Origin of the sequence: Flavobacterium kochi (assembly GCF_048286715.1) — a bacterium.
GTDB lineage: Bacteria > Bacteroidota > Bacteroidia > Flavobacteriales > Flavobacteriaceae > Flavobacterium.
Genome location: NZ_JBLVPW010000004.1, coordinates 115,344 through 173,014, shown reverse-complemented (window position 1 = coordinate 173,014; position 57,671 = coordinate 115,344). Strand labels below are relative to the sequence as shown.

The 57,671-nt window shown below is 38.0% G+C and carries 25 protein-coding genes and 2 pseudogenes (2 of these 27 cut by a window edge); 20 read left to right on the top strand and 7 right to left on the bottom strand.

The features are described 5' to 3' along the window. From ACNQGH_RS05375 to ACNQGH_RS05280, 20 genes and pseudogenes are all read left to right on the top strand, one after another. Positions 1–443: the 3' portion of a SusC/RagA family TonB-linked outer membrane protein gene (locus ACNQGH_RS05375; protein WP_417954960.1), read on the top strand. The gene continues 2,644 nt to the left of window position 1, outside the view; the window shows 443 of its 3,087 coding nt (coding positions 2,645–3,087); the start codon falls outside the window, past its left edge; the stop codon is at positions 441–443. A 22-nt stretch (positions 444–465) separates the two neighbouring features. After that, positions 466–1,953: a RagB/SusD family nutrient uptake outer membrane protein gene (locus ACNQGH_RS05370; protein WP_417954959.1), complete on the top strand. Its 1,488-nt coding sequence runs from the start codon at positions 466–468 to the stop codon at positions 1,951–1,953. 627 nt (positions 1,954–2,580) lie between these two features. Next, positions 2,581–5,037, top strand: coding sequence for a family 43 glycosylhydrolase (locus tag ACNQGH_RS05365; RefSeq protein ID WP_417954958.1), 2,457 nt, complete (start codon positions 2,581–2,583; stop codon positions 5,035–5,037). 41 nt (positions 5,038–5,078) lie between these two features. Further along, positions 5,079–6,041 (top strand): family 43 glycosylhydrolase, encoded by a 963-nt coding sequence (locus ACNQGH_RS05360; protein ID WP_417954957.1) that lies wholly within the window; start codon positions 5,079–5,081, stop codon positions 6,039–6,041. Position 6,042: 1 nt separating this feature from the next. Beyond that, positions 6,043–8,664 (top strand): alpha-L-arabinofuranosidase C-terminal domain-containing protein, encoded by a 2,622-nt coding sequence (locus ACNQGH_RS05355; protein WP_417954956.1) that lies wholly within the window; start codon positions 6,043–6,045, stop codon positions 8,662–8,664. A gap of 194 nt (positions 8,665–8,858) precedes the next feature. Beyond that, positions 8,859–10,319, top strand: coding sequence for a family 43 glycosylhydrolase (locus ACNQGH_RS05350; protein WP_417954955.1), 1,461 nt, complete (start codon positions 8,859–8,861; stop codon positions 10,317–10,319). A gap of 375 nt (positions 10,320–10,694) precedes the next feature. Next, positions 10,695–10,817, top strand: coding sequence for a hypothetical protein (locus ACNQGH_RS05345; protein WP_417954954.1), 123 nt, complete (start codon positions 10,695–10,697; stop codon positions 10,815–10,817). An 893-nt stretch (positions 10,818–11,710) separates the two neighbouring features. Then, a complete protein-coding gene (locus ACNQGH_RS05340) occupies positions 11,711–12,739 on the top strand; it encodes a GntR family transcriptional regulator (protein ID WP_417954953.1) in 1,029 nt (342 codons plus the stop codon). A 328-nt stretch (positions 12,740–13,067) separates the two neighbouring features. Next, positions 13,068–16,319, top strand: coding sequence for a SusC/RagA family TonB-linked outer membrane protein (locus ACNQGH_RS05335; protein ID WP_417954952.1), 3,252 nt, complete (start codon positions 13,068–13,070; stop codon positions 16,317–16,319). 20 nt (positions 16,320–16,339) lie between these two features. Then, positions 16,340–18,112 carry a RagB/SusD family nutrient uptake outer membrane protein gene (locus ACNQGH_RS05330; RefSeq protein ID WP_417954951.1) on the top strand — a complete coding sequence of 591 codons (1,773 nt, stop codon included), beginning with the start codon at positions 16,340–16,342 and terminating at the stop codon, positions 18,110–18,112. Positions 18,113–18,180: 68 nt separating this feature from the next. Continuing rightward, on the top strand, positions 18,181–19,503 hold the full coding sequence (locus ACNQGH_RS05325; RefSeq protein WP_417954950.1) for an alginate lyase family protein: 1,323 nt from the start codon (positions 18,181–18,183) through the stop codon (positions 19,501–19,503). Between the two features lie 67 nt (positions 19,504–19,570). Beyond that, positions 19,571–20,758: a DUF5013 domain-containing protein gene (locus ACNQGH_RS05320; RefSeq protein WP_417954949.1), complete on the top strand. Its 1,188-nt coding sequence runs from the start codon at positions 19,571–19,573 to the stop codon at positions 20,756–20,758. 548 nt (positions 20,759–21,306) lie between these two features. Further along, entirely contained in the window at positions 21,307–23,133 is a 1,827-nt protein-coding gene (locus ACNQGH_RS05315) for a glycoside hydrolase family 97 protein (protein WP_417954948.1), read from the top strand. Between the two features lie 105 nt (positions 23,134–23,238). Next, positions 23,239–24,522 (top strand): annotated as a pseudogene (locus ACNQGH_RS05310) (serine hydrolase domain-containing protein). Further along, positions 24,509–25,708, top strand: coding sequence for a DUF4861 family protein (locus tag ACNQGH_RS05305; RefSeq protein ID WP_417954947.1), 1,200 nt, complete (start codon positions 24,509–24,511; stop codon positions 25,706–25,708). The pseudogene ACNQGH_RS05310 and the gene ACNQGH_RS05305 overlap by 14 nt, the downstream one beginning before the upstream one ends. A gap of 10 nt (positions 25,709–25,718) precedes the next feature. Next, complete coding sequence (locus ACNQGH_RS05300) at positions 25,719–27,383, top strand: glycoside hydrolase family 43 protein (RefSeq protein WP_417954946.1); 1,665 nt, start codon at positions 25,719–25,721, stop codon at positions 27,381–27,383. Between the two features lie 55 nt (positions 27,384–27,438). After that, entirely contained in the window at positions 27,439–28,701 is a 1,263-nt protein-coding gene (locus ACNQGH_RS05295) for a glycoside hydrolase family 88 protein (RefSeq protein WP_417954945.1), read from the top strand. An 80-nt stretch (positions 28,702–28,781) separates the two neighbouring features. Beyond that, complete coding sequence (locus ACNQGH_RS05290; RefSeq protein ID WP_417954944.1) at positions 28,782–30,101, top strand: sugar porter family MFS transporter; 1,320 nt, start codon at positions 28,782–28,784, stop codon at positions 30,099–30,101. Positions 30,102–30,158: 57 nt separating this feature from the next. After that, positions 30,159–31,607 carry a glycosyl hydrolase family 28 protein gene (locus ACNQGH_RS05285; protein WP_417954943.1) on the top strand — a complete coding sequence of 483 codons (1,449 nt, stop codon included), beginning with the start codon at positions 30,159–30,161 and terminating at the stop codon, positions 31,605–31,607. 856 nt (positions 31,608–32,463) lie between these two features. Then, positions 32,464–32,604: pseudogene (locus ACNQGH_RS05280) on the top strand (MarR family transcriptional regulator); the annotation flags it as partial. 405 nt (positions 32,605–33,009) lie between these two features. Here the strand turns inward: ACNQGH_RS05280 and ACNQGH_RS05275 are convergent. From ACNQGH_RS05275 to ACNQGH_RS05245, 7 genes are all read right to left on the bottom strand, one after another. Continuing rightward, positions 33,010–41,811, bottom strand: coding sequence for a LamG-like jellyroll fold domain-containing protein (locus ACNQGH_RS05275; RefSeq protein ID WP_417954942.1), 8,802 nt, complete (start codon positions 41,809–41,811; stop codon positions 33,010–33,012). 712 nt (positions 41,812–42,523) lie between these two features. Further along, a complete protein-coding gene (locus tag ACNQGH_RS05270; RefSeq protein WP_417954941.1) occupies positions 42,524–49,252 on the bottom strand; it encodes a LamG-like jellyroll fold domain-containing protein in 6,729 nt (2,242 codons plus the stop codon). Positions 49,253–49,735: 483 nt separating this feature from the next. Continuing rightward, positions 49,736–51,169 (bottom strand): glycosyl hydrolase family 28 protein, encoded by a 1,434-nt coding sequence (locus ACNQGH_RS05265; protein WP_417954940.1) that lies wholly within the window; start codon positions 51,167–51,169, stop codon positions 49,736–49,738. Positions 51,170–51,200: 31 nt separating this feature from the next. Then, complete coding sequence (locus tag ACNQGH_RS05260; RefSeq protein WP_417954939.1) at positions 51,201–53,513, bottom strand: heparinase II/III domain-containing protein; 2,313 nt, start codon at positions 53,511–53,513, stop codon at positions 51,201–51,203. 22 nt (positions 53,514–53,535) lie between these two features. After that, positions 53,536–55,188, bottom strand: a complete 1,653-nt coding sequence (locus ACNQGH_RS05255) for a hypothetical protein (protein WP_417954938.1) — start codon at positions 55,186–55,188, stop codon at positions 53,536–53,538. A gap of 17 nt (positions 55,189–55,205) precedes the next feature. Further along, on the bottom strand, positions 55,206–56,606 hold the full coding sequence (locus tag ACNQGH_RS05250; protein ID WP_417954937.1) for a glycosyl hydrolase family 28 protein: 1,401 nt from the start codon (positions 56,604–56,606) through the stop codon (positions 55,206–55,208). Positions 56,607–56,742: 136 nt separating this feature from the next. Continuing rightward, on the bottom strand, positions 56,743–57,671 hold the 3' end of the coding sequence (locus ACNQGH_RS05245; RefSeq protein WP_417954936.1) for a beta-galactosidase. Its footprint extends 1,210 nt past the window's final position; the window shows 929 of its 2,139 coding nt (coding positions 1,211–2,139); the start codon falls outside the window, past its right edge; the stop codon is at positions 56,743–56,745.

Genomic DNA, 57,671 nt, shown 5'->3' with positions numbered 1-57,671 from the left:
TGAATGCAGAGTATAAAAATTTTGATTTTAATTTTGATTTTACCGGAAGTTTTGGGGCAAAGGTGATGAATAACTCTTATAACGATTTTACCTCGCCTAACAATAATATGCATACAGATTGGTTGGATTCATGGACTCCTATTAATACCGGAGCAACTATGCCGCGTCTGGCTGCAGGATCTGTAAACATGAACAGAACAATAGATATTATGGTATTCAACGGGAACTATGTAAAATTGAGAAGTGCAACACTAGGTTATACACTGCCGGATTCAGCTACTGAAAAAATGGGAATAAACAAATTGCGATTTTATTTCACAGGAGCCAACCTGTTATATTTCACTAAGTACAAAGGTTTTACTCCGGAATTGGCTGATGGGCTTGATTACAATTCTTTTCCTATCTCAGGCAGTATGCAATTTGGTATGAACCTTAATTTTTAATTAATAATAAAACTCATTAAGCATGAAAAAGCTAAAATATATATTAACCATTGCCGGATTAAGCCTTTTGGTTTCTTGCGATGATTTCCTAGATGTTACTCCTCCGTCACAGCTGACTACTGATGTTTATTTTTCTGATGAAGAAAGTATAGATGACGCCCTGAACAGGGTATACTCTTCAGTCAACTGGCGCTTCTTCAGATTGGGAACCATGTATTTTACATCACATGAATTTTCTTCGGATGATGTGAAAATGAATACTGCTGATGTCAACTTTACTTCAGCCTATACCTTCACCAATAGCCCTTCTAATATATATATAGAGCGTCTTTGGGAAAGATGGTATCTGTATCTCAACGACTGTAACCAGGTTTTAAAACTGGCAAGTAAGTATAATGATAGTAAAGCTGCGCAGTACAATGCACAAGCGCGTTATTTCAGGGCATACTGGCACTTTGATCTGGTAAATATTTTTGGAGATGTGGTGATACGTGATCATGTACCTACGGCGGACGAATTTAATATTCCTAAAAGCCCACAGGAAGATGTTTACAAACTTATCATCAGCGATCTTGAATTTGCTGCAGAGAATCTGCCTACCCGCCAGGAATGGGGAGTGAGCAATCTGGGACGTGTTACCAAAGGTACAGCATTAGGATTATTGGCTAAAGTTTATCTATACAGACAAGATTATACAAATGCCTATAAGTATGCAAAACTGTTAGTACAAAGTGGTGAATACAGTCTTGATCCTAATTATAGAGCCTTATTTTCTACAGATGGTAAATATTCTGTTGAAAGTATGATGCCAGGGCATTATATCTATCAGAATATTGCAGGCCGTACCAGAAATCCTTATGTAGAATTTCAGGGAATTCCGGGATCGGGCCTTGGAAGTGCATTTTTTGCTCCATCTGATGATTTAGTGAACAGTTTTGAAGTTAATGATCCACGTAAAGCCGCTTCTATTTTTAACAAGGGTGAAACAATTGTGGGTTATACAGGTGCCATCAATTGGGCTTCCGGGTTTCAATATGCAAATAAAAAAGTTATTTGGCCAGCGACACAATGGCCTGACGCTGATTTTTTTAAGCAACAACTTAATCTTCCATTTCTGCGTTATGCCGATTTATTGCTTATTTATGCAGAAGCAGCCAATGAATTAGGTAATAGTGGAGATGCACTTGATGCACTGGAGCAAGTGCGTTTTAGAGCTCGTGGTAATAAAACGTTCTTGCAGGCTGGTGTACTGCCAAAAATTACGGAAACTAATAAGGTTCAATTGCGTCAACTTATTTGGAAAGAACGAAGAGTAGAACTTGCAATAGAAGGTAATCGCTGGTTTGATTTGGTTCGTTATGAAAAAGTTGTTCCAGGTTACACAACCAGTATTATGAATAATCTGAGCAGATCCAATTTTAATTATAATAAGAACAGTAAATTTCCAATTCCGGCTACATTTGTTACAAACTCAAACGGTGTTTTGATACAAAATCCTAATTGGCAATAGATTTTAAAAATTGTCACTATAAGTCAATTTATATTACTTTTCAGTGTCAGTTACAGGTTTAATTTTTGTCAGTCCGAGATATAATACTTTTATAAGGATTATTAACTTCGGACTGACTTTTTAATAATTATATCCAACGCTTATTTTTTTTTTTTTTTTTTCAAAAAAATGTAAATCATTTAAACTTTATTTTACTTCATCATGATTCCTTTTTATAAGATTGAAAGGAATTTATGAGCGTTTTTTTATGGAAATGTATGGAGCTGACTTAGCTATTTATTTGGCATTATTTTTTCTTTATAAATATGTTATTATAAAAAAAACCTTGGTTTTTATACGGTACTATTAAAAATGAACGATAATTTATGCAGAATGAATTGTAATTTATCTTTAAAATTAAGCATTGTAGGTAATTTTGAAATGTAGATGAATAAACTATATAATTAAATGTTTCCCATCGATGGGTTGTCATTTAATTGTGTCCAGTCGGTTTATATATAATTAACAATAGACTAAACTAATTTATACTATTTAAATGAGGGTATGTCTTTTTACAATTGTATGCTATACACTATGGACATAATATGGTTTTAATTCTATCAGCTATAAATAATAACTAAAATAATTATGACTAAAATTCAATCCTTTTTTCTTTTATTATCTTTTCTCTTTTGTTGTAATCCAACGGTAAGGGCACAGGAATATCCCAAAGCTATTTTGTCAGGAGATTATCCTGACCCTACTATTCTACGTGATGGAAAGGATTATTATATGACACATTCTCCATTTTATTATAAGCCAGGTTTTTTGATTTGGCATTCTCAGGATTTGATAAACTGGGAACCGATTACTCGTGTCATACCGGAGTATGAAGGTTCAGCAATGGCCCCCGACCTTATAAAACACGATGGTAAATTTTATCTTTATTATCCTGCGGCGGGAACTAACTGGGTGGTTTGGGCCGATAATATCAAAGGACCATGGAGCAAACCTATTGATTTGAAAGTTCCAGGTATTGATCCTGGGCATGTAGTAGGGAAAGATGGACAACGTTTTTTATATGTTAATGAGGGATATGTAATTCGTCTTTCCGATGATGGTTTAAGCACCATTGGTGAACGCAAATCAGTTTATGAGGGATGGGTATATCCCAAAGGTTGGAAAACAGAATGTATGTGTTTGGAATCTCCTAAGTTGACTTATAAAGATGGGTATTATTATTTGACTTCGGCTGAAGGAGGAACAGCAGGTCCGGCAACAAGTCACATGGTTGTTGCGGCACGTTCTAAGAATCCAACAGGTCCTTGGGAAAACTCTCCGTATAATCCAATTGTACATACTTACAGTGAAAGAGACAATTGGTGGTCAAAAGGTCATGGTACTTTGGTAGATGATGTAAACGGAAATTGGTGGATTGTGTATCATGCTTATGCAAATGGTTATCATACTTTGGGGCGTCAAACACTAATTGAGCCTATTGAGTGGACTTCAGATGGCTGGTATCGCAGCACGAAAAAAGCAAATCCGATTGCATCAAATAAAACAACAAAACAAGGACTTGAATTGTCTGACGATTTCAAAGGTTCTGAATTAGGTTTGCAATGGACGTTTTGGAAAGAGTATGCGCCTGAAGCGCTCACACTAAAAAATAAATCACTTACGATAAAAGCAAACGGAGATTCACTGGCAAATGCACGAAAATTATTGATCACTGCGACTGACAAATCTTATGTAACTCAGGTTGAGGTTCAAGTGGAGAAAGACGATCAGGCAGGATTAATCCTGTTTTATAATGAAAAAGCTTTTTCGGGTATTGTTTCAGACGGCAAAAATTTTACCGTTTATAAAGATGCGGAACACAATACAAAAACACCAAATAAATTTGGAAAACACTTCTTCTTAAAAATATTGAACAAAGGAAATAACTGTACTTTCTCAGCGAGCAAAGACGGTTTTAAGTGGACTGTTGTAGCTAAAGATATTGATGTTTCTAAAATGCATCATAATAATTACAAAGGATTTTATGCCTTGAGACCAGGTTTAGTATCTTATGGAAAAGGGAAAAGCATCTTCAAAGATTTTCGCTATGCAAATGCTACTCCTACAGAAAAGGATATGAGTGCTTATTTGATGGTTTTTCATAAAGATGAGACCCATAGTTTGCACATGGCTTTGAGTCCTGATGGATACAGTTTTACCGCATTAAATGATGGTAAACCAATAATTGGAGGCGATACTATATCCAGTCAAAAAGGGATCCGTGATCCACACATTTATCGTGGTCCTGACGGAGCATTTTATTTGGCTATGACTGATCTTCATGTATTTGGAAAAAGAGATGGTTTCCGAGATACCGAGTGGGAGCGTGATAAAGCAAAATACGGTTGGGGAAATAATAAAGGTTTGGTATTAATGAAATCTTGGGATTTGATTAACTGGAAGCGCAAGAATATTTATCTTAATGAATTTTCAGCGGCATTTAGTGAAATTGGTTGTGCCTGGGCACCTGAGGTGATTTATGATGAAGAAAAAGGAAAATTAATGATTTATTTTACTATGCGCTTTCAAAACGAAGCAAACAAATTATATTATGCATATGTTAACGATGATTTTGATAAACTAGAATCAATGCCACAATTGTTGTTTGAATATCCGGATTATAAAGTTTCGGCGATTGATGCAGATATTACAAAAGTGAAAGATAAATACAGGATGTTTTATGTAGCACATGATGGAGGTGCTGGTATCAAACAGGCTGTTTCGGATAAAATAAATGGAGGATATGAATATGATTCACGTTGGTATGATCCTGAGCCTAAATCATGTGAGGCACCTAATGTTTGGAAGCGAATCGGAGAAGATAAATGGGTGTTGATGTACGATATTTACGGTATTGATCCTCATAATTTTGGTTTCAGTGAAACTTCTGATTTTGAGAATTTCAAAGATATTGGTCATTTCAACGAAGGGGTGATGAAAACCACAAACTTTAGTTCTCCAAAACATGCGGCAGTAATTCATTTGACTAAAGAAGAAGCAGAAAAGCTTGCTGAACATTGGAACCTTCAGTTGGAATTCAAATAAATAGATGATTCAATCCAAATTGTATAATGAATGTAAGAATCATGAAAAAAATTAATTTTCAGGTAGTATTACTATTGCTTTGCTCATTTAGTATTTACGCTCAAAACCCGATATTACCGGGTCTGTACGCAGACCCGCATGTATTATATGCAGAAAAGACCGGTAAATATTATATCTATCCCACATCTGATGGATTTAAAAATTGGTCTGGAACCTATTTTAAAGTTTTCTCTTCGGATAATTTAAAAAAATGGAAAGATGAAGGTGTTATATTAGATTTGAAAAAGGATGTTTCATGGGCAAACGCTAATGCATGGGCACCAAGTATTGTAGAAAAAAAAGACAAAAACGGGCAATATAAATATTACTATTATTTCACTGCGAATAAAAAAATAGGTGTCGCTGTAGCGGACCATCCTACAGGGCCTTTTGTAGATTCAGGCAAACCATTGATTGATAAATTTCCTGATGGAATGAATCGCGGACAAAATATTGATCCAGATGTTTTTACTGACCCCAAAACTGGGAAATCATACTTGTATTGGGGCAATTATTTCATGGCTGGTTGTGAACTAAATGATGACATGATTTCTGTGAAACCCAATAGTACTCAGATTATAATAAAAGACGATACCTATTATAGTGAGGCTCCATTTGTTTTTTATCGCGATGGTTTTTATTATTTCTCTTGGTCAAAAAATGACACAAGAAGCGAAGATTATGAAGTTCGGTATGTAAAGGCAACATCGCCGTTAGGGCCAATAGATCCTTCTCAAAGTACAGTTGTCATACAAAAAGAACCCAAGAAAGGCATATTTGCAACAGGTCACCATTCTGTTTTGCAGATACCGGGAAAAGACAAATGGTATATTGTCTACCATCGTTTCCAACGACCTAATGCAATCAAAATGGGTAAAGAGGCAGGTTTCAATCGCGAAGTATGCATCGATAAATTAAAATTTAAAAAAGACGGAACAATTAGAAAGGTTAAACCAACGATTTAAAATGAAAAAAGTAAAAGATTTAATAATTAGGGTTAGTAAAAAAGCGAATAACAAGAAAAGGATTTTAATGCTCTTGTTAATTTTTTTTACAGGACAGTTAAGCTCATCTATTTGGGCTAAAGAACCAGATTCAGTTTATTTATTTGCCTATACAAAACAGGATGGAAAAAGAGCAAACGGCTTGATGTTTGCCTGGAGTACGGATGGGAAAAAATGGAATACTATAGGATCCGAATATAGGTATTTAAAAAGTGACTATGGTAGAGATAAAACCCTAATACAGCCTTTTTTGTTGAGAGATGAACAAGGAATTTGGCATTGTTTCTGGACTTTGAACGAAAGAGAAGGACTTTTAGCTCATACAACTTCGGAAGATTTAGTAAAATGGAAAAGCCAATCGTATAATAAGATGTTGTCGAATGATAATTGTCTATCAATTGAGGCAGTCAAAAAAGGAAATAGATATGATGTAAGCTGGATAAGTAAACTAAGTGGAAAAGAGAAAACATATTCGGTTACAACACAGGATTTTAAAAATTTTTCAGGGGTGAAAGAAATAACTTCCAGAGCAAATACAAATCTACGTAACACTATAAATATCAACGGAGAAAATGCGACAGGAACAGTGCATAAGGTCAAGTGGAATGTTGTTGATAGATTAATGAAAGCACAACAAATGGTTGCTTACAAAGGTATATTGAATGGAGAATCAACTCATGATGATGCTACTCGTTTTTCCTCTTTGAAACAATTAGAAGTTAAAGTAAATTTAAATAGCAGCGAAAGCAAATCGATAAGTGACCTTTTGATTGGGGTGTTTTTTGAAGATTTAAACTACGCCGCTGACGGTGGACTTTATGCTGAGTTGATTCAGAACCGTGATTTTGAATATGTATTGAGTGATAAAGAAGGAAAAGATAAAGACTGGAATAGCCGTAAAGCATGGGAATTGAAAGGGAAAGGAGCTTCTTGGGAAATAGATAGTATATTACCTGTGCATCCTAATAATAAACATTACGCTAAATTAAAGTTGGAAAGTCCTGATGCGGCTTTAGTGAGTGAAGGTTTTGATGGGATTCCTTTAAAAGCTGGCGATAAATACAATTTCTCACTGTTTAGTAAGATACAAGAAGGAAAAGGAGGGCAAGTACTGATTCGTTTAGTAGATAAAGAGGGGAAGGTATGCGGAGAAGAGACCCTGAATTGTACCTCTACAAACTGGAAGAAACAAGAGATTATTTTAACGGCTACTCAAACTGTTGTTGATGCGAAGTTAGAGATTTATCCTCGTTTTCAAGGAACGGTGGCGATGGACATGATTTCGTTGTTTCCGCAAAAAACCTTCAAGGATCGCAAAAACGGATTGAGAGCAGATTTGGCGCAGACCATTTCCGACCTAAAACCAAAATTTATGCGTTTTCCTGGAGGTTGTTTATCGCATGGTGACGGATTGAATAATATGTATCGTTGGAAAAATACCATCGGTCCATTGGAAGCTCGTGTACCACAAAGAAATATCTGGGATTATCACCAAACTGTAGGCTTAGGCTATTTCGAATATTTTCAGTTCTGTGAAGATATAGGTGCCCAACCTTTACCTGTGGTTGCTGCCGGAGTACCTTGTCAAAACTCAAATGGAGGACAACAAGGTGGAATACCGATGGAGCAAATGGGTGAATATGTGCAGGAGGTTTTAGATTTGATAGAATGGGCTAATGGAGGAGTAAATACCAAATGGGGTAAGATACGTTCGGAGTCGGGGCACCCAAAACCATTCAATTTGAAATATATTGGTGTGGGTAATGAAGATATGATAACTGACGTATTTGAAGAACGATTTACAATGATTTACAAAGCTATCAAAGAGAAATATCCAGAAATTACCGTAATAGGAACAAGTGGTCCTTTCTTAGAGGGAACTGATTATGAAGAAGGATGGCAAATAGCAGACAAACTGGGCTTATCAATGATAGATGAGCATGGATATCAGTCTGTGGGTTGGTATATTAATAATCAAGATTTTTATGACAGCTACGATAGAAATAAAGCTAAGGTGTATTTGGGAGAATATGCAGCCCGTGCTAAGGGAGGTCCTAACTTAGAGTCGGCTTTGGCAGAGGCGTTTCACTTGGCAAATATAGAGCGTAACGGTGATGTGGTTGCAATGACTTCGTATGCCCCTTTATTGGCTAAAGAGAAATTCACCCAGTGGAATCCAGATATGATTTATTTTAATAATACAGAAGTAAAACCAACCGTTGGCTATTATGTACAGCAATTGTTCGGGCAAAATGCAGGAGACACTTATATCCCTACTTCATTGGATTTATCCGATAGATCGGAAGCTGTGAAAAAACGTATTGTTGTTTCTGTAGTTCACGATAAAGCTTCGGGGGACTATATTGTAAAGTTAGTCAATCTGCTCCCGGTATCAGTAAAGGCTAAACTAGATTTGAGTCCTTTGGGGCAACTGGAAACAAAAGTTTCATATACTTGTTTGAGTGGTCGACCTGAAGACAAACAGCTTCGCCCTGTGACAAAGAGTATTTCATTGTCTGAGGTGATGGAAAAAGAAATTCCTGCCTATTCTTTTTCGGTGTTGCGATTTAAAAATGCTAAATAGATAAAATTTTGTAAAGCAAGTGTACTATGTTTGTTGGAAATAAAAATGACCAGAATAGACTTTCTAAGGTTGTGATGATAAAAACGCACCTATAGTATTGCACACAAATTTATGTCATAGGTAGAAATTGGAAGTTTAATAAAAGTACTGTTATGAATAATAATTTTTTAAAGAATTTAGGCCTATTATGGCTATTGCTTGTTGGGCTTGAAGTTGAAGCACAGCAAAATCAGCCTTTGCCTCAACCGGTTATACCGGATTATGTTGCCGATCCCTCTGTCTCTTATTTTAATGGTACATACTATTTGTACGGAACGTCAGATATTGATCAAGGTTTGCAGGAAATGGGTCCGCCTGTTGTGTGGATATCAAAAGACCTTGTTAACTGGAGTTATAAAGGAATACTTTTGCATGGTATTGATTGGAACAAAGCCTACACCTATGGTCCCGAAGGAAAGATGAAAAAGGGCTATATCAGATACTGGGCTCCTGGTGCTGTAATTAAAAAAGGCAAACTTTATCACTTGTATGCTACGATTGTGAAACCTGATGCAAAACTCGGCACGTATCATTTAACAGCAAAGAGTCCGGAAGGGCCGTTTAAATTCAGTAATGGAACAGGTGTTTTCTTTAACGAACCAGAAAAAGAAAAAGAAGAGAGTAAGCCTGTTGTGGCAGATATCGACGGGGATCCTTTTGTAGATGAAGATGGTCAAGCCTATATTTACTGGCGCCGTCGAAAGGCTGCCAAACTGAGTAAAGACTGGAAAACGATTGAAGGTCCGGAAGTATCTATTCCAACCAAAAGGGCTGGTTATTCAGAAGGCCCTTTCTTGTTTAAACGAAACGGCATTTATTACTATTTCTACACTTTATCTGGTGGAGCCAACTATGTTTATGCATATATGATGAGCAAGACAGGACCATTGGGGCCATTTGTTGCCCCCGAGCAGGATATGGTGTTTAAATCGAATATTGAGAAAGGCGTTTGGGGACCAGGTCATGGTAATGTGTTACATATTGCTGGTACAGACGACTTTTTGTTTTTCTATCTGGAATACGGTCAGGGAAGTACTACCCGTCAGGTTTTTGTTAACCGCTTGCAATTTAACGCCGATGGAACCATTAAGCCTGTACAGGTTACTACTACTGGTATTTCAGAAATGCCCAATTTGAACAAAAAACCCCTTATTCGTCCTGCTAAAGTTACGGCTTCGAGTGTAAGGAGAGATACCATCATCAAAACAACTATCGACACAGTAATTGATAAGTTACTTGCGATGCCTCCAAAATTTGTTGAATCTGAATTGGCAAATGTTCAGCGTACAATGGATTTTAAATCAGAAAATGCTATTGACGCTTCAAATGGAACCTTCTGGATGTGCGATACTACCGATAAACAGCCTTGGTATCAAATTGATCTAGGTGCTGTAAAGCGAGTGAAGAGTCTGGAGCTCTTTTTCTTGAAATCTACTCTGGGACATAGTTTTAAAATTGAGAAGTCAGACGATGGCCAGGAATGGAAAACAGTAAATATACCTGTATCACAGCTAATTCGCTCTCCCGAAGTTATTAATAAAATAAGGAAAACCCGTTTCCTTAAATTAACCATCTTGTCGGGTGCACCTGGTTTATGGGAGGTTAAGGTATACTGAGTTAATAATCTACAGTTTATTCGATAAAATAAATTAGTTGTAATACTACTGAGTTTTTTAATTTGAGTGTTCGGAAGAAATTCCGAGCACTCTTTTTTTTTTTTGGTATGTCAGGCATGATCATTTTCTGGAAGACTGTAAGTCTCTGTACACGCCGCGTTGACAGATTATTTGCAAGAGCAAATACCTAGCAATTGGCAAGGGTGTCTGTCGTGAGGTAGAATCTGAAAGAAGCCATCAGCAAAAGTGAGGTTCTGACGTATAGAAACCTAATACAAGGCTAATATTGGGAGGGCAAGCGAGCCATAGATTGCGAAAGCCCAAAATTTAACCGTAACCTAATATAGTAAATTAGACAGAACCCATGGAAAGAAAATGAGCCTTATCCCTGGAGGTCTTGAAACATGTTCCGACAGGACTATGGATGTAGCGATGCAAATAGATGAGTTTCAAGAAGTCAGCAGAGGGCATAGTACAGTAGCTACGAACCTAAGGTAATACTTAGGAAGACTCACAAAACGGAAGGTAATGTGCATGGAGAATAAGGAGGGGATTTAGGTGTATTTTGAGTGTTTTTAAATGAATCATATTAGTTTATGTGAACGTATAATTTGAGATGGTTTTAGTTGAAGTCTTTACGTTGCTCGTTGTTTTATTTTGGATTTTATTGAATTAAGAAAAGACTGTTTTATGGAATACATTTAAAAAAGTATAATGGCAACCGTGTTTTTGATTATATGTTTTGTGAAATTAAGGTACTATTTTTTGGTTTTTTATTAATATGTAAAATGTAATATTTTGTCAATATAAATACGGTATCATAAAAAATACTTACTTTTTTATGTATTTATGCTAAAAATGGGTGATAATTTATGTAGAATGAGTTATAATTTATCTTTTAAAAAAGACATTTTAGGTAATTTTGAGATGTTGATAAGTAAATAAAGTGTTATTCTAAAGTTAACAGATTGTTTATAGTTAATGTTCTATTATAATGCTGGTATTTGAAAAATTAGATTGGTTTTGACTTGGAGGTTAGCATATAAATTGCTCATTATTTTTCTGATGGAGATAATAAAAAAGTGAAACTCTAAATAATATATTATAGTAAAGAATAGTATTTAAAAAAACATATTTCAAAGCTCTTTTTGATTTATTGATTTTTGGAATTGAAGGTTACAAATTTTGGTTGGTTTGTATTTTACTTCGCAGTTGCCGGTAGGAACTATCGGCAGCTGTAAAACCAAATGAAAAGCCAGGCTTTAAATGGTGGTGTTGTGGGCGTTCTCTCAAAGAATGTTGTTTAGTGATAAAAAAAAACGGAGATGCGGGTGGTGGGTCTACAGGAATGAAAAGAATGTAGTTTAGAAAATCTTAATAATAGTATTCAAATGGAAAATTTTAGAGGTATAATGTCAATTAATGATTACTCCAGAGTTCGTAAGCATAAGCAGATTGTTAATGCTGTTATGAGTGCGACTACAATAGGGTCTTTGAAGTTAAATGATAAATTACCATCGGTTAATGAGCTGGCGGTTGAATATGACATTTCAAGGGATACGGTTGTTAGGGCATATGCTTTTCTAAAAGAGCATAATGTCATCGATTCCGTTCCAGGAAAAGGATATTATGTAAAATCGGTGAAAAATGATTTAAAAGCTAAGGTCTTTTTATTGTTCCATAAATTAAGTCCTTGTCAAAAAAGAAATTATGATGCTTTTTCCAATATTCTTACTGAGTTTGCTACAATAGATTTATATATATACCAAAATGATTTTGCACAATTCAAAAAGCATATCCTAAATAGCAAATCTAAAGAGTATACCCATTATGTTATGAATACTCATTTTGCTGATGAGGATCATGATGTTGTTGGGTTTATTAAAAAAGAAATTCAATTAGAAAAATTGATACTACTTGATAAAAAAATAGATCAACTGGGTACTATTGCCGGTGTATATCAAGATTTTGAAAAAGATATTTTTTTAGCTCTGGTGCAGTTGAACTCCTTATCAAAAAAGTACAATACTATTAAACTAGTTTTTCCAAAAAATAGTTGCTTACCAAATGAAATAAAAACTGGGTTTTTAAATTTTTGTAATAGCTATGGTTATGAATCTAGTATTATTGAGGACACAGCTCATGAGAAAATGAAAAAGCATACCGTTTATATAAATTTGGAAGAAGAAGATTTAGTGAGTCTGATTAAACAAATTAAAAGTAATGATTTTGTTATTGGTAAGGATATAGGGATCATTTCCTATAATGATACTCCTTTAAAGGAAGTATTGGTTGATGGAATAACCGTAATTTCAACAGACTTCGATAAATTAGGAGAGCAAGCTGCAAATATGGTTTTGAAAAATGAAAGGGAACAAATCAGTAATCCGTTTAATGTTATTATAAGAAAATCGTTGTAGAATTTTTGAGAAGTAATAACCGATAAGTTGCCAATTTTTTAAGAGTCTTATAAATCCACTTTATTTTTAAGTTAAAATTAAGATATTTTATTTGTCTTGGGGTCTAAAGTTATGGGGGCATTGTTTCCAATGTGTATGATTTGTGTAATTTAATTGTTGTTTTTCTGCGAATATGATTTTAATTACAAATATTTTGATACAATCATTACAGTTCAGAACAGTTCGATGGATTCTCAGTCATATTATTGTAAAAAATATTATAGATTTTCGTCTGTAGTATTTTAAGTTAAATTAACATAATTAATTATTAACCAAAATGAATTGTTTTATGAATAAACCAAAAATTATTCAGTTTAAACTGAAGTTTTTATCAAAACCAACTTTATTGGTACTTTTATTAGGATGTAACGCTGTAGGAGATGTATACGCTAACTCTAATAAATCTATTAATGTAAGTTTGGGTAAAGCTGAACTAGCGAGTGTTCAGCAAAATATTACGGTAACAGGAAAGGTTGTGTCTGTGGATGACAATATGGGGATTCCTGGTGTAAACGTTGCCGTAAAGGGAGGTCAAGGGGTGGTTGTTACCGATTTTGACGGGAATTACAAAATTAATGTTGCTTCATCTGATGTTGTATTAGTTTTTAGCTCTATAGGTTTTAAAGCTAAAGAAATTAAAGTAGGTAGTCAAAAGGTTATAAATGTGTCTTTAGTAGCTGATGTTTCTGCTTTAAGTGAAGTTGTAGTTGTTGGGTATGGTACTCAGAAAAAAGCAACGTTAACCGGAGCGGTAGAAACGATAAGTGCAAAAGTGTTTGAAGATCGTGCGGTTACAAACGTTGGTTTGGCACTTCAAGGGCAAACACCAGGTTTGGTGGTTAACCGTAGCTCTGGTCGACCAGGAAATGAGGGGCTGTCATTCACTATCCGTGGCGCAACTTCTGTCAATGGTTCTACTCCATTAATTATCGTCGATGGTGTACCTACACTAAATGATCAATCTTTTCAAAATATGAATGGTGATGATATAGAAAGTATTTCGATTTTAAAAGATGGTGCAGCAGCTATTTATGGTTCCCGGGCATCTAATGGGGTTATCTTGGTAACTACTAAAAGAGGTAAAGGAGTGGTTAAAGTGAACTATAGTACTAATTTTCGTTTTACTACTAATGGTCTCGTAGGGTATTCGCCTAGTATGAAGGAATATGCTTCTATATGGGTAGAAGCTAACAAGGAAGAGCAAATACCTAACTGGTGGATTTGGGGTGAGAATAACTTGAAAAATATGCAGCAGGGAGTTGAAGGGAAATATGATCTTTTTGGCAGAGATTTCTTTGTCTTTAATGCAAACCGTATTGAAGAAATGTTCGCTACCCGGTATTCATACCAACATAACTTGAGTGTTTCTGGCGGGGGTGATAAATCAAGTTACAGATTATCTTTGGCTTACGCGGATAATCAAGGAAACTTGGCAACAGCTTATGATGGTCAGAAACAGTTAAATGCCCGTTTTAATTATGACTACAATTTGTCGGAAAAATTAAAATTAGAGTCAAGTATCAGTATTATCAATACGGATACAAGTCAGCCTTCCAAAGGGTTAGGGAATATACTTTATTCAACAGATATGCCTTTCTACCCGGCAAAAAATCCGTACGGGCAATGGTTTGCCCCTTTTAACGGGATTGATGGCGGTGCTATTAAAAATTCGGCAGCAACCACTGCTGATGGGGGTAGGTACGATAAAAAGCAACTAACCGGTCGCGTAGATCTGAAAGCAACCTATAAAATATGGGATGGAATATCTATAGAAGGTTTAGCTTCCATTCAAAACGAGCGGTACACATATGAAAGATATGTGGTTCCCGTAAAATTATATGATTGGTATGGAAACTATACAAATAATGCCTATCAAACTGATGGAACGAACAATGTTTATCAATCCGCCGCCGAATCGAAATATTACCATTACTATCAGGCATTGTTACACTATGATAAAACCTTTAAAGAGAAACATAATATTTCGGTTATGGGCGGTTTGAATGCTGAAAAATGGACTGCCCAAGGGATTAGTGCATCACGTGTGGGATTTGAAGATTTAGGTATTTATGATATCGGTGTAGCATCTACTGCCGTGCAAGGAACCGGAGGTTATAAAGATATGAACGGTCGCTATTCGTATATAGCACGATTAAATTATAACTACGATGAAAAATACATTGCCGAATTGACCGGAAGAAAGGATGGTAATTCACGTTTTGCAAAAGGATACAAGTTTAAAAGCTTCGGATCGGCCCAGTTAGGTTGGGTGTTTACAAAAGAGAAATTTTTAAGCCCTATTAGCAATATTCTCAATTTTGGTAAGATTAGAGGGAGCATTTCATCTACAGGTAACGAGGCAAAAGGGTTAGGGAATTTTGATTATCTTTCTCTTATGGGTATTGGTGGAGCTGTTTTAGGGCAGCCAGCCTCACAACAAACAGCGTCATATAACGATGCTTTGATTAGCTATACACGTACATGGGAGCGAGTAACACAAAAAAATGTGGGTATCGACCTTGGGTTTTTTACTAATCGTTTGACGACTACTTTCGATCTTTATGAGAAAGACAATATAGGAATGTTGGTTAATGTAACTTATCCATCTGTATTGGGCGGATCGGCACCTAAAACCAACAATGGAAATTTTAATACCAAGGGATGGGAATTTATCATTGGCTGGAAAGACCAAATAAAGGATTTTAGTTATAATGTGTCCTTCAATTTAGGAGATGCAAAAACTATGGTAAATGGTGTAGAAGGTGCCGATACCTACGGTGCAGGTCAAAATGGAATGGTAAATGGCTTACCATGGAAACCTTTATTTGTATACAAGACTGATGGTTATTTTAAAGACCAAGCAGACGTTGATGCCTATTACCAAGCCTACGGAAGTAGTGATGCTTTAGCAGCTTTACCAAAAAATAATCAGGCTGTGGCTTTACGTCCCGGTGATACTAAAAGAGTGGATGTTGCAGGAACAGGGAATATCACAACTTTGGGCAATAAGAATAGCTCATTGATTTATGTAGGAGATGGTACAGCGCATTATACCTATGGGATTAACATGGGAGGATCCTGGAAGGGGTTTGATTTAAATACCTTTTTTCAAGGTCATCTTGAGCAAAATATTATGCGTTCGGGATACATGGCTTATCCATTTAGAGCATTATTTACCAATCAGAATCCAACGTTTTTGGGGAAAACCTGGACAGAAGAAAATCCTGATGCGATGTATCCGCGTTTAACGGTTAACCCAACCCGTGCGGCATGGAACTATGGCAATAATGATTTTATGGTACAGAACAGTCGTTATATCCGACTAAAAACATTAGTAGTGGGTTATTCACTGCCGGAAGAATTAACAAAACGTTTGAAGTTAACTAAGGTAAGGGTATATTTCTCCGGTAATGACCTATGGGAAGCATCAACTATTAAAGATGGATTTGATCCGGAGTCAGGCGAAAATGCAACGGATGGTGATAATGCAGGGTATCCTTTTGCTCGGACATGGTCTTTTGGATTAAATATTGGATTCTAATAACTTAAATGAAAAAAATAATGAAAAAAATATTGAATTATATAGTTCTCGGAGGTCTTTTTTTAGGCTTGTCGGGCTGTCAGGATGAATTTATAGATTTAAATCCACCTGGGCAATTTACAGATGGAGTTTATTTCAAAAAACCTAGTGATTTTAAAGCCTATACTACCGGTTTTTATGGACAGTTACAAGGTTGGGATTTTGGAAATATGGACAATGGCTCAGATTTGTCGGCCAATGCGAACGGCAATGGTGCGGCTTTAGGACAAGGAACTATTGCAACAGGTAGTACCAATTGGAATTATGGCGGTATCCGTGTCTGTAATATTTTATTGGCTAAGGCAAATGAATACAAAGGAGATGGAGATATAAGCCAATATGTGGGTGAAGCCCATTTCTTCCGTGCCTATGCCTATTTTAACTTACTGAAAACTTTCGGAGGTGTACCTTTGGTAACAACGGTATTGGATACCAATTCACCAGAATTATTCGGACCTCGAAACAGCCGGTACGAAGTTGTTACACAAATTTTAAGTGATTTGGATAAAGCCATTTCAAATCTTCCTAGAGAACAGGCTTTGGCAAGTACCGATAAAGGCAGGATAAGCAAATGGGCAGCCATGGCCTTAAAAGCACAGGCCGAACTATACGAAGCTACCTGGGAAAAATATGTAGGTAAAGATGCTGATGGAGATGGGACTGGCATTGGAGCCGGAACAGCCGGATACAACGCTGCCAATGTAAATATTTATTTGAAAGATGCGACTGCAATGTGTAAAGAAATCATGGATAATGGAGGCTACGAACTGTGGAACAAGAATTCTGATTCCAAAATGAATAATTTAAGCTCTTGGTATTTGTTTAACCTTGAAGATGCAGGATCTAATCCAGGGGGCTATGATAAATCTACAAATAAGGAATTCATTTTATACAGCGTGTATGACTATACACTTAGGCAGTCAGGGAGAAATATAAGTTGGACATCGTGGCAACTATATCCGAGTCGTAAATTTGTAGATATGGCAGTTTGTACGGATGGATTACCAGCAACTGCATCACCTTTGTTTCAAGGATATCATACAACAACCTCTGAATTTCAAGCTAGAGATTTACGCTTGCTAAACTATTTATATAGTGCAACTACTGCACCAAGCTCTGTTACTTTAAATTTTGGAAGCTTGGGTACTAGTGGTTATGGTAATTCGAAGTATGCCGTGTATGGTTATGGCGATAGAAGAAAAGATAACACGGAATCAGCCAATTGGCCTATTATTCGATTGGCAGAAGTGTACTTAACATACGCAGAGGCATTGTACGAACTAAACGGAAGCATTACCGACGAGCAATTGAATGCTTCAATCAATAAATTAAGAGACCGTGCAAAGGTAGCTTACTTGACTAATGCGTTGGTTTCAGCCAATGGCTTAGATATGAAACAAGAAATAAGAAGGGAACGTGCTGTTGAGCTATATCGTGAAGGCAAACGTTTTGATGATTTGAAGCGTTGGGGTATTTTAGAAGCATCATTAAACCCATCACGTTTGGGGAGAGTAGTGGGTAGTGCTTCTTACGCTACACCTTTTAAAGATGCTTCCGGTAATCCTACCGCTGCTTATGCTCCAAATACGTATGTATTTGGAGAAGAGACAGTAGAAACCCCAAAGGGTTCGTTAAGCTGTGTGGTGATTGATACCCGTTTAAACCATTCGGTGGCCAAAAAGCATTATTTGTTCCCTATTCCCCAAAGCCAAATACTGTTGAATAATAAGTTACTTCAAAATCCTGGTTATTAGTAAGCGGAAATTAGATAGACCTTGCAGGTTTTATGCCTGTAAGGTTTGTTTATAAAAAAATACTGAATATGAAAAATCAACAATTTAATTTTTACCGATTAGTTGTGCCAACACTAATTTTAAGTGTAATAGGTATGGTGATGGCATGTTCAAAACCCTCGGTTGGGGATGACAATACCACTCCTCCTCCAACGCCTTCTGTAGTGGCTATTAAGACTTTGGATCCTTCTGTTCCTATGAAACATGTTGGTGCGCTTCATACTGAAGAAGATTATGCAAGGATAAGAGCCAAAATAGCAGTGCAAGCAGAGCCATGGATGTCTGGATGGAATAAATTAACAGCCAATTCGCATGCACAAGCTTCATATACCCCTAGTCCTGTTGCAACATTAATAAGAGGAGGAAGTTCGGCGGAAGAACCTCTGCCAGATAATTATAGTCGTGCTTTTAATGATGCGGCTGCAGCTTATCAACTAGCATTAAGATGGAAGATAAGTGGAGATGCTATTTATGCCCAAACAGCAGTCAATATTCTTAATGCATGGGCTTTGACATGTAAGCGTATTAGTGGGGATTCCAATACAGCTTTGGCAGCAGGGATATATGGTTATCAATTTGCCGTTGCCGGAGAAATGCTCAGAGGTTGTCCAGCTTGGAACCCAAATGATTTTGCAGCATACCAAAAATGGATGAAAGATGTTTTCTATAGTTTGAATAAGGCCTTTTTAGAAACCCATTGGGGTACTTGTAAATCTCATTATTGGGCCAATTGGGATTTGGCTAACTTAAACTCTGTATTGGCTATAGGTATTTTGACGGATGACAGATCTATTTATAATTATGCTATTAATTATTTACAGGAAGGTAATGGCAATGGGAATTGGTATAAAGCCATAAACCATGTTTTTGATGGTGAGAACGCAGGTCTGGCTCAGATTCAGGAAAGTGGACGCGACCAGGGGCACGCAACATTGTGCATTGCATTGATGGGGCATATATGCCAGTTGACATGGAACCAGGGCGATGATTTTTATGGATTGGATAATAACCGTTTCTTAAAAGCATGTGAATACACGGCAAAATATAATGTGGCAAGGCTAAATGTCCCGTTTGCCGAATATACTAGGAATTATAAAGATGCCTGGAGCGTTTGTGGTGGGGTGGAAACGCATACCCAAGTTAGTAGCGCTAGCCAAGGAACAGTTCGCCCTATGTGGTCTGCACCGTATTTTCATTATACAAAAATTAAAAATACGTCCGCAAATCTTACACAATATACAAAATTGGGTTTAAGTAGCACTTCACCGGAAGGCGGAGGTGGAGATTATGGCCCTAATAGTGGTGGCTATGACCAATTAGGATTTGGGACACTGTTATATACTAGAGATTAAATAATCTAGTAATAAATAGAATATTATAATTATTTATTTAATAGATAAAATTTAAACAACAAGAATTATGAAAATATTTAAAATTAATAGTTTCCTCATTAGAGGATTTATGATGGTTATTTGTTTTGCCTTTTTTACGGCATGTGAAGAAGCTGCAAACTTTAAAATTCAAGAGTACCCTGAACAAACGGCCACAGGAATAAGTCCTGCAATTGGATATCCGGGAACCAATGTCACCATTACAGGAACTGATTTTGGGACTTTAAAAGGTGCTGTAAAAGTATATTTTGGTGGTGTTTTGGCTACTAACGTAGTTTCTTGCGAGGATACTAAAATTGTAGTGCAGGTACCTGCTACAGCAATTACCGGAAAAGTGAGTTTACAAGTATGGAAACATCTTAATGATTCTTTTGCAGAATATACCGTTTTGCCTGCCCCAGCAATTACATCTGTTGCTTCCAGTAATCAAATGACTAATGTGGCACAACCTGGAGTAGATAACGTAACTATTAAGGGGATTAATTTTGGTACCGATGCATCAAAAGTAGTGGTAAGTTTTAATGGGACAGTCAGTCCTATTCTTACTATTGCAGACAATAAGATTACTGTGTTGGCTCCTGCAGTTTATGCGAGTGGTTTTGTTACAGTTACAATGGGTGGCTTGACCATACAGGGGGCTCCTGCAATTATCAATCCTACGGCATCGGGTGATATTACACCTTATTTTTTAGGTAATTACGGACCTGGTTTCACTCAATCAAGCGTAAGTGGTAGATGGGGAGTTCTTGCTGGTCCATGGGTTACAAATGCTGCAGGAAAAAATAAATCAGGTACTTATGGAGGGTATACTACAGATAAGGCTGATGGAGTTGCTGGAAATATCTGTTGGGAAACTTGGAGCAATACTCCTATTACTAATGGAATACTATATCAACCTACTTCTATGCCTTTATCTGTTGGAAGTTATACCGTTTCATTTAAAGACTACTCTGAAATTCAGACTAATTCTTCTGTTTACTGTGTTATAGCGGCAGGCGGAAATGGTATTCCTACTTTGGCTAATCTTTCTACAGCAATTGCCTCTGTTCCTCTTACAAATAATACGGTTGTAGGTACAACTAAACCAAGTATTACGGAAACAAAAAGTGTAACGTTTAACATCACTACTCCACAAGTTGTATCAATTGGATTTTTAGGTAATCTGACAGTTAATAATTACTTCTGGGTATCGTATATAAAATTAGTTAAGAATTAATTTACGGTCTGTACAGTATAAAGCAAGGGGGAGGTAAAAGCTAATCCCCTTGTTTTTTATCTATTCTAAAAAAATACAATTGCAAATCAACGCTGAAGTAAATGCAGAGTTATGAACTACAGGTTGGAATAAGTTAATAGCCAACCCATATCCGCACTTATATTATACACCTAGTCCTACCGAAAAAATTATTTGGTTAAGGTCTTTTGTTTACGTTAGATTAGTTGACTAAATATTTCAAAATGTATTTTTTTATTTGATGTAAGATTTTATAGTTTTTAGTTGCTCCTCTTTTTTTTAATTGATTGTTCAGTATATGAATATAGCAATTGGATAATTGCATGCTGAAATTAAAAGTTATATTTTTTAGTTATTTGTAGTACTTTTATTATTAACCCATTGGGTGTGCCAGTTAGCTTGTTTACATCCAGTGGGTTTCTTTTTAAATTATATAGAGAATGTTTTATAATATAAAATCCATGTTAAGAGTATTTTTATTAGTTTTTATTAGTGTTGAGATGTTAGGGCAAAACTCAACTTTAAATCAAATGTTTGAGAAAAAACTGTCTTCACCTGATAAAAATTATGAGTTTGTTTTACAACAAAAGCATGATGTTTCAGGTAAAAATAGTTTTACATATCGTTTGGATTTCAAGAATAAACCGGTAATACTTGATTCGGGACTTGACATTAAATTAGATAATCGTGCCTCAGAGTGGGCGTTGGCCATTAAAAATGTGCCGACAGGGGATTGGATGGACGGCTTGATTTTAAAAGATGTAAAAAATACTAGTATTGATACTTCTTGGATTCCACCATATGGGGAGCGAAAAATCATCAAAGAAAAATACAATGAAATTGTTTTAACATTTGAGCAAAAAGCTTCTTCTAATTATAGAATGGATCTTCAAATCAGACTTTACGATGAAGGTCTGGCGATGCGTTATTATTTCCATGATAATCCAGCAGGGATTTATTATAGGATTACTGAAGAAAATACAGAATTTACTTTTCCGGAGAATACCATGGCTTGGTTTGAACCTTGGGCTCAAGCGCCACTTACATTAAAACCGTTAAAAGACTGGACTTCTCAAACGGTTCGTCCTTTAACGTTACAACTGGAAAATGGTTTGTATGCTTGTTTGGCCGAAGCCAATATGGTGGATTATGTGAAATTGAATTTTGATTTGTCTAAATCCAAAAAGAATACCATTAAAACAGTTCTTTATGAATCGGTTGATAAAGTACCTTATTTCAGTACGCCTTGGCGCGTGGTGATGGCGGCTGAAAGACCTGGGGAACTAATTGAAAATAATGATTTATTACTCAATTTGAATGAACCGAATAGGATAGGTGACACTTCCTGGATTAAACCGGGTAAAATTGTACGGGATTTAACACTTACCGAGAAAGGGGCTAAAGCGTGGATTGATTTTGCAGTTCAACATAATCTTCAATATGTTTTGTTCGATTGGAAATGGTATGGACCGGCATTTACATTCGATTCTGATGCCAGTAAAGTGGCCATTGATTTAGATTTACCAGAAGTGATTCGCTATGGTAAGGAGAAAGGAATTGGAATTTGGCTTTACGTAAACCAACAGGCTTTATTGAAACAAGATGCCGAAATTTTCCAGATTTATAAAAAATGGGGAGTTGCCGGAGTAAAATATGGTTTTGTTGAAGTGGGTTCTCACAGATGGACCACTTGGTTGCACGAGTCTGTTCAACGCGCTGCAGATAATAAACTGATGGTGAACATACATGATGAGTTCAGACTGACCGGGGAACAAAGAACCTGGCCAAATGTTTTGACTGTTGAAGGGATACGCGGCAATGAAGAAATGCCTGATGCAAGGCATAATACCACTTTGCCTTTTACCAGAGGTATAGCTGGAGCAGGGGATTATACCGTTTGTTATTATACTAACAGAATTAAAACTACCCATGCACATCAGTTGGCATTATCGGTAGTCATGTACAGTCCTTTGCAAACCTTGTTTTGGTATGACAATGCTTCTAACTACAATGGAGAACCTGAAATAGAATTTTTTGATAAAGTGCCAACGGTTTGGGATGACACTAAAGTCTTAAATGGAGCAATTGGAAAATATATCACTACAGCAAGAAAATCGGGTAATGACTGGTTTGTGGGAAGCATTACAAATAATGACGCTAGAAATCTTGAATTGGATTTTAATTTTCTGGATGCAAATAAGAAATACAGGGCCAGAATGTATACCGATGATGAAAAAATAAAAACGAAAACACAGGTAGCACTAAAAGATATAATTATTAAAAAAGGGGCTAAAATTAAAATAAATCTTAAAGCTTCGGGCGGGGCCGCTATTTGGATTAGCGAAATAAAAAACTAAACTATTTGCTGTAATTCACAAAAAGATTGAATTGCTAAAAAGTATACATCGAAAGAAGAATTTGTGTATGAAATTCACAAAAGTAACTGTAATAAAAAAGTAGTGATGAACTATAGCCGTAGTGTTATTTCAGTGGTAATTATCAGTTTAATAGTGTTTCTGACTGCTTGTAAATCAATTGAGAAGACAAAAAAGGATAGTCCGAAATTGGTAAACACTAATTCCGAATATAATTTTTCTCCTATAAAAACAAAATTAGAATCCTGGGTTGACAAAGGGTATTATCCTGGAGCCAGTGTAATTATTATCAAAAATGATCAAGTTATTTATGAGGATTACTTCGGGAATTATACTCCTGAGACGGTTGTCTATATAGCATCAGCCGGGAAGTGGTTAGCTGCAGCTACTGTTGCCGCCGTTGTTGAAGAAGGAAAATTATCATAAGATGATAAAGTGGTTCAATGGCTTCCTGAATTTACAGATATGAAAGGACAGGCAACATTAAGGCAATTGTTTTCTCATACTTCTGGATATCCGGATTATCAGCCAAAAGGCAATCAGTCCGATAATTATCAAACATTAGAAGAAGCAGTGAAACACATCGCGATATTACCCGCCGACTCGACCCCTGGAGCAGTGTTTCATTACGGGGGACTGGCCATGCAGGTGGCCGGAAGAATGGCTGAATTGGCAGCAGGAAAATATTTTGAAACTATTTTTCAACAGAAAATAGCACAGCCACTGGCTATGAAAAACACCCATTTTACACCGGTGGATTCAGCAAACGGTCATAATCCAATGTTGGCTGGTGGTGTAAGATGTACGCTTCATGATTACATTCATTTCTTGGAGATGATTGCTAATGAAGGAGTGTTTAAGGGGATTACAATACTTAAAAAAGAATCGCTTCAGGAAATGCAGGCGGATCAAGTTAAAAATGCGTTTGTAAAATCGAGGGAATATGTTGAAGATGCTCGTGCATTAACACACGAAGGTATCTATGGATTGGGAGAATGGAGAGAAGAGATTAATATTAATGGTGAAGCCGTTCTAATCAGTAGTCCAAGTTGGGCGGGAGCTTATCCATGGATAGACAAAGAAAATAAGGTATATGGTTTTTTATTGACGCATGTCATTCCTTCTACGGCTAATAAAGATGGCTTTTCTTCTTTTTTAACCAGTCCCATAATGGCTACAATGACGCGAGATATTATTTTAAAAGATCCGGATTCAAAAACAGGAAAAATTAAAATTGGGGATAAGGAATTATACTATGAAATGAAAGGAGCCGGAGAACCGATGGTTTTTCTTCACGTACCAAAAGTAAAGTTAGTTGGTTTTGAAAAATGTATAATTAGCAGTAATAATATCGGCCATGAAATTAAATAGAAAGAATACAGTCTGTTTTTTGGGAATCATTTTTTTGTTTTCCAGTTTTGAGAGTAAAAAGAAATTTAGTAAAGAAATTGTCATAGAAAACCCCCTTAATATTGATCGTATTAATGAGGTTGTGGCTATAGACTTAAAAGAATTTAAAGGGCTTAGTAAAAAGCACAATCGTTCAAATTTACTAGTGAAAGATCAGAATGGTACTTTACAAGTAACACAACTAATTGACAATAATCTTGATGGCAGTCCAGACGAGTTACTATTTCAGGCTAAGGTTCCTGCTTTATCTAAAGTGACCTACACTGTTTTTATTAATAAAAAGGAGACTCTTGAAGTACCTAAAAGCGACTATACGACGTATGCCCGTTTTGTTCCTGAAAGAATCGATGATTTTGCATGGGAAAATGATAAAGTAGCTTTCCGAACTTACGGGCCAGAAGCACAACGGTTGGTAGATCAAGGAAAAGACGGAGGGACTCTTTCCAGTGGAATAGATATTTGGTTGAAAAAGGTAAAATATTCGATAATTGATAGTTGGTATGCTAAAAATGTAACGGCTCCCGGATATTATCATATCGAACACGGGGAAGGATATGACCCCTATCACGTGGGAAGCAGTAGAGGTAATGGAGGTACAGGAATTTGGGAAAAGGATAGTTTATATACTTCAAAAAACTACATAAAATACAGAATAATAGCATCAGGTCCTTTGCGTACCATTTTTGAATTGGATTACGCACCTTGGAGTACATATGGAGTTAAAGAAACCAAAAGAATCTGTCTTGATTTGGGGTCTAATTTTTCAAAATTTGAAAACAAAATCAGTGCAACCAGTGCAATTCCTAATTATACAATAGGAATTACATTGCATCAAGAAAAGGGAGTGGCCGCTATCAATGCTCAAAAGGGAGTTTTTCGCCATTGGGAACCAATCGATGATTCTTTTGTTGGAGAAGGGATAGTTATTGATCCAAGTATAGTAAAAACGGCAATGAATCATCATTCTAAATCCGCTGACCAGAGCCAGGTTTTGGTGGTAACGGAACTTAAAAACAACTCTATAGTGTATTATGTTGGTTTTGCCTGGACGGGAAGTGGTCAAGTACAGTCGGTTCAAGATTGGGATGCGATGTTGGAAAAACAATCACAAGTAATTCAAAATCCATTATCCATCAAAATTAAATAACAAACTAATAATGAGGAATAAAAGTCTTTTTCTTGTGATAGGTTTTTTGGTTATCAATGGATGCAGTTCTATTGATAAAAAAAATAGTGACCGTATTGATCAAGAAAACAAAACGAAACAGTATGTGTCTGAAGTTTGGAAATCAGATCAAGGGGATGGAACCTTTATCAATCCAATTCTGCATGCAGATTATTCTGATCCTGATGTAATTCGGGTTGAAGATGATTATTATATGACCGCCAGTAGTTTTAATTGTGTTCCTGGCTTGCCGATTTTACATTCTAAAGATCTGGTGAATTGGACCATCATTAACTATGCGATTGACAAAATAGTGCCGGAAAAGGTTTTTGATGTCCCCCAACATAGTAAAGGGGTATGGGCTCCGGTAGTCCGATACCACGATAATGAATTTTATATCTATTGGGGAGATCCTGATTTTGGGGTGTATATGGTGAAAACAAAAAATCCTGCCGGTACTTGGGAAGCTCCTGTTCTGGTAATGGAGGGCAAAGGAATTATTGATCCTTGTCCGTTATGGGACGGTGAAAAAACTTACCTGATTCATGGATGGGCTGGCAGTAGGGCTGGAGTTAATAGTCTGTTGACCATCAATCAAATGAACAGCGAAGGAACCAAAGTGATTGATAAAGGTAGAAACGTTTTTGATGGGCATGAAAAACACCATACCGTTGAAGGGCCAAAGTTGTATAAAAAGCATGGCTATTACTATGTTTTTGCTCCTGCGGGAGGAGTGGCCACAGGATGGCAGTTGGTATTACGTTCAAAAAATATTTATGGGCCCTATGAAGAAAAAGTAGTATTAGAGCAAGGAAGTACGGCAATCAATGGGCCGCATCAGGGGGCTTGGGTAACAACGCCCAATGGAGATTCCTGGTTTTTACATTTTCAAGATAAAGAGGTATATGGAAGGGTTTTGTTTTTAGAGCCAATGAGCTGGAAAAATGAATGGCCCGTAATGGGAAAAGATTTGGATGGAAATGGTATTGGGGAACCTGTATTGAGTTTTCAAAAACCTATTGTAGGAAAGCAATATCCAATCCAAACTCCGGAGGAAAGCGATGACTTTAATGAAGGGAAATATGGAATTCAATGGCAATGGTATGCTAATCAGTCAATCAAATGGAGTGCTCAAATTCCGGGAACAGCTTATTTAAGGCTTTTTTGCATGAGTAAAAAAGAGTTGCCTAATTTATGGGACGCTCCTCATTTATTATTACAAAAACTACCAGCAGAAAATTTTATTACAACCACTAAAGTAAAGTTAAACATTGAATGGGAAACCACCGGGAAAAACGCAGGATTATTGATGATGGGGCAATCGTATGCTTATGCAGGAATCAGTTTTGAAGAGGGAAGTTTTTGGGTAAAACAGGTGGTCTGTAATGACGCTATAAACGGTTCAAAAGAAAAAGTGGTCGAAAAGAAAAAGCTTCTAAAAAATGAGGTCTTTTTAAGAATGGAGGTAAAATCTCCAGCTGCAACTTGTTACTTCAGTTACAGTGAAGATGGAAATAAATTTGAACCGATAGGAGAAAGTTTTAAAGCGCAAAAAGATTTGTGGATCAGTGCCAAAATGGGAATTTTTTCGATGAGTGAAGCAACTGCAAGAATGGGAAGCTATGCCGATTTTGATTGGTTTAAAGTATCAAAATAAATAAAAAATAACAAGTAGAAAAAGAGTCAAATTAAAAAGATAATACATTAATAAAATGAAAAAAACGATATTTTTTGCACTGACAATTGCATTGACAATTACACTGACAATTGTAATGATAAGTTCTCAAAAAGAGAAAAAGTCTTTTAACATAGATCAAAATTTAGAGTATTGTGTAGCACAAGCCAATAAAACTTTAGCGGTTTTGCCAGATACTTTAGGAATTCCAAGAAATATAGCTCCTGGATCAAAAGACTGGAATCTTGTCGGTTATAAAGATTGGACCAGTGGATTCTGGCCAGGAATATTGTGGTATTTATACGAATATACCGGGGATGAAGTATGGAAAGAAAAAGCAGATAAATACACCCATTTCTTAACACCATTATCTGTGCGTTCAGCGACTGATCACGATTTAGGCTTTCAAGTATATTGTAGTTTTGGGAATGGCTATAGATTGACTAAAAATCAGGAGTATAAGGATGTTATACTTAAAACATCAGATACGTTGGCAACATTATATAACCCTAAAGTGGGAACTATTTTGTCATGGCCAGAAATGGTTAAGAAGATGAATTGGCCGCACAATACCATTATAGACAACATGATAAATTTAGAGATGTTATTTGAAGCTTCTAAAAATGGAGGGAATAAATCGCTGTACGATATGGCAGTTAGACATGCCGAAACTACTATGAAAAATCAATTTAGAAAGGATTACTCGGTCTATCACGTAGTTGTTTACGACACCGTTACAGGTAAAAAAATAAAAGCAGTTACCCATCAAGGATATGGAGATGAAACGATGTGGGCAAGAGGCCAAGCTTGGGCAATTTATGGTTATACCATGGTTTATAGGGAAACTAAAGATCCTAAATTCTTAGATTTTGCACATAAGGTGACTAAAATTTACCTAGATCGTTTGCCTAAAGATTTAATTCCATATTGGGATTTTGATGCGCCAAATATTCCCAACGAACCAAGAGATGCTTCTGCAGCAGCACTAGTTGCATCGGGACTTATAGAATTGTCAACGTATACAAAAGATGCGGCTTTAGCGAAAACGTATTTAGATAAAGCGGAAGCAATGTTAGAAGAATTGTCGAGTAAAAGATACCAAAGTGCCAATAGCAACTCCTCTTTTTTATTACACTCAACGGGACATTATCCAAATAAAAGTGAAATTGATTATTCAATTATATACGCTGATTATTACTATATTGAGGCATTATTACGTTTGAAAAAATTAAAAGCAGGTAAAGATTTAATTGCTCCTCTTAAAATCAATAAATCGATTGCTTTGAAAAAAAATAATTAAAAATTAAATCTAATTTTGGCTTATCAAAAGACAATCTTTGAATAATTTTTTAATAACAAAAAAATAAATAAATTATAATTATGAAGAAAATACTTTTATGGTCTATTACAGCTGCACTGGCTGGTTTCTTATTCGGGTTTGATACCGTCGTAATTTCAGGTGCTGATAAAAAACTTCAGGCATTATGGCATACTTCAGATGTTTTTCATGGATCGGTTGTGATGGCAATGGCATTATGGGGGACTGTAATTGGAGCTATTTTTGGAGGTATACCAACAAATAAAATAGGCAGAAAGAAAACATTAATAGGGATAGGTGTTCTGTTTTTGGTTTCAGCTATTGGTTCAGCATTTGCAAATGATCCATTTACTTTTGCCTTTTTTCGTTTTATAGGCGGCTTAGGAATTGGAGCTTCTACAATAGCGGCGCCAACCTATGTGTCAGAAATTGCGCCAGCAAAAGACAGGGGACGTTTAGTTTCTTTGTATCAATTTAATATTGTTTTAGGGATATTAGTAGCTTTTTTATCTAATTATCTACTACGAGATGCAGGAGAAAATTCATGGCGCTGGATGGTAGGAGTGATGGCGTTTCCAGCATTTTTTTATACGCTTATCGTATTCACCATTCCTGAAAGTCCAAGATGGTTGTTGTCAAAATCAAGAAATGAAGAGGCAAAAAAAGTATTGGAGAAAATTGATCCAACAGCTAAAATTGATGATTTAATTGCGGAAATGCATATTGATGGTGATGAACATAAAAAAGGGGAAACTATCTTTTTAAAGAAATACAGATTTCCATTAATCTTGGCTTTTCTTATCGCTTTTTTCAACCAGTTATCAGGCATAAACGCTTTTTTGTATTATGCTCCCAGAATATTTGCAGAAGCAGGTTTAGAAGAGAGTGCTGCTTTAATGAGCAGTATTGGGATAGGGTTGACCAACTTAATCTTTACTCTTTTTGGGGTCTTTTTGATTGATGTATTGGGAAGAAAAGTATTGATGTACATTGGATCTATTGGGTATATTATTTCCTTAGGCTTGGTTTCTTTAGCTTTTTTCTTAAAATGGCAGGGAATGGCAGTGCCCATCTTTTTATTTATGTTTATTGCTTCGCATGCTATAGGGCAAGGTGCAGTGATTTGGGTTTTTATATCTGAAATTTTCCCCAATCATCTAAGAGCCAGCGGACAGGCGTTTGGCTCCTCCACACATTGGGTTTTGGCAGCAATCATACCGTCTATGGTTCCTTTTTTATTCTCGACTATTGGTGCAGGAACAGTATTTTTAATCTTTGCCATAATGATGGTATTCCAGTTGTTTTTTGTAATCTTTATGATGCCGGAAACTAAAGGGAAATCATTGGAAGAATTGCAGGAAACTGTTTTTAAGCAGAAATAGAAAAGTACCTAATCTTAATTAATATAATACTTAATTTATATAATTTTAGAAAGTTTTATGAAGAACATTAAAAATATATTTCATCTTGGTCTATTGCTGTTTTTAGGAAATATGCTCTATGCTGGAGTTGGAGGACAAAATAAACTAATTACCTATACTGCGCCGAAAGAGGCATTACAAAATACAGATTTCTCTGTTAAGGTTCGTGTCCCGGGTGGCACATGGCAGGATTTGCCGGAACATTTGATTAAAGTTGACGAAGTAAAAGACAGCGGTCATGATGTTCAGTATGCGTCAATGAGTTATTTTGATTTTTCGGGAGAAGTCGAAGTTTCCGTTACTTACAACCACGGGACTGTTAATACTTCCAGAATAAGACCATTATCTTATGGAATCCAACATAATGTAAACGGTAATACTTTGACCTTCAGGTTAAATCAGCCATCCAATTTATCAATAGAGGTTAATGGAGATATTATGCACAATCTGCATCTTTTTGCTAATCCTATAAGTACTTATGTACCTGACAGAAAAGACAAAAAACTTATTTATTTCGGTCCGGGTATTCATAATATATCAGACGGTAAACTAATGGTGCCTTCCGGCTCAACAGTATATGTAGACGGCGGTGCTATTATTATGGGGAAGATTAGGATTGAAAATGCCCAAAATGTAAAAGTATTGGGAAGTGGTATGATCGATCAGTCAATTAAAGGCGGCATTTCTATATCCAATTCTAAAAATATTGAAATCGAAGGACTTTTTAGTACCCAGTGTTTCACCGGGGGATCGGATAATGTTACTATTAGAAATGTAAAGGTAATTAGTTTTTTTGGGTGGGGTGACGGAATGAATGTCATATCCAGTACTAATGTCCTTATTGATCGCTCGTTTAATAGAAATTCCGACGATTGTACCACTGTATACGGAACAAGAGGTGGCTATAAAGGTGGGTGTGCTAATGTTACCATGCAAAATTCCACACTGTGGGCGGATGTAGGACATCCTATTTTGGTAGGAACACACGGTAGTACGCCTAACCCAGAAATTCTTGAAAACCTTACTTATAAAAACATAGATATACTCGATCACAAAGAGCGACAGCTTGATTACCAAGGTTGCCTCAGTCTTAATGCCGGGGATAGTAATCTGATAAGAAATGTAAAATTTGAGAATATCAGAATTGAAGATTTCAGACAGGGACAGCTTGTAAATATCCGAGTGTTTTTTAACAGCAAATATTGTACGTCACCGGGAAGGGGTGTTGAAAATATTCTTTTCAAAGATATTACTTATAACGGTGTGAATGCAGGAACATCTATAATTGCGGGCTATGACAGCAATAGAAAAGTGAAAGATGTGGTTTTTGAAAATCTCACCATTAATGGTGTTTTAATCTACGATGATATGCCAAACAAGCCTAAATGGTTTAAGACATCCGATATGGCGAATTTCTTTGTAGGGGAACATGTTGAAGGAATTATTTTCTCAAAAACAAAATTATAGTAAAGTGTAAACAATTTTGAATACGAAGTGCTAAAGATAAGCTGTTCTGAAAAGGGCAGTTTTTTTTGGTATGTCGGGCATGGTGATTTTCTGGCAGAGTGTAAGTCTCTGTACGCACGCATTGATAGATTATTTGCGAGAGCAAATACCTAGCAATTGGCAAGGGTGTCTATCGTGAGGTAGAATCTGAAAGAAGCCATCAGCAAAAGTGAGCTTCTGACGCACAGAAATCTAATACAAGGCTAACTTTGGGAGGGCAAGCGAGCAATAGATTGCAAGAGCCCAAAATTCGTAGGCAGAATCCGTGGAAATAAAATGAGCCTTATCCCGAGAGGTCTTGAAACTTGTTCCAAAGGGACTATTTTTGTAGTGATGCAAAGAGAAGAGTTTCAAGAAGTCAGCAGAGGACATAGGTCAGGAGCTACGAGCCTAAGGTAATACTTAGGAGGGCTCACAAAACTAGAAGGTCTGAATCTTTAGATTTAAGTAGCAGTTAGTTAGAAAATTGGTTTATGAAGCGACAGCAAGGCATAAGATATTAATCTGATTTGTTTCCATTAAATGGAGACAACCCGAATGCTATTCACGATTCAGCGAATTGTTCACCGTATGTGGAGCAAACAAAAGAAGGGAGTCTCAAGTAAACGAAGCAGGACAACAAGTACGAGCCTTAGTAAATTGTAATTTAATGCAAGTAATATGCTCTACAACTAACATCAGGGGAGCATATAAACGGGTAAAGCAGAACAAAGGTGTAGCAGGAATTGACCAAATGGCAGTGGATAAATTTGCAGACTGGTTTAAGGACGAAGGGAGAATCTCATCACAGCATTACAATCAGGAACGTACGAGCCAATGCTATCTGGAAAGCAATACCATTTTGAAGTCTGCTGTCAATCTTTATCAGAAATTGGGTTTCAAAAAAATAACAGGATGCACCACACCTTACAAACGCTGTAATATTCAAATGGAATTAAATGTAAATAATCAATTTTAAAGGAGATGAAAAATGAATAAAAAAAGAAAACGCTACCCCAAAACAATTTTTAGGGGTTGATTTTGTTGTGCTGTCCATTGGTAAAGAATCAATGGTAACATGACGCTGTATAAAATCAACTGATTTTGTCCCTTTTCACCAACACCCCAACGAACAGAGTGGTTATGTAATTTCCGGGAAATACAAATTGAAATTTGGAAGAGAAGAATTTTTATTATCTTAAGGAGATAGCTATTCGATTCCTGCCAATGTGGAGCATACTATCGAAATTATCGAACTGGTTGAAGTTGTTGATGTGTTTACACCTATCAGACAGGATTATTTATAAAGGATCATTTTTATAGTTCAAACAAAAAAGCCGCCTCAAGTATTACACAAGAGACGGCTTTTGTTTTTAGAATTTACCTATTCTTTGATAATCTTTTTCACGGTAATTTCATTTCCATTGGTAATGTACAAGAAATACAGACCGGAAGGCAATCTATCCAAAGACATCACTTCTAAAGTACTGGTCAAAGCTTGGGACTGCACTTTCATTCCTAATGAATTGTATAGTTCAAGTGTAACTCCGCTATGGACTTCACTTACTTTTACATTCAATAGGGTAGTAACAGGATTAGGATAAACGGTTACGTCTTCCGCAGCATTTTCCTCACTAATCAAGACTTTATTAATGTCTTTGCCTACTATACTAACCGCAGTGGTACTGCAAGAACCCAGTTTGTCTCCATGATCCAAATGCGATTGAACCGAATTGGAACTTACACAAATTTCTTTTCCATTATGGCAAACCATAACTTTATCATTGGAGTTGCCACACTGTACATTTATGGTTTTAATCACAATAGCAGTCGTTGTTTGACAACCCTTAGCATCAGTTACTACCACAGGATACGTTCCTGCAGCTGATACGGAGATGGTTTTTGCGGTTTGGTTTGAGCTCCATGCATAAGTGTAAGGAGCTGTTCCTCCAGCAGGAGTCGCAGTAATACTAAGAGAAGTTGGTCCATATCCAATATAGATGGTGTTTTTTTCATCTACAGTAGCATTAAGGGCGTACACATTTAGAATCGTTGCCGTCAACTGTATTGCATTAGTGTCATCACAATCTGTATGGTTTGTTACACCACAGGCTACAGGGGTACCTGAACCTAATCCATCTCCATCGTTATCTGTATACAACAGCTTATTGTCGTCACAATCGGTATTGTTGGTAGCATACCCTTCAGGGGCAACTGATGCACACAACATTGCTGTTACAGTTGATCCAAATCCATCCTTATCGGCATCTACATAATATAGGATAGGTTCATGAACAGTCACATCGCTATCATTACAATCGGTGTTGTTGGTAGCATAACCTTCAGGGGCAACTGATGAACACAACATTGCCGTTGCGGTAGATCCAAATCCATCCTTGTCGGCATCTAAATAATAAAGAACAGGTTGATGTACAGTGGCATCGCTATCATTACAATCGGTGTTGTTGGTAGCATACCCTTCAGGAGCAACTGAAGCGCACAACATTGCTGTTGCGGTAGATCCAAATCCATCCTTGTCGGCATCTACATAATAAAGAACAGGTTGATGAACAGTCGCATCGCTATCATTACAATCGGTGTTGTTGGTAGCATACCCTTCAGGAGCAACTGAAGCGCACAACATTGCTGTTGCGGTAGATCCAAATCCATCCTTGTCGGCATCTACATAATAAAGAACAGGTTGATGAACAGTCGCATCGCTATCATTACAATCGGTGTTGTTGGTAGCATACCCTTCAGGAGCAACTGAAGCGCACAACGTTGCTGTTGCGGTAGATCCAAATCCATCCTTGTCGGCATCTACATAATAAAGAACAGGTTGATGAACAGTAGCATCGCTATCACTACAATCGGTGTTGTTGGTAGCATACCCTTCAGGGGCAACTGATGCGCACAACATTGCTGTTGCGGTAGATCCAAATCCATCCTTGTCGGCATCTACATAATATTGAATTGGCTCATGAACAGTCGCATTGCTATCATTACAATCGGTATTGTTTGTAGCATAACCTACAGGGGCAACTGATGCGCACAACATTGCTGTTGCGGTAGATCCAAATCCATCCTTGTCGGCATCTACATAATATTGAATAGACTCATGAACAGTCGCATCGTTATCATTACAATCGGTGTTGTTGGTAGCATAGCCTTCAGGGGCAACATTTACCGTAAATAAAGCACTGGTAGTTGATCCAAAACCATCACGATCGTTATCTAAATAATACGTCTTATTAACGGTTAGCGGTTGTGTAACTGAAGTTGCAGCATTGTAGCTATCATTACCCGCTTGCGAAGCAGTGATTATAGCAGAACCTGCAGATAAAATATGAATTTTGTTATCCACAATCGTTGCTACAGAGGTATTTGAGCTGCTATATGTTACAGGAAGCCCTGAAGAGGCATTAGCTCCAGCATTAAAATCAGCGTCTCTAATCAATTTAGCTGTAATTGCAACAAAATCAATAGTCTGTCCTTTTTTTACCACCGTTACAACTTGCGTTTGCGTTTGCGCAGCATTGTAATCTGTATTTCCTGCCTGCGAAGCGGTAATAGTTGAGGTTCCAGGAGCAACAATATGCAGCTTTCCATCTACTATACTCGCTACAGCGCTATCTGAACTGGTATAACTAACAGCTAGTCCTGAAGTTGCTGTTGCAGGAGAAAAATCAGTGTCACCCATTGCTTTTTGCAGAGTCGTTTTAAGAGCAATAGTCTGGCTTAATTTAGCACTTTCGGCAATCTCAGAGGCACTTAACGCTTTGTTGTAAATTTTAAATTCATCAATTGAACCTTTAAACATTGGATCATTAAATTGAGATTTACCCAAATAGTTTAGATTGGTACTACCTATAGTAGACGGCTTTATTGTTACACCAGTATTAGTAGCAACCAAAGCGCCATTAATGTACATACGACAGGTACTTCCTGACTGGGTAATTGCAAAATGAGTCCAAGTGTTAAGTGGTAGCGTATAGGTAGCTGTTACCTGCTGTTCTGAACCACCATTTCTGATAGCATAGCGCATAAGGTTAGTCCCTGCCTGAATTGTCAAAAACATATATTTGGTAGGTGTTGTAGCGCTGATACCAAAATCAAATGCACGCATCCATGTTGTCTTAACATCCATTCTTACCCATGTTGATATGGTAAAATCATTTAATGTACTTACAATTCCAGTTGGCAACGTAGCATAAGCATTGGCTGTTCCATCCAGTTTAAGTGACTGACTGTATTTACCAGTATCTCTAGTAGCTGTAGCTGCCAATGTTCCATGGTTAGCTCCCCAGTTGTCAATAGCGCGTGTTCCGCTTTGTTCATCAAATTTCAGGTAAGTTATTTGACCGATATTTGGAGTTGCCACTACTTCTGTGCTGGAAGAACTTTCCGTAGCACCATCAACAGAAGAAACTACATAGTAATAAATAGTTCCATTACTAATTGCAGTATCGGTAAATTTTGTACCGGCAGTATTTCCGATAGTAGTATAAGGTCCACCTGAAGTGGTAGAACGTTTGATGCTATAGCTAAAATTCTGAATAGGATCCCATTCGATGATGTTTTTAGCATCATAAGATGCCACGATAACATTGCTTACTACATTATTTTGTACTGTTAAAGTTATTATTTGTGAACCTGTATTGCTACCGTTAGTCGCAGTTAAGGTTACAGAAAAAGTACCGAATTGTGTAGGAGTGCCTGATAGTATCCCTGTAACACTGTCAACACTTAAACCAGAAGGCAAACCTGTTGCAGTAAAATTGCTTAGTGCTTTGTTGCTAATGGTATAAGTAAATGGTTTACCAATCATAGTAGTAAGTTGCGTATCGTTTGTAATGACAACCGTTAAAACTTTTGCTTGTGATGCTGCCGGCCAGTACACGTTATTTCCTGCTTGTGAAGCAGTAATAGTTGCAGTTCCGGTAGAAAGAATATGAACTTTACCATTAACGATGGTTGCAACCAATTCATTTGAACTGCTGTAAGTTACCGGAAGACCTGAACTAGCAGTTGCTGCGGGGTCAAAATCGTCATCACCCATTACTTTTTGGGCAATTGAATTTAACGTTATAGTTTGACTTTGAGAACTTCCAGCAATTTCAGATGCACTTAAAGCTCTGCTATATATCTTAAACTCATCAATTGCACCTTTAAACATAGGGTCATTCCATTGAGATTTACCCAAGTAATTCAAGTTAGTACTTCCCAAATCAGAAGGTTTAATAGTTACAGCAGTATTAGTTGCAACTAAAGCTCCGTTAATATACATGCTACAAGTACTTCCAGATTGGGTAATTGCGAAGTGAGTCCAGGTTTTAAGAGGAACAGTGTAATTATACGTCATGCCTTGTTCTGTTCCTCCGTTTTTAATTGCAAAACGTACCTGACCTGATGCTCCTGCCTGAGCGGATAAAAACATATACTTAGATGTTCCGGTTCCAAAATCAAAAACTCGCATCCAGTTAGCCAATTCATCCATATTTACCCATGCTGTTATCGAAAAATCAGCTAAAGTGCTCACAATACCAGTAGGTAAGGTAGCATAAGAGCTAGCTGTTCCATCCAGTTTAAGGGCTTGTCCGTTTCTGCCCTCAGTGCGACTTGCAGTGGTGTTTAATGTACCATGATTGGCACCCCAGCTATCAATACTACGTGTCCCGCTTAGTTCGTCAAATTTCAGGTAAGTCATTTGCCCGATATTTGGAGTTGCTTTTACTTCAGTACTGTTAGGATTTTCTCCTGTATTGTCAATAGAAGACACGACATAATAATAAGCAGTTCCGTTAGTGATACTTGTATCAGTAAATTTTGATTCCGTAACAGTTCCAAGGGTAGTATATGGTCCTCCTGGAGTTGTCGAACGTTTTACATTATAACTAAAGTTCAAAATAGGATTCCATTCGATGATATTTTTAGCATCACCAGCCGCTACTATTAGACCATTAACTACGGTGTTTAATACTTTTAATGATAAAATTTTAGTATTAGATGCAGTTTCATTTGAAGCCGTAAGTGTAACAGAGAAAATCCCTTGCACAGTTGGAGTTCCTGAAATTATGCCAGAAGCAGTATCTATGCTTAAACCAGCAGGCAGTCCACTAGCATTAAAGCTGGTTGGTGATTTGATGGCTGTAATAGTATAAGAGAAAGGTTTTCCAATAAGAGTAGTTTGCTCTAATACACTTGTAATTGCAACAGTTACAGAACGGTCCTCTAATAGCACCACATCGTTGCCCGTACCGCCTATGTATGTGATACGAAAGCTATTGCCGCCAATACTTATTAGTGACATTTCCTGTAAATCTTTAAATATTCCGTTAATAGGAAGTGTTCCTGTATTGTCTATTATCGTATAGTTTGTTCCTTGAGTTAATGTACCCGCAATGCTGATTGGAGCTAAAACAGGACTATTAAGCAAGTTTACACTAGTGGCTTTAATTTGATCGCCAATAGCTGTACCCAGGTTAATTTCCGGAGTATAGGTAGCATCCGCTTTTAAAGTAAGAGCACCAACACTTAAGGTACCGACCTTTAAAAATCCAGGTTCCAATATAACACCTGCTCCGCTTCCTGTTCCTAGTGTAGCCGATGACTGAGTTATTCCCCAGCCTCCCAAAGCACCTTCTTCTATAATTATCGGACTACTAAAAACGCCAGTAGTTCCATTATTATTTATCAATAATTTTCCTTTTTTAACGGTAGTTGTTCCTACATAGGCCTGATTTCCCCACATTTCTAAAATACCTGTACCGACCTTTTCAACGGTCAAATTACTGCCATTACCGTTAATGGTTCCGCCATAGCTGGAATAAGTATTAAGGGCACCAATGCTGATAACAGGCGCACCGCCCCCATCGGCACGGATATAGCCACGGCCGTTAAGAGCACCGAAATGAATAGTTCCAGTTGCAAAACCGATGCCCTGGCAATCAACCCCATTGGCATCTAATAGCCAGGTTGCCTTTGCACTTCCGGAATTGGGAATTCCAAAGCGTATCCTTTGTTTGCCACTTCTCAATTTTGAGATAAAGGTTCCTGTAAATTCGCTGTTGTCGCCCAAGAGATTAAGGCCGGCATAGTCATTTCCGTCATGCTCCAGCGTACCAGAGCCTAATAGTTTTCCGTAAAGAGTTATGGCATAAACATCTTCATACATAAAACTTCTGTTTTCAGGCAATACTTCTATGTCGTTATACAATTTGAGCTCCGCAGTGGGTGGAGCCTGCAGCTTCCCTCCGTTCAGTTGGATCTTGCCTGTTCCGAAAGGTCCTGCTATAGGATTACTCGCAGTTCCGGTTCCCAAGCCCGATGCTGCTACAGTACCGCTGACAATGATTGTGTTTCCTGAATAGGTACTATTGCTTCTATTAACGTATAAAATAGCCGTCCCGGATTTCAATAAGGAACCTGTGCCGCTTATCGCTCCGTTCAAAACGACATCGCCTGTGGTATTCACGTTTAATTGATCGGTTAGCTGTAATGGAGTAGTTAAAGTTTGAGTACTTGATGAGTTGTTAACAAGATCATTCTTTAGATTTAAGCTATTCCCTGAAATGGTATAGGCATCAGCTCCGGCTTCGAATTGAAGTCTTGAGACTATCAGGTCATTGATATCGTTGGTCAGAATTGAATCAGTAGTTGACTTGAAGGTTAATATGGCAGGGTTTACCGGAAGAGTATTTTCAACCCAGTTGGCTGCCAGATTAAATGAAGTAGTAAGAGGTGTTGGGCTCCATACCGAGGAGTTTGCACCTGGTACACCAAAGACTTCAGCAGAATTGCCGCTTTCTTGTGAGGTTCCAACAGAAGAAACCACATAGTAATATGGATTACCATTGGTAACATTTGTGTCCTCATAACTGTTAGTATTAACCGTTGCAATAGTTGTATACGGGCCACCACTTACGGTACCACGCTTTACTTTGTACGAAGAAGCGCCCAAAGCGGTATCCCAAGCAAGTATGATACGGTCATTTTGATTAGTTGCTACAGGACGCCCCGGAATTGCAGGAGGAACCGCCGCAAAAACTTCATCGGAAATCCCACTTTCTTTATCCCCTGTAAGTGCCGTAATTACATAATAATTATTCACTTCAGGTACAGGAGCTACATCTGTAAAAGTGGTGCCCGTAATACCTGTCTGGATAGTTGTATAGGTTCCTCCCGGTGTTATCGAACGTTTCACTGAATAACTGGTAGCGTTTACTGAAGCTGTCCAGTTAAGTTTAATTTGTGTTGTATTAACAATCGATGCCAATGCTGAAGTTGGAGCTGCAGGTGCTTCACTATTAATCACTGTAAGGATTAAAGTGGCTGTGCCTGTTCCACTGGTATTGGTAGCAGTTATGGTAACTTCACTTTGTCCTAACTCGGTAGCTGCACCAGAAATAATTCCGGTAGCCGAATCAAGGCTAAGTCCTGCCGGCAATCCGCTGGCATTGTAAGAAGATGGATTAGCACCAGCAATGATGTTATAGCTAAAAGGCGTACCAATGGTAGCTATAGCTGTGGTAGCACTGCTAATCTCTGGAGATCCTGCAGTTGCGGTTTGACTAAATGCCACATTACTGAACGTAGCAGTGTTTTGTGCCGATGTATTATTAGAAAGGGTATAAAATCCCGCATACAAATTTGTCGGGAAACCGGTAGCTGAATACCAGCAACCATCATTAGTCCAGTTAACACCATCCTGCGAATGGTACACAAATATGCGGGTGTTAACACGTTCAATTTTTAACCACCAGGGCGCTTTGGGTTGCCAGTGTCTTCCGGCACCGCCGGTAGCGTTAAGAAAAAGATCCCAGTAAGCGGAACCTGGTGCAAGTGATTCGCGTAACATCACGCCGCAGCCTCCGGTAGTGAGCGACATATTATCCACTTTTACTACCAGACCGACATCACCACTAACTTTTTTGAAATTGAAACTAAAGGCAGTACTGGTGGAAGTTCCGGCGGCTTTAAGCGTCCATACTCCGTTATTGAACGAAGCGCTGCTTGCTAATCCTGTATTACCGATATCTATATTAGTTAAATTGCTTACCGGCTGCACGTGATCGGCAGGATAATACACGGGAGGCAAACTAACGGCTGTAGAAGTGTCTGACGATTTCAGAAATAAGAAATCACCGCCGGCGCCACCCAAAGCAGCTCGCATTCTGTCGGTGTTAGGAGTTGGGATTCCTTTACGCACATTATAAGCACTGTAAATAAGGTTTGTCATATCGCCAGCTACTGCTCCGGGCTGAATTCCCCATTTGGTCCAATAACTTGCGTAACCTCCAAAAGGAACATAGGTCATTGTAGCTCCGTCAAAAGCGTATTTATGGTACAATTCGCCGATAGCCAATACTCGATTGTCCAACTCGGAAAACATATCTACATTCTGTTTGTAGGCAACTTCTGCGCCCCAGGCCAGAGCTGCAGCCTGCACACGCCAGTGGTCGTCACGACCTGTATCACCTACTTCGCCATTGGGTAGCGAGTTACGCATACCTCCACCGGCGTCCATTCTGTAGACTTCTATCGCCTGATTAAATTTAGTAACATCATTACAAAAAGCCGCTGCGCCCAGGGCTATTTTCAGCTGGAGAGCTCCTTTATTCTGGTCGCGTAATGGATTGGGTACTGCAGAAGTGGGGAATAATACCTGAGAAAAATATTTCTCAACATGGTCTGTATTTGCCTGGGTCCATCCAGGATAAGTATAGCGAAGTATTTCGGCACCTGTAGCCCAGAATTGGGCGTAGTCACCAATATCCAGCATAGATTCATTACCACCCCAGGTGGTATTGGTTACGGCCCAGCCATCGAGCATATTAGTAGCTTTTTGGGCATAAGCAGCATCACCGGTAAACCACCACATAAATGCCAGGTTGTGTATGGCAATCATATCACTCTTCCATTGACCGTTATTCAAGTCTGGAGCACGGCTTACGGTTGCCTGCGGCGCACCAGGAGTGTAGCTTAGTTGAGAACGGGAGTTGCTTTTAAATGCATTGTAAGCCGAAAGCCAGGGTTCCTTGGTAATATTGACCTTTAGCTGATCCAAATCGGTCTGGGTAAAAGGGATACCCGGATGTACGAACGTTTGTTGTGCCGAAATCTGCTGGGTAAACCCGAGAATCAGCAACAAAGTTCCATACAGAAAGATGGAGTAAATTTTTTTCATTGATTTGTTTTTTAGATATGATTTTGGTAATTAAAGACAATTTAACCGTAATTATTTTTTATATAAAAAAAGGTAGATTGTATTTGGTAGGTTCAGATTAATTCAACTCATTATCATTAAATTCAATTGTTTTTTTATAGCTGTTTTTTGATATAATTACATGATAATATATTAGTTAAGTTTTTTTTATTTTATCATAGGCAATTTATTTTATTAAAAATTTATCGTGTTATATAAATCGTTTCTTTAAAATTTTATAAACAGGCTTATTATTCAGCCGTTTTATAATATGGTTTCTTTAAAATACATTCTGTTTTTTTACTTTTAAAGACTTATGTATCAATCTTGAATCTCGTCTTTAGTATTTAAACAAAATTATTGCTTTAAAATCACCTAACTGTTCTGAACCGTGCTGATGTAATTGTGTTTTTTGTTATTTTTTAATAATAAAAAAACACTTAAAGTAATTTTAGATGTAATTGATTGTTAATTTTTTAAAAAAAAATAAAAATTCATCAAAAGTGCTTATTGTTATTTAGGAATGGTCTTTAATAGGTTCTTTTGGGGAGCAGAGAAGCTAGCTGTCAAAAAGGAGTTAACCAATTGTGCAGGCCAAAATTCTACTAAAAAATAGTACCTTAAAACAAAAAGCTGTCTCAAGAGCATCATGCGCTTGAAACAGCTTTTTTATTTTAAGGGAGTACTGAGTCTATTATTTTATAATAACTTTAGCTGAATATTGATTATTCAGAATTAAGATATAAATACCAACAGGCAAAGTCTGACTTAAAACGACATCTATAGTACCAGTATCGTTTTTAACTGATTTTAAGTAAATCGTCTGTCCCATCAAATCAATTAATTTCACTTGCACTTCTTTTCCAACTAACTCAGTATTGGTCGCAATAGTAAATCTATTATTCACCACCGGGTTAGGATAAATAAGGCTGTTCTTTATTACCGCCGTACCAGAGAACTGGTTATCCCATTTTTTTTGAGAAATCTTGGAAGTGATGTTGTGTTCTATATTTATTTCTTCAGCGCTCAATGCTCTGCTATATATTTTAAATTTATCAATTGAGCCTTTAAACATAAAATCATTAAACTGTGATTTGCCCAGATAATTCAAATTAGTGCTGCCTAGAGTTGATGGCTTAATAGAAACACCTGTGTTAGAAGCAACGGACGTTCCATTGATATACAAAGTACAGGTATTTCCGGATTGGGTAATAGCAAAATGCGTCCAGGTATTAAGCGGAAGGGTATAAGTAAAATTAACCTGTTGCTCTGATCCTCCATTTTTAATAGCATAACGCATAATATTAGCACTTCCGGCCTGGATCGTTAAAAACATATACTTGCTGGTTCCCGTACCAAAGTCAAATACCCTCATCCAGTTAGATTTAACATCCATTCTTACCCAAGTGGATATTGTAAAATCGTTTAGTGTACTTATAATTCCGGTTGGCAATGTAGTGTAAGCCGTAGAAGTTCCGTCTAGCTTAAGCGCAGATCCAGAAAGGCCGGCATCACGTGTTGCTGTTGCCTGCAAAGTAGCATGGCTTGCTCCCCAACTGTCAATGCCCCGCGTTCCACTTGGCTCATCAAATTTCAGGTAAGTAATTTGTCCGGTATTGGGCGTTGCTGTCACTTCGGCACTATTAGGGTTTTCCCCAAGGGTATTATTAGCGGAAACTACATAGTAATACGTGTTTCCATTACTAACATTAGTATCGGTAAATGTGGTGCCAGTAACCGTTCCGATAGTGGTATAAGACCCGCCTGAAGTAGTGGAACGTTTAACATTGTAGCTGAAATTCTGGATAGCATCCCATTCGATGATATTTTTAGCATCACCGGCTGCAACTATAACATTATTTACAATGGTATATATTGTTAAAGCAATAATTTGTGAACCTGAAATGCTGCCGTTGGAAGCGGTTAAAGCTACAGAAAAAGCACCGTATTCAGTAGGAGTACCAGTGATTAGGCCGGTACTGGTATTTAAACTTAAACCCGCAGGCAGGCCAGTTGCAGTAAAACTGGTTAATGCGGTGTTATTTGTAATGGTATAGGTAAATGGCGTTCCCATTACAGCAGATGGTGTAGTATTATTGGTAATGACAACCGTTAAAACCTGTGTTTGTGATTGCGCTGCTGCATAAACATTATTTCCGGCCTGCGAAGCTGTAATTGTTGTAGTTCCGGTACCAAGAATATGAACTTTACCGTTAACGATGCTTGCAACTGATCCATTTGAACTGGTGTAAGTTGCTGCAAGACCTGAAGAAGCCGTAGCTAAAGGATCAAAATCGGCATCTCCAAGTAGTTTGGTTCCAATTGCGGCAAAATTGATAGTCTGTGCTTGTTTAACAACCGTTAAAACTTGCGTTTGTGCTGGTGCTGGCGTGTAAACATCATTTCCAGTCTGTGAAGCAGTAATCGTTGAAGTTCCCGCAGCAAGAATATGAATTTTACCATTAACTATGCTTGCAACTGATTCATCCGAACTGGTGTATGTTACCGCAAGTCCTGAAGAAGCGGTAGCAGAAGGATCAAAATCTGCGTCTCCAATTATTTTGGTTCCAATTGCGGCAAAACTAATAGTTTGATCTCTCTTGACAACCGTTAAAACTTGTGTTTGTGATGGGGCTGGCCAGTAAATTTCATTTCCATCCTGTGTAGCAGTAATGGTTGAAGTTCCGACAGCTAGAATATGAACCTTACCATTAACTATGCTTGCAACCGACTCATTCGAACTGGTGTAGGTTACCGGAAGACCTGAAGAAACGGTAGCAGGTTCAAAATCATCATCGAGCAATGCTTTTTGTACAGTAGCATTTAAAGTTATAGTTTGATTTAAATGACTAGCAGCAATCTCAGCTGTACTTAAAGCTCTACCGAATATTTTAAACTCATCCATAGAACCTTTAAACAAAGGGTCGCTAAACTGCGATTTACCCAGATAGTTTAAGGTAGTACTGCCAATGGTGGACGGCTTGATAGTTACGCCGGTATTTGTAGCAACTAAGGCCCCGTTAATATACATACTACAGGTACTTCCGGATTGGGTGATAGCAAAATGCGTCCAGGTATTCAGCGGCAGGGTATAATTAAAGTTCAGCTGTTGCTCTGCACCGCCGTTTTTAATGGCATAACGCATAACATTAGTGCCTGCCTGGATCGATAAAAATAGATACTTGCTCGTGCCGGTACCAAAGTCGAATACACGCATCCAATTGCTTTTCACATTCATTTTTACCCAGGTGGATATGGTAAAGTCGTTTAGCGTACTTACAATTCCAGTTGGCAAAGTAGCATAAGAGGTAGAAGTTCCGTCCAGCTTAAGCGCAGATCCTCCACGGCCGGTATCACGTGTTGCTGTTGCCTGCAAAGTACCGTGATTAGTTCCCCAGGTATCCGTTGCCTGAGTTCCGCTTGCTTCATTAAATTTATAATACGTTTGGCCTATGGCACGTGCGTCCATTAAAACTACATCGTTTCCATCGCCTCCTACATAGGTAATAATGAAACTATAACCGCCTACCGTAATCGAAGCCCATTCCGGTAAGCCATTAAATGTTCCTGTTACTGCCCCTGTTCCTGTATTGTTAATTAGGGTGTAATAGGTTCCAAAAGCTAAGGTTCCGGCAATACTAATTGGAGTTAAAAGAGGACTGTTTATCAGATTCACACTCGTGGCTTTAATTTGATCTCCAATAGCTGTACCCAAGTTAATTTCTGGGGTATAAGTAGCATCTGCTTTTAAAGTAAGTGCGCCAACACTTAAAGTACCAATAGTTAAAAATCCAGGTTCCAATATAGCACCAGCTCCGCTACCAGTTCCAAGAGTTGCCGAAGCCTGAGTTAGTCCCCAGCCTCCCAGCGCACCTTCTTCTACAATTACCGGACTGATAAAAACGCCTGTGGTTCCATCGTTATTTACTAATAATTTTCCTTTTTTTATGGTAGTAGTTCCAGTGTAGACCTGGTTACCCCACATTTCTAAAGTACCTGTACCTACCTTTTCAACGGTCAGATTAGTTCCGTTACCGTTAATGGTTCCGCCATAACTGGAATACGTATTCAGGGCTCCAATACTGATAACAGGCGCACCGCCCCCATCGGCACGGATATAACCGCGACCGTTAAGAGCACCAAAGTTTAGCGTTCCACTTGAAAAACCGATACCATGACAATCAACAGCATTGGCATCCAGCAACCAGGTTGCATTTGCACTTCCTGATTGGGGGATTCCGAAACGTATTCTTTGTTTACCACTTCTCAATACGGAGATAAAGGTGCCCGCAAATTGGCTATTATCGCCCAGGAGATTAAGGCCGCCATAATCATTTCCATCATGCTGCACAGTACCAGAGCCTAATAGCTTTCCGTAAAGAGTTATTGGATAAACATCTTCATACATATAACTTCTGTTTCCGGGCAATACTTCTATGTCGTTATACAATTTGAGCTCAGCAACAGGTGGAGCCTGCAGCTTCCCTCCGTTCAGTTGGATCTTGCCTGTTCCCAAAGGCCCTGCTGTAGGATTGCTTGCGATTCCGGTTCCCACACCCGATGCTATTACAGTACCGCTGACAATGAGTGTGTTCCCTGAATAGGTACTATTGCTTCCGTTAACATATAAATACCCCCCGTTAGACTTCATCATTAAAGAACCAGTGCCGCTTATCGCTCCGTTCAAAACAACCTCGCCTACGGTATTCACATTTAACTGATCCGTTAGCATTAATGGTGTGCTTAAGGTTTGTGCTCTGGATGAATTGTTAACTAGATCATTCTTCAACGTTAAGGCGTTACCAGAGATGGTATAGGCATTAGCATCTGATGCAAATTGAATTCTTGAGGCTACTAAACCGTTGATGTCATTGGTTACAAGTGAATCGCTGGTTACACCCAGCGTCAAGATTGCTGGATTTATTGGAAGGGCATTTTCAACCCAATTGGATGCCAGATTCAGATTCGTGGTAACTGGTGTAGGATTCCAGGTTCTTGTACTGGCTCCGGGCACGCCAAATGCTTCAGCCGAATTAGCACTTTCAAGGGTATTACCCATAGAAGATACTACATAATAATAAGGACTTCCACTGCTAACGTTGGTATCTGTATAACTGGTAGTTGAAACAGTGGCCAGAGTAGTATATGATCCTCCGCTTACAGTGCCTCTTTTTACTTTATAGGTAACTGCCCCAGAAGCTGCATTCCAGCTCAAATCAATGGAGTTGCTATTATTAACTACAATTGGCATAGATGGTACGGCAGGTGGTACCGATGCTGAAACTACATTAGAATTTCCGCTTTCAAAAGTTCCTGCTAGAGCAGTAACCACATAATAGTTGCTAACCTCCGGTTGTGGACTGGCATCAATAAACGATGTTCCGATGATGCCTGTTTGTATGGCAGTAAAAGGACCGCTGGAAGAAAGGGATCTCTTCACGGTGTAGCTGCTGGCATTAGCTACCGCAGGCCATGAAACACTGATACGGGTAACATTATTTACTGCCGCAGTTACTCCTGACGGAGCAGCAGGTGCTACATTATTGTTTACATTAAGGATCAAAGTGGCTGTGCCTGTTCCGCTGGCATTAATAGCCCCTAAAGTAACTACTGATTGTCCTATTGCCGTTGGTGTGCCAGAAATAACCCCGGTAGATGTATTAATACTTAATCCTGCCGGCAAGCCGCTGGCACTATAAGTAGATGGACTGGCACTGGCATTGATGCTATAGCTGAAAGACGCACCAATGGTAGCTGTGGCTGTAGTCGCACTACTAATCTCCGGTGATCCGGTTGGTGCGGTTTGACTATAGGCCACATTACTAAATGTTGCAGTATTCTGCGCTGATGTATTATTAGAGATGGTATAAAACCCCGCATACAAATTAGTTGGGAAACCGGTAGCAGAATAGAAGCAATTAAGATTAGTCCAGTTAACACCATCCTGAGAATGATACGTAAATATGCGGGTACCTACTCGTTCAATTTTTAACCACCAGGGTGCTTTGGGTTGCCAATGCCTTCCAGCACCGCCGTTTGCTCCGAGAAAAATATCCCAGAAAGCAGAACCGGACGCCAGAGATTCGCGCAACATTACGCCGCAACCTCCGGTAGTGAGTGACATATTGTTAACTTTTACTATCAGGCCAGCATCGCCACTAACTTTTTTAAAATTGAAACTGAAAGCAGTACTGGTGGAAGTTCCGGCACCTTTAAGTGTCCAAATCCCGTTACTGTATGAAGTGCTGCCTGCCAGTCCGGTATTACCGATATCTATATTGGTGAGGTTGCTCACCGCCTGCACATGATCGGCAGGATAATACACAGGGGATAAACTAACTGCGGTAGAAGTATCCGACGATTTCAGAAATAAGAAATCGCCACCAGCGCCACCCAAAGCAGCCCGCATTCTGTCGGTTTGAGGGGTGGATATTCCCTTACGTACAGCGTAAGCGCTGTAAATAATATTGGTCATATCGCCAGTTCTTGCTCCGGGCTGAATTCCCCAGTTGGTCCAATAACTAGCATAACCTCCAAAGGGGATATAGGTCATGGTAGCTCCGTCAAAGGCATATTTGTGATATAATTCACCGATTGCCAATACCCGATTATCTAACTCGGAAAACATATCTACGTTCTGTTTGTAGGCAACTTCTGCGCCCCAGGCCAGAGCTGCAGCCTGCACACGCCAGTGGTCGTCACGGCCTGTATCTCCAACTTCGCCATTGGGCAGCGAGTTGCGCATACCTCCGCCGGCATCCATCCGGTACACTTCAATCGCTTGGTTAAATTTTGTGACATCATTACAAAAAACCGCTGCGCCCAGGGCTATTTTCAGCTGAATAGCACCTTTGTTCTGGTCGCGTAATGGATTAGGCACCCAGGAATGCGGATATAACACTTGAGAAAAATAATTTTCTACATGGTCTGTATTTGCCTGAGTCCAGCCGGAATAAGTATAGCGGAGTATTTCGGCACCTGTAGCCCAGAAATGGGCATAATCACCAATATCCAGCATCGATTCATTACCGCCCCAGGTGGTATTGGTTACCGCCCAGGCATCGAGCATATCAGTAGCTTTTTGGGCATAAGCAGCATCACCGGTAAACCACCACATAAATGCCAGGTTGTGTATGGCAAGCATATCGTTCTTCCATTGAACGTTATTCAAGTCTGGAGCACGGCTTACAGTTGCCTGCGGCGTACCAGGAGTGTAGGTTAGTTTGGAATGACTGTCATTCTTAAATGTATTGTAAGCCGAAAGCCAAGGATCTTGGGTAATATTGACCTTCAGCTGATTCAAATCGGTCTGGGTAAAAGGGATACCCGGATGTACGAACGTTTGTTGTCCCGAAATCTGCTGGGTAAACCCGAGAATCAGCAACAAGGTTCCAAACATAAAAATGGAGTAGATTTTTTTCATTTTAGATATAGGTTTTTGGGGTTAAATACAATTTATCTTTATAGTATAAGTTTTTTTAAAATCCGTTCTGTTTTTATTTTAATAAACTATATATCAATACTATATTGGATTTAAACAAAAATATTGTATTAAAATCATCTAACTGTTCTGAACCGTGCTGATGTATTGTGTTATTTACTATTTTTTAATAATAAAAAAACACTAAAATTAATTTTAAGTGAAATTGGTTGTTAATTATTTTAAATAATTAAAAAAATAGTGAAATAGATTGCTCTGATTTAAGATGAACTTGAATGTCTGTTTTTAGTCGAAACAATTGCCTTAATTCGCTGTAGTACTTTTTTTGGAGTAAATTAAGGACTTCAGGGATGCCATTGATAAATTATAAATTAGTTTTTGCAAAAAAAAAACAGGAAATCGAGAAAGATTTCCTGTTTTGGAATGTTGGTTTGCGTGATAGTTACCATGTAATTTTTATAAGCATTATTTTATGCTTTCGTCTAATGATTTGTAAACAAGCCCCTCTACATACAAACCTTCATAGAATCTGGCGAAATCAGATAGTTGCATGTGGCGTTTATTAATCGATTTGTCGGATATTTCAGTGCCGTTTATTTTCAAACCTTCGAATACAATATTTTTAATACCGCGCTCCGGTGAATAGCCTTCGATAATCGAGAGGTTGGCATTTTTCCCGTTATAGCTCACGTTTTTAAAAAACACATTTTCAATCCCGCGCCCAGGAGCTTTTGCATATTTTTTATTAAAGGTGACCCTTAAATTAATAAGTTGCCCCTGTTCAAAATCTTCTACCCGGATATTTTCGAAATAAATATTTCGGGCTAAATTTTCATCAGAGACATTAATAGACATGCAGCCCTGGTAATTAATTTGAGGTTCATCATGATTCAAAATATCGATGTTTTCAAATTTTATATTTTCGATTACTTCGGATTTACCCGGCTCCGGATTTCCATGGGTTCCAATTAAAATAGGATGCGCCACATCGGCCCAAAGTGTTGCATTTTGGACCTTTACATTTCGACAATCTCCGAAAAACTTCCAACGATGTCCATAAATAGCGATACAATCATCGGAATTACGCATAAAAACGCCATCAATTAAAACATTAGTATTGCTAAATAAATCGATTCCATCGCCCCAACCTTTGGAGCTGAAAGAGCGGATGTTTTTGATTGTTAGATTGGTAGATTGACCGCTGGATACAGTATAATGGTTTGGATTTAGAAAAATAAGATTTTCAATTTGAACTTGGTCTGAGAAATTCACACCCACGCCATCATCGGCTTTATAAACAATTCCACGGCCACAAATGCGTACGTTTTTAACATTGTAGCAATGAATGGAAGCTTTGAGGACCGCCCCTGGGGCCAGATATACCGTTTTGCCACTTGGGACATGCAGTACATTGTCTTTGATTTTATGAAAGCCCGCAGCAAAATAAATTACTGATTTATCTTCGGGATTAGGTTTGTAAGTTTCGGGTGCATTAGTGAAAATTTGCAGATTGTGAAAAATGTCACCATTGACTTCAACAGAAAGATTACAGGGTTTTGAAAGCGAAAATGTTAGTGTGTTGCCATTTATTAGCGGTTGGAATCCATAAGACAACGGACGGATTCGGGCAGACTGAACCATTCCCCGATTGTACGTTACAGCAAACTCAACAGTTCCTTTGAAGTCAAAGTTTACCATAGAACTTTTGGTAACGTTATGCATGTCTACCAGAGCTTCATATTCATATAAATCCTGCCATTTTCCACCCGGGATTCTCACCTTTACGGTAAAATCATCATTATGAGGAATACTGTCTGATGCCGGAAATGTGATTAGTTCTTGTGCATGTAAACAAAGGCTGAAACAGGCGAATAGAAGTAGGGTAACTATTTTTTTCATTGAATAAAGATTGAATTAATTTTAATAAGAATTATTTTTTCACGACGATTTTTGACAATTTAGAATCCGAATTATAATCGACTGCTACCTTTTTGCCGTTGACGCTGATCGATTGCTGATTTTTTTCAGAAAATAGAGAAACAGCTACCTGATCTTGTCCCTGAAATTGCATGCTTCGGTTGTCACCGTCAAAATCCACGATGGTGAAGAATTTGGAGAGTGCATGAATTAATGGTGTCCCATTTCTGCGCAAGTAGCTACCATCGGAAATAAACAATCGTTTTATGTTTTTTGGATTGCTGCTGTCCGCATCCTCGGGAAATGTTAAAACCATCAGATACGCATCGGTATCCCAGCCGTTCATTACATTGAGGCTATTGCGATGTTTGATTCGGCCGTCGGCCAATAGGTTTAGATAGATTTCCGTTGTCTGTCCCATTTGGGTTATTCGGATTCCTAAAAAGTCTTTTCCGTCAAAGCGTTCAATAATTGGTAAATTATCTTTGTTTTGATCACTCTTCAAGGTGATGGCAGTAATGAATTTGGTGCGGTTGGTTTCTTGAAAATGACTGATGGACCAATAGGGTTGTTTGATATCCGGTTCATGATCTTTCAGTCCTGATTTTTCTTCTAAACGCATTTTTTCCGGAAAGTCATGAGGCAGTCCTCCATCAGGAAATGTCTCTGGATAAAGCGGATGGATTAATACTTCTGCATCACCATCTTTAACCGATAGATCCAATCCACGACGTTTTGATTCCCCATTGTAATGCAGCAACCATTCAAACTTTCCGGGCTCGTAGGATTCGAGATCATCCATCACCAGAATAACATCACCTACCCATAAAAAATGGCGGTAGTTTCGGGAAAACCATTGCGAAGTTGGACCAGTTGCATCCGCAAAAATATATTTCATATTATCAGCTTCAAGCAAATTATAAAGGTGTCCTTCATTTTTTACCCCAAAATACGAATCTTTCCTGCTTTGGGCTTTCCCATTAAAAAGTGCTACATTATGCGCTTCGCTCTGGCAGTAATATTCGGTGTATTCCGGTCGGCCATAGGATGAATTTCCGGAGTCGATAAGCAGGTTTTTACCATTGTGAAACAAGATGAAAGAGCCGGCATCCGCATGTGCATGGTTCCAGGTAGTACCACATTTGATGCCAAGCATGGTTGAATTGTCTTTCCATGAATTACGCAAAGTGGCCCAGCCTATGTCTGAAAACAGTTTTGATTCAGGAAGGTCAGGGACTTTTACTTCTTTTTGATTTGAAAAATCAGGATATAAAATCAGTCCTTGCGGGCTGTCCAGTTCAAGACCTTCTTTGTCTGAACCTTTCATTGTTTTTTGCAAATACCAGGCATAACGGTCTTTATGAACACCTAGATTCCATAATAATAGCACACAGGAATTTCCATTTCTTTTGATGCTACCGTCGCCAAAATTGACAGATAGTGGTACGTCTTTCGTGTAATATGTTGTTTGAATAAAAAAGTCAGCCATTTTTTCCATAGCCGGGACCTCAGGCAGTTGTACTCCCGGAAGTACATTTTGGAAGGCATAACGAAAAAGCAAATATTGAGAAAAACCAAAACTAGCGTAGTTTATACTTTCATAAAATCCACCATCACGGCCGAAAGTCATTGGTTTGTTATCCATCACATTTCCAGAAAAATTAACCCATTCTGTAGCTGTTTCTGAAATTTCAGTAGCCCATTTTTGAGCGTGGGGAATCTCGTCTTTTACTGCCAATGCAGCAAATCCAGCCATGTCGACACAGGCACTCCACCAATTATGTCCCATAGTATCAAAAGTATGAATATTCGTTTCAGGGTTAAGCCAATCATCCATAGCAGGTTTGATTCCTAATTTAACGATTCCGTCAGCAATTTGTTTTCGTTCGGATCGCGTGAGATAATTGTACGCACAATCATATCCGATGGCCATATAATAACTCGTATGAGCAGTTCCTAAACCACCTTTCCATGGTGGAGAGCGTTGCAATAAATCCTGTCCTTCCCAAGTTTGCTGACTTATAACGTTTAGTAAGACTTGTTTAATTCTTTCTGCAAAACGGGAGTCGCCAGTCATTCGGTATGCTAATCCCAGTTCCTGTAAATCAGGTGCACTTGAGCGCTCCCGTTTAAGGATGTCTTCCGCTTTTTGTAATTGGTTCTCCCAAACTTTTTTGACCTCTGGATCATTTTTAATCTGTTCTTTCAAACGGGAAATATTGGCATCAGTGTGTAATAAATATTTTCGTCCTTGTGCAGAAACGGTGATGCTAAATACGCAGCTGATTAACAATAAATATTTTTTCATTTTTCTACTAGTATTCATTTAAAGAATATTTAATTATTTTTTATTTTAAAATATAAAAAGTTTGTCCAACTGGTGTAGCTGATTTTATTTTGGGTTCAATAGAACGTCCATATTGCCAAGCTACCACAGTAATCTTAATAGGGAATTTGCTTCGCGGCGGAATTTTTGTAAAAATTAATTTCCCGTCTTTCCATTCTGCCGGGCCTTCCTGTACATAGAAATAAACGGGCATCCCGCTATCCGAAGACGCTTTTAAAGATATGGAATTTATCCCTTGTTTTATATTTTGTATTGCTGGAAAACGGATGTGTTGATCTATCCCGTCTTTATTTTGCAATGGTATTCTCACATTGAATTGCTGCACACTACTCTTGTAGTTTTTGTCTCCCGGATGACTTGCCATTAACCAAATATCTCCGGTTCTCTTCTCATTATCCAGTCCCATTCGATAGAAACGAACAGTAAAGGTCGTATCATTTATTTTTTCAACAGGACCACATATTCTGGTAATTGTAGGGTTTGCTTTCGCATGATTACCAATGGATTTCGTCCTCAAGGTGTCGGTAAAAAGGGCTTGTACATGAAAAGTAAGTCCATCCGCTTCAGGAGAGAACTTGCCAAAAATGCGGGCATGTTGTTTTGGATTAAAAGGGAGTAAGGCTCCATTTTGGCTAAAGCCGAGGTATTGTTCTTTTTTGCCGCGAACTTTGGCGTAAAACTTTTCGGTTGCGTGAGCCATTTCCTGATCAAAATACCAGAAAGCCTCTTTTTTTTCTCCTTTATACTGATTATAAAGAGCAGCGGAATAAGTGGGTTTTAAATCCTTTTTCCATCTTTCCTTGAGCCAGCCTTTTCTTGGATCCAGAGGTTTTAATAGGACTGGTTTGTCAAGGGCTGTTGCTGATGGTAACCGGTATTGTACCGCTTTTTTGATGAATAAAATGAGGTAATCTATTAGTTCATTCGAAATATCAAAATGACCGTGTCCGGCATCACATAAAAAAGAGACTGTAGCAGCTGGAAAACGTTGCTGAAAATCGAGTGCTGGTTGTACTCGTGTTTCCAACCATTCATATTCGCCTTCGACCATTAAACCAGGCACGCCATCAATGTTTCGGTTTCCCCATTGCATATTTGGACGTCCAAATCCGGTGAGGTTTGTTAAGGGAGCATCTCCATGAATGGATAGAACTGCCAATGTTCTTGCTGGATTCCATGCTGCAAAATTCCAAGGATACGTAGCATAGGCTGAATGTCCAATAGGAATTGCAGGAACAAATTGTAGTTCTGTATAGCCTGATGCTGTTGCCAAGGCATTCATGATTGATTCGAACTGCTCGCCAGCACCATTATTGAAGTCAAACAACATATTGAATCCTGGAGAAACCCAAACGATCGCTATGTCTAATTTACCCATTTCTTTTCGAAATTTAGGATTCTCAAAAATAGTTTCTTCTGTCATATTATGCTGACCAATTAAAACGGCTCGAACATGTTTGCAATTTTCAGGAATCCTCAAAAAGGCTTGAGGGGGTTCTTTGGTTTCGTTAGAAATAATAGAAGTAAGAGGAACTGACCACTGGTATTGGGCGACAACTGGAGTGCTTAATAATAAAGAAAGTACTATTATTAAAAAACTTAATTTGTTTAAGAGTAATCTTACTTTAAATAGTATAAATAGGTTTAGTAGCATTTAGAAGTGTTTTGAGATTATTTTTTCGTAAATTTTATATCTTCTGAAAAATCTCCAATTCGTATATTTCCTTCTGTTGTGTTCTTACTATATTTTCCATTTATTTTTAGATTTTCAATCCGAACTCGATTAACAATACAATCTTTACTGTAACCGTTAATTACAGATGGATTGGCTGAGTTTCCATTGTATTGGATATTTTTCAATAGTAGATTCTCTATACCCTTGCCAGGTGCACCACTATATTTTTCGTTGAAATATACCCTAAAATTGAAAAGTTGTCCTTCTTGGAAATCTTCAATTCGGATGTTTTCGTAAGTGATATTCCGAACCAAATTGTTATCACTGGCACTGATAGCTAGGCACCCTTGGTAATTAAGGTCATCTTCGTCATGTTCCAGAATGTCGATGTTGCTAAATGTGATGTTTTCAATCGTGTCGCCGCCGGCTTCTGCATTACCGTGCAGTCCAATATTGGTGGGGTGGGCAACGTCGGCCCATAGCGTTGAATTTTTAATCTGATAATTTCGGGCATCACCGTAAAACTCCCATCGATGGCCATAAATTGCAATACAATCATCGGAATTGCGCATAAATACGTCGTCGATTACAACATTTGAACACGACATCAGATCAATACCATCACTCCAGCCTTTACAGCTGAATGACTTGATGTTACGAATGGTCAATCCATCTGTTTCTCCGCCATAAATGGTATAATGACTCGGATTTATGAAAATAGGTCCGTCAATTGTTATGTTTTTAGAATGACGAATTTCAACGCCTCTTTCAGGCTGGAAAACAATGCCGTTCCCGATGATTTTTACATCGTGGGCATGATCTATCAAAAGTTTTGCTTTAATAACTGCACCACCGTCAATAAAAACTGTTTTTCCTGAAGGAATATGAAAAACATCGCCCGGTAAATCTTTAGGCTGATGAACACCCGGACCAAAATAGATCACATTCGGATCTTTTAAATCTGGTTTCTCTGTTAAAATTGAATTCGCAAAAACATGCAGATTGTGTAGTTTGTCTCCATTTATTTCCAACGATATTTTACGGGGTTGGTCCAATGAAAAGGTAATTACATTTCCATTTATCTCTGGTGATATTTGGTAGGATAGTGGTCGGAGTTGTACCGAATTCACTGCCCCATTGTTCTTACGGACTGAAACTTCAACTTTTCCAGTGAAATCAAACGAAACCATCGAGGCATTTTGTACGTTATCTAAATCGACCTGAACATTATACTCAAACAAATCAATCCAATCACCACCTGGCTGACGCACTTTGACTGTAAAATCATCATTATGCGCAGTATATTTTATGCCAGCTGGTGCCTCATAAGTAACTAATTTTTGTGCTTGTATTACAGAGGAAATACAAGATATGAAAATCCAAAAATAGTGTTTCATTCTAATTTATTTTATTTAATCTACCGTTCGTTTAAGTTTTGTTTATCCTAAAAATAAAAACTCAAATTTATTTTTTATTTAAGAGAAAACTATTCTGTTCTGTTGGTTAAATCGTAATTAATTTCATTGTCACACATTATCCTTTCCAAATAACAACTTCTGCTGGTTTAAGTATTTTTTGTCCGATAAGTACTTTCGCATTAGCGGGTACCGGAATTTCCTGATTTTGTGAAGAATAATTAAATCCGTACCAAAAACCATTACTATATTCGACTAATACCCCATCCGGTAATGAAAGGGTGGGCACATTTGCGTTGTTGAATATTTTTTGCAGTACTTCCTTTTCCAACTGTCCGTCATCGGTATCAGGACCAATATAGGTAACAGTACCTTTGCCTAATTTACGATGTAAAACCGCAGCTTTTCCTTTGTAAAACTGATCGGTATAGTTTGCCCAAACGGTTGAGGCATCCTGCGGTTCTATAACATCTCCCCAGTTATTCCAGTCAAAGGAAGTTTCGCTCATTTTTACTTTTCCCATTAAGGTGGTTGGCAGCAAATCAAAATAAATTTCTTTGGCTCCAATCAATTCCAGGATTGGTTTTTGAAACAGGGCTTCCCATAAATGGGCTTCCCGGTCTTTCTGGCCTGTACGGCAGGTAAGAACCAGGTTGCCACCATTCTCCACATAGGTTTTCCATCGGGTGGCCAGTTGATCATCTAATAGCTGATAAGCGGGTGCTATTAAAAATGGATAATTGGAAAAATCGTTACTTTCATCAATTACATCAACTGGGGCTCCAAAGGATTTAAGTGCCTTATAGTACCGGTTTACATGAGCCATGTAGTCCCACTGATTGGTTTGAGGCTGATATTCCATTTCCCAGCGGTTGTCCGGGTTGTAAAGAATAGCTGTTTTTCTTTTAATGAGAATAGCCGGTGTTGTTGTTTCGGGTTTGTACCATTTGCGCAGTTCCCGTAATTCTTTTATCACTTTTACATATTCATCACCCGAGCGACTCACCGTAATACCATCGGTTTTCATGATACCATAATGGTATTGTT

What these genes read in the sequence shown, in the direction of transcription:
- ACNQGH_RS05370 (WP_417954959.1), top strand. Translation starts at nt 466, where the DNA reads ATGAAAAAGCTAAAATATATATTAACCATTGCCGGATTAAGCCTTTTG.
- ACNQGH_RS05365 (WP_417954958.1), top strand. Translation starts at nt 2,581, where the DNA reads ATGACTAAAATTCAATCCTTTTTTCTTTTATTATCTTTTCTCTTTTGT.
- ACNQGH_RS05360 (WP_417954957.1), top strand. Translation starts at nt 5,079, where the DNA reads ATGAAAAAAATTAATTTTCAGGTAGTATTACTATTGCTTTGCTCATTT.
- ACNQGH_RS05355 (WP_417954956.1), top strand. Translation starts at nt 6,043, where the DNA reads ATGAAAAAAGTAAAAGATTTAATAATTAGGGTTAGTAAAAAAGCGAAT.
- ACNQGH_RS05345 (WP_417954954.1), top strand. Translation starts at nt 10,695, where the DNA reads ATGAGCCTTATCCCTGGAGGTCTTGAAACATGTTCCGACAGGACTATG.
- ACNQGH_RS05340 (WP_417954953.1), top strand. Translation starts at nt 11,711, where the DNA reads ATGGAAAATTTTAGAGGTATAATGTCAATTAATGATTACTCCAGAGTT.
- ACNQGH_RS05335 (WP_417954952.1), top strand. Translation starts at nt 13,068, where the DNA reads ATGAATAAACCAAAAATTATTCAGTTTAAACTGAAGTTTTTATCAAAA.
- ACNQGH_RS05330 (WP_417954951.1), top strand. Translation starts at nt 16,340, where the DNA reads ATGAAAAAAATATTGAATTATATAGTTCTCGGAGGTCTTTTTTTAGGC.
- ACNQGH_RS05325 (WP_417954950.1), top strand. Translation starts at nt 18,181, where the DNA reads ATGAAAAATCAACAATTTAATTTTTACCGATTAGTTGTGCCAACACTA.
- ACNQGH_RS05320 (WP_417954949.1), top strand. Translation starts at nt 19,571, where the DNA reads ATGAAAATATTTAAAATTAATAGTTTCCTCATTAGAGGATTTATGATG.
- ACNQGH_RS05315 (WP_417954948.1), top strand. Translation starts at nt 21,307, where the DNA reads ATGTTTGAGAAAAAACTGTCTTCACCTGATAAAAATTATGAGTTTGTT.
- ACNQGH_RS05305 (WP_417954947.1), top strand. Translation starts at nt 24,509, where the DNA reads ATGAAATTAAATAGAAAGAATACAGTCTGTTTTTTGGGAATCATTTTT.
- ACNQGH_RS05300 (WP_417954946.1), top strand. Translation starts at nt 25,719, where the DNA reads ATGAGGAATAAAAGTCTTTTTCTTGTGATAGGTTTTTTGGTTATCAAT.
- ACNQGH_RS05295 (WP_417954945.1), top strand. Translation starts at nt 27,439, where the DNA reads ATGAAAAAAACGATATTTTTTGCACTGACAATTGCATTGACAATTACA.
- ACNQGH_RS05290 (WP_417954944.1), top strand. Translation starts at nt 28,782, where the DNA reads ATGAAGAAAATACTTTTATGGTCTATTACAGCTGCACTGGCTGGTTTC.
- ACNQGH_RS05285 (WP_417954943.1), top strand. Translation starts at nt 30,159, where the DNA reads ATGAAGAACATTAAAAATATATTTCATCTTGGTCTATTGCTGTTTTTA.
- ACNQGH_RS05275 (WP_417954942.1), bottom strand. Translation starts at nt 41,811, where the DNA reads ATGAAAAAAATTTACTCCATCTTTCTGTATGGAACTTTGTTGCTGATT.
- ACNQGH_RS05270 (WP_417954941.1), bottom strand. Translation starts at nt 49,252, where the DNA reads ATGAAAAAAATCTACTCCATTTTTATGTTTGGAACCTTGTTGCTGATT.
- ACNQGH_RS05265 (WP_417954940.1), bottom strand. Translation starts at nt 51,169, where the DNA reads ATGAAAAAAATAGTTACCCTACTTCTATTCGCCTGTTTCAGCCTTTGT.
- ACNQGH_RS05260 (WP_417954939.1), bottom strand. Translation starts at nt 53,513, where the DNA reads ATGAATACTAGTAGAAAAATGAAAAAATATTTATTGTTAATCAGCTGC.
- ACNQGH_RS05255 (WP_417954938.1), bottom strand. Translation starts at nt 55,188, where the DNA reads ATGCTACTAAACCTATTTATACTATTTAAAGTAAGATTACTCTTAAAC.
- ACNQGH_RS05250 (WP_417954937.1), bottom strand. Translation starts at nt 56,606, where the DNA reads ATGAAACACTATTTTTGGATTTTCATATCTTGTATTTCCTCTGTAATA.